The 57,671-nt window shown below is 62.8% G+C and carries 46 protein-coding genes and 2 tRNA genes (2 of these 48 cut by a window edge); 32 read left to right on the top strand and 16 right to left on the bottom strand.

The genetic code is table 11. From position 1 onward, the window contains the following. Positions 1-507 carry the 5' portion of a MurR/RpiR family transcriptional regulator gene (locus AAAX72_RS03940; protein WP_226790721.1) on the bottom strand. Its footprint begins 351 nt before the window's first position, so only the first 507 of its 858 coding nucleotides appear in the window; its start codon is at positions 505-507; its stop codon lies off the left edge, out of view. 272 nt (positions 508-779) lie between these two features. Here AAAX72_RS03940 and AAAX72_RS03935 point away from each other — a divergent pair, with 272 nt between their 5' ends. The 10 genes from AAAX72_RS03935 to AAAX72_RS03890 all read left to right on the top strand — a co-directional run bounded on the left by AAAX72_RS03935 (position 780) and on the right by AAAX72_RS03890 (position 11,607). Further along, a complete protein-coding gene (locus AAAX72_RS03935) occupies positions 780-2,783 on the top strand; it encodes a fructose-specific PTS transporter subunit EIIC (protein WP_349129151.1) in 2,004 nt (667 codons plus the stop codon). Positions 2,784-3,330: 547 nt separating this feature from the next. After that, positions 3,331-3,594: an HPr family phosphocarrier protein gene (locus AAAX72_RS03930; protein WP_022094575.1), complete on the top strand. Its 264-nt coding sequence runs from the start codon at positions 3,331-3,333 to the stop codon at positions 3,592-3,594. Between the two features lie 133 nt (positions 3,595-3,727). Next, positions 3,728-5,431: a phosphoenolpyruvate--protein phosphotransferase gene (ptsP, locus tag AAAX72_RS03925; protein WP_349129238.1), complete on the top strand. Its 1,704-nt coding sequence runs from the start codon at positions 3,728-3,730 to the stop codon at positions 5,429-5,431. A gap of 74 nt (positions 5,432-5,505) precedes the next feature. Next, positions 5,506-6,438: a 1-phosphofructokinase family hexose kinase gene (locus AAAX72_RS03920; RefSeq protein WP_055309489.1), complete on the top strand. Its 933-nt coding sequence runs from the start codon at positions 5,506-5,508 to the stop codon at positions 6,436-6,438. A 188-nt stretch (positions 6,439-6,626) separates the two neighbouring features. Further along, a complete protein-coding gene (locus AAAX72_RS03915; RefSeq protein WP_349129150.1) occupies positions 6,627-7,559 on the top strand; it encodes a 1-phosphofructokinase in 933 nt (310 codons plus the stop codon). 164 nt (positions 7,560-7,723) lie between these two features. After that, entirely contained in the window at positions 7,724-9,118 is a 1,395-nt protein-coding gene (locus AAAX72_RS03910) for a CCA tRNA nucleotidyltransferase (RefSeq protein WP_349129149.1), read from the top strand. Between the two features lie 127 nt (positions 9,119-9,245). Beyond that, positions 9,246-9,322: transfer RNA gene (locus AAAX72_RS03905), tRNA-Glu, on the top strand. A gap of 22 nt (positions 9,323-9,344) precedes the next feature. Further along, positions 9,345-9,421: transfer RNA gene (locus AAAX72_RS03900), tRNA-Glu, on the top strand. A gap of 150 nt (positions 9,422-9,571) precedes the next feature. Further along, positions 9,572-10,879: a lysylphosphatidylglycerol synthase transmembrane domain-containing protein gene (locus tag AAAX72_RS03895; RefSeq protein ID WP_349091952.1), complete on the top strand. Its 1,308-nt coding sequence runs from the start codon at positions 9,572-9,574 to the stop codon at positions 10,877-10,879. Between the two features lie 116 nt (positions 10,880-10,995). Further along, positions 10,996-11,607 carry a TetR/AcrR family transcriptional regulator gene (locus AAAX72_RS03890; RefSeq protein ID WP_349129148.1) on the top strand — a complete coding sequence of 204 codons (612 nt, stop codon included), beginning with the start codon at positions 10,996-10,998 and terminating at the stop codon, positions 11,605-11,607. Between the two features lie 188 nt (positions 11,608-11,795). On the opposite strand, the gene AAAX72_RS03885 is transcribed toward AAAX72_RS03890, so the two are convergent. The 6 genes from AAAX72_RS03885 to AAAX72_RS03860 form a co-directional block, all read right to left on the bottom strand. Beyond that, positions 11,796-13,229, bottom strand: a complete 1,434-nt coding sequence (locus AAAX72_RS03885) for a radical SAM protein (RefSeq protein WP_349129146.1) — start codon at positions 13,227-13,229, stop codon at positions 11,796-11,798. 188 nt (positions 13,230-13,417) lie between these two features. Further along, a complete protein-coding gene (locus AAAX72_RS03880) occupies positions 13,418-14,620 on the bottom strand; it encodes an ABC transporter ATP-binding protein (protein WP_349129144.1) in 1,203 nt (400 codons plus the stop codon). 12 nt (positions 14,621-14,632) lie between these two features. Beyond that, positions 14,633-15,655 (bottom strand): iron ABC transporter permease, encoded by a 1,023-nt coding sequence (locus AAAX72_RS03875; protein ID WP_349129142.1) that lies wholly within the window; start codon positions 15,653-15,655, stop codon positions 14,633-14,635. A gap of 22 nt (positions 15,656-15,677) precedes the next feature. Beyond that, entirely contained in the window at positions 15,678-17,249 is a 1,572-nt protein-coding gene (locus tag AAAX72_RS03870) for an ABC transporter substrate-binding protein (RefSeq protein ID WP_349129140.1), read from the bottom strand. Positions 17,250-17,253: 4 nt separating this feature from the next. Continuing rightward, the gene (locus tag AAAX72_RS03865; protein WP_349129138.1) at positions 17,254-17,787 is read right to left on the bottom strand and encodes a hypothetical protein; all 534 of its coding nucleotides are present in this window, start codon (positions 17,785-17,787) and stop codon (positions 17,254-17,256) included. Between the two features lie 145 nt (positions 17,788-17,932). Further along, positions 17,933-18,859, bottom strand: a complete 927-nt coding sequence (locus AAAX72_RS03860) for a sirohydrochlorin cobaltochelatase (RefSeq protein ID WP_349129136.1) — start codon at positions 18,857-18,859, stop codon at positions 17,933-17,935. 458 nt (positions 18,860-19,317) lie between these two features. Here AAAX72_RS03860 and cobM point away from each other — a divergent pair, with 458 nt between their 5' ends. Genes cobM through cobK form a run of 17 tightly spaced genes read left to right on the top strand, consistent with a single transcriptional unit; the run spans position 19,318 to position 35,166 of the window. Continuing rightward, on the top strand, positions 19,318-20,109 hold the full coding sequence (gene cobM, locus AAAX72_RS03855; protein WP_349129135.1) for a precorrin-4 C(11)-methyltransferase: 792 nt from the start codon (positions 19,318-19,320) through the stop codon (positions 20,107-20,109). Position 20,110: 1 nt separating this feature from the next. Further along, the gene (gene cbiD, locus AAAX72_RS03850) at positions 20,111-21,295 is read left to right on the top strand and encodes a cobalt-precorrin-5B (C(1))-methyltransferase CbiD (protein ID WP_349129133.1); all 1,185 of its coding nucleotides are present in this window, start codon (positions 20,111-20,113) and stop codon (positions 21,293-21,295) included. Continuing rightward, positions 21,288-21,521: a hypothetical protein gene (locus tag AAAX72_RS03845; protein WP_349129131.1), complete on the top strand. Its 234-nt coding sequence runs from the start codon at positions 21,288-21,290 to the stop codon at positions 21,519-21,521. Before cbiD ends, AAAX72_RS03845 begins: the two co-directional genes overlap by 8 nt. Further along, complete coding sequence (locus tag AAAX72_RS03840) at positions 21,522-22,655, top strand: cobalamin biosynthesis protein (protein ID WP_349129130.1); 1,134 nt, start codon at positions 21,522-21,524, stop codon at positions 22,653-22,655. After that, positions 22,655-23,398 carry a precorrin-3B C(17)-methyltransferase gene (cobJ, locus tag AAAX72_RS03835; RefSeq protein WP_349129129.1) on the top strand — a complete coding sequence of 248 codons (744 nt, stop codon included), beginning with the start codon at positions 22,655-22,657 and terminating at the stop codon, positions 23,396-23,398. Before AAAX72_RS03840 ends, cobJ begins: the two co-directional genes overlap by 1 nt. Next, positions 23,386-24,735, top strand: a complete 1,350-nt coding sequence (gene cbiE / locus AAAX72_RS03830; protein ID WP_349129127.1) for a precorrin-6y C5,15-methyltransferase (decarboxylating) subunit CbiE — start codon at positions 23,386-23,388, stop codon at positions 24,733-24,735. The genes cobJ and cbiE overlap by 13 nt, the downstream gene beginning before the upstream one ends. Continuing rightward, positions 24,732-26,114: a cobyrinate a,c-diamide synthase gene (locus AAAX72_RS03825; RefSeq protein ID WP_349129125.1), complete on the top strand. Its 1,383-nt coding sequence runs from the start codon at positions 24,732-24,734 to the stop codon at positions 26,112-26,114. The genes cbiE and AAAX72_RS03825 overlap by 4 nt, the downstream gene beginning before the upstream one ends. Next, positions 26,107-27,249 (top strand): nicotinate-nucleotide--dimethylbenzimidazole phosphoribosyltransferase, encoded by a 1,143-nt coding sequence (gene cobT / locus AAAX72_RS03820; protein WP_349129123.1) that lies wholly within the window; start codon positions 26,107-26,109, stop codon positions 27,247-27,249. The genes AAAX72_RS03825 and cobT overlap by 8 nt, the downstream gene beginning before the upstream one ends. Beyond that, on the top strand, positions 27,246-27,794 hold the full coding sequence (locus tag AAAX72_RS03815) for a bifunctional adenosylcobinamide kinase/adenosylcobinamide-phosphate guanylyltransferase (RefSeq protein ID WP_349129121.1): 549 nt from the start codon (positions 27,246-27,248) through the stop codon (positions 27,792-27,794). The genes cobT and AAAX72_RS03815 overlap by 4 nt, the downstream gene beginning before the upstream one ends. Continuing rightward, positions 27,791-28,558, top strand: a complete 768-nt coding sequence (locus tag AAAX72_RS03810) for an adenosylcobinamide-GDP ribazoletransferase (protein ID WP_349129119.1) — start codon at positions 27,791-27,793, stop codon at positions 28,556-28,558. Before AAAX72_RS03815 ends, AAAX72_RS03810 begins: the two co-directional genes overlap by 4 nt. A 41-nt stretch (positions 28,559-28,599) precedes the next feature. After that, on the top strand, positions 28,600-29,556 hold the full coding sequence (locus tag AAAX72_RS03805; protein ID WP_349129117.1) for a histidine phosphatase family protein: 957 nt from the start codon (positions 28,600-28,602) through the stop codon (positions 29,554-29,556). Continuing rightward, complete coding sequence (cbiB, locus tag AAAX72_RS03800) at positions 29,556-30,530, top strand: adenosylcobinamide-phosphate synthase CbiB (protein WP_349129116.1); 975 nt, start codon at positions 29,556-29,558, stop codon at positions 30,528-30,530. Before AAAX72_RS03805 ends, cbiB begins: the two co-directional genes overlap by 1 nt. Continuing rightward, positions 30,527-31,750 carry a histidinol-phosphate transaminase gene (locus AAAX72_RS03795; RefSeq protein ID WP_349129114.1) on the top strand — a complete coding sequence of 408 codons (1,224 nt, stop codon included), beginning with the start codon at positions 30,527-30,529 and terminating at the stop codon, positions 31,748-31,750. Before cbiB ends, AAAX72_RS03795 begins: the two co-directional genes overlap by 4 nt. Beyond that, positions 31,743-33,242 carry a cobyric acid synthase gene (locus tag AAAX72_RS03790; protein ID WP_349129113.1) on the top strand — a complete coding sequence of 500 codons (1,500 nt, stop codon included), beginning with the start codon at positions 31,743-31,745 and terminating at the stop codon, positions 33,240-33,242. The genes AAAX72_RS03795 and AAAX72_RS03790 overlap by 8 nt, the downstream gene beginning before the upstream one ends. Further along, positions 33,239-33,754, top strand: a complete 516-nt coding sequence (locus AAAX72_RS03785; RefSeq protein WP_349129112.1) for a cob(I)yrinic acid a,c-diamide adenosyltransferase — start codon at positions 33,239-33,241, stop codon at positions 33,752-33,754. Before AAAX72_RS03790 ends, AAAX72_RS03785 begins: the two co-directional genes overlap by 4 nt. Next, positions 33,755-34,396 carry a precorrin-8X methylmutase gene (locus AAAX72_RS03780; protein WP_349129111.1) on the top strand — a complete coding sequence of 214 codons (642 nt, stop codon included), beginning with the start codon at positions 33,755-33,757 and terminating at the stop codon, positions 34,394-34,396. Beyond that, positions 34,393-35,166 carry a precorrin-6A reductase gene (gene cobK / locus AAAX72_RS03775; RefSeq protein WP_349129109.1) on the top strand — a complete coding sequence of 258 codons (774 nt, stop codon included), beginning with the start codon at positions 34,393-34,395 and terminating at the stop codon, positions 35,164-35,166. The genes AAAX72_RS03780 and cobK overlap by 4 nt, the downstream gene beginning before the upstream one ends. Positions 35,167-35,377: 211 nt before the next feature. Here cobK and AAAX72_RS03770 read toward each other — a convergent pair whose 3' ends face one another. The 6 genes from AAAX72_RS03770 to metK form a co-directional block, all read right to left on the bottom strand. Further along, positions 35,378-36,592, bottom strand: a complete 1,215-nt coding sequence (locus AAAX72_RS03770) for an ABC transporter permease (protein WP_349129108.1) — start codon at positions 36,590-36,592, stop codon at positions 35,378-35,380. Continuing rightward, positions 36,589-37,362 carry an ABC transporter ATP-binding protein gene (locus AAAX72_RS03765; protein WP_349129106.1) on the bottom strand — a complete coding sequence of 258 codons (774 nt, stop codon included), beginning with the start codon at positions 37,360-37,362 and terminating at the stop codon, positions 36,589-36,591. The genes AAAX72_RS03770 and AAAX72_RS03765 overlap by 4 nt, the downstream gene beginning before the upstream one ends. Then, complete coding sequence (locus tag AAAX72_RS03760) at positions 37,362-38,798, bottom strand: efflux RND transporter periplasmic adaptor subunit (protein WP_349129104.1); 1,437 nt, start codon at positions 38,796-38,798, stop codon at positions 37,362-37,364. Before AAAX72_RS03760 ends, AAAX72_RS03765 begins: the two co-directional genes overlap by 1 nt. 132 nt (positions 38,799-38,930) lie before the next feature. Beyond that, positions 38,931-40,664 carry a L,D-transpeptidase gene (locus tag AAAX72_RS03755; RefSeq protein ID WP_349129103.1) on the bottom strand — a complete coding sequence of 578 codons (1,734 nt, stop codon included), beginning with the start codon at positions 40,662-40,664 and terminating at the stop codon, positions 38,931-38,933. Between the two features lie 149 nt (positions 40,665-40,813). Further along, complete coding sequence (gene sdaAA, locus AAAX72_RS03750) at positions 40,814-42,421, bottom strand: L-serine ammonia-lyase, iron-sulfur-dependent, subunit alpha (RefSeq protein ID WP_349129102.1); 1,608 nt, start codon at positions 42,419-42,421, stop codon at positions 40,814-40,816. Positions 42,422-42,732: 311 nt separating this feature from the next. Next, complete coding sequence (gene metK / locus AAAX72_RS03745; protein WP_349129101.1) at positions 42,733-44,013, bottom strand: methionine adenosyltransferase; 1,281 nt, start codon at positions 44,011-44,013, stop codon at positions 42,733-42,735. A 277-nt stretch (positions 44,014-44,290) separates the two neighbouring features. Between metK and gltX the strand changes: the two genes are divergently transcribed. The 5 genes from gltX (at position 44,291) to AAAX72_RS03720 (ending at position 51,544) form a co-directional block, all read left to right on the top strand. After that, positions 44,291-45,766 carry a glutamate--tRNA ligase gene (gene gltX / locus AAAX72_RS03740; RefSeq protein WP_349129100.1) on the top strand — a complete coding sequence of 492 codons (1,476 nt, stop codon included), beginning with the start codon at positions 44,291-44,293 and terminating at the stop codon, positions 45,764-45,766. Between the two features lie 89 nt (positions 45,767-45,855). Further along, positions 45,856-48,309 (top strand): primosomal protein N', encoded by a 2,454-nt coding sequence (priA, locus tag AAAX72_RS03735; protein ID WP_349129099.1) that lies wholly within the window; start codon positions 45,856-45,858, stop codon positions 48,307-48,309. Positions 48,310-48,327: 18 nt separating this feature from the next. Then, positions 48,328-48,864 carry a peptide deformylase gene (gene def / locus AAAX72_RS03730; protein WP_055250379.1) on the top strand — a complete coding sequence of 179 codons (537 nt, stop codon included), beginning with the start codon at positions 48,328-48,330 and terminating at the stop codon, positions 48,862-48,864. Between the two features lie 362 nt (positions 48,865-49,226). Beyond that, positions 49,227-50,147: a methionyl-tRNA formyltransferase gene (gene fmt, locus AAAX72_RS03725; RefSeq protein ID WP_349129098.1), complete on the top strand. Its 921-nt coding sequence runs from the start codon at positions 49,227-49,229 to the stop codon at positions 50,145-50,147. Further along, positions 50,144-51,544, top strand: coding sequence for a transcription antitermination factor NusB (locus AAAX72_RS03720; RefSeq protein WP_349129096.1), 1,401 nt, complete (start codon positions 50,144-50,146; stop codon positions 51,542-51,544). Before fmt ends, AAAX72_RS03720 begins: the two co-directional genes overlap by 4 nt. Before the next feature lie 448 nt (positions 51,545-51,992). Here AAAX72_RS03720 and AAAX72_RS03715 read toward each other — a convergent pair whose 3' ends face one another. The 3 genes from AAAX72_RS03715 to glgA form a co-directional block, all read right to left on the bottom strand. Further along, a complete protein-coding gene (locus AAAX72_RS03715; protein ID WP_195192825.1) occupies positions 51,993-52,229 on the bottom strand; it encodes an FmdB family zinc ribbon protein in 237 nt (78 codons plus the stop codon). 88 nt (positions 52,230-52,317) lie between these two features. Then, entirely contained in the window at positions 52,318-55,614 is a 3,297-nt protein-coding gene (locus AAAX72_RS03710; protein ID WP_349129094.1) for a 4-alpha-glucanotransferase, read from the bottom strand. Positions 55,615-55,833: 219 nt separating this feature from the next. Continuing rightward, positions 55,834-57,671: the 3' portion of a glycogen synthase GlgA gene (gene glgA, locus AAAX72_RS03705; protein ID WP_349129093.1), read on the bottom strand. It continues 496 nt past the right edge of the window; 1,838 of the gene's 2,334 nt are visible here — the last part of the coding sequence; its start codon lies beyond the right edge, outside the window; the stop codon is at positions 55,834-55,836.

The raw sequence follows: 57,671 nt of genomic DNA, 5'->3' as shown, positions 1-57,671 counted from the left end.
TGTCTCGCTAATGGTGCTCGCCATGCAGCGCAGGCCCAGCTGCGAAAACTTAAACGTCGCATCGAGCGCGACCGCGTTCGTATTGCCCACAGCTGCAAACTCAATAACCCCTGCATGCTTAAGGGCATGCACAACAGCCGCCAGCGTATCGTGGTCGATCCCGTCGATAGTCGCATTAAGCTCGCTCACCTTGGCAGCCAGGATGTTCTTGAGGCTCTGCTCCATATTGTCGAGCGAGACCTCGTCGGTCAGGCCCTCGTTGCGCTGGCTTTCCAAATCCCTCGCCAACGAAAACTGAAAGCTGCGAAAGCTGCCAAACCCAAGCTTGCGGCAGAAGCGCGAAACGGTCGCCTCGGACGTGGCAGCGGCGCGTGAGAGCTGAGCCGCCGTGAGGCGTGGAGCCTCGGACTGGTGCTCCAATATATAGTCGACAATGCGCTGCTCGGACTCGCTGTATCCCTGATGGGTGCTAATGAGGGAAAGTGCGCTCTTGCTACTATCGGTCATGGATGGCTCCTGGTTGGCATGAAAATCTAGCTTGATTTGCAATGCCATAGTATACGGGCATTTTCAATTACAAGATACACCTTGCCGTTTCAAGTGTTGATGGTAAACTTTCACCTACCGGTTACGGTTATGAAAGAACCTTTCACCGGAGATTTGCACCTTAGCTCTTCTCACGCGGACGGTAGGTTGGTATCTTTCAGTTGTGGAAAAACGCGCATCGAAGCGCGTGTAGGGGAGCGCCCGCGGGCGCTGTACTCAAGAAGGAGGGACACATGGCTAAGTTTGACATCATCGCCGCCACCGGTTGCCCGACCGGCATTGCGCACACCTTCATGGCGAAGGAGGCGCTGGAGAAGGCAGCTGCCGAGCGCGGTCTGACCATTAAGGTCGAGACTCATGGCCAGGTCGGTGTCGAGAACGAGCTCACCAAGAGTGAGATCGCTGGCGCCAAGGCCGTCGTCGTCGCAGCCGATAAGGATGTCCAGGCCGAGCGTTTCGCCGGCAAGCCCATGGTTTCCGTTGGTGTTTCCAAGGCCCTGTCCGTTGAGGCCGCCGGTAAGTTGATTGACCGCGCGCTCGCCGCTAAGGGCGACAGCACGGTTGCAGCCGCTGCCGATGTCGAGGACGAGGTTGAGGAGAAGGAGTCCATCGGCCACATCATCTACAAGCACCTCATGAACGGCGTCAGCCACATGCTGGTCTTCGTCGTTGCTGGTGGTGTTCTGACCGCCGTTTCGTTCCTGTGGGGCATTACGTCCTTCGATTCGACGGCGTCTGACTACAACAGCTTTGCTGCGATGCTCAAGATCATCGGCGGCATCGCCATGAACCTTATGGTTCCGGTGCTTTCCGCCTACATCGCCGAGTCCATCGGCAAGCGCCCGGCGCTCGTCCCCGGCTTTGTTGCCGGTATGATCGCCATCCAGGGCCTGCCTGTTAACGCCGAGACCGGCATGATCGACGCCGGTGGCGCCGGCGTGGGCTTCGGCTTCCTGGGCGGCATCGTCGGTGGCTTCCTCGCCGGTTATGTCATCCTGCTGCTCGAGAAGGTCTTTACCGGTCTGCCCAAGAACCTGGACGGCCTCAAGGCTATCTTCCTGTACCCGCTGTTCTCGACGGCTATCGTCGGCCTGGTCATGCTCGGCATTTCCGGCCCCATGGCTGCCATCAACACCGCCATGATGGACTTCCTCAAGGGCCTGTCCGCCTCTGGCGCCGTTGTCCTGGGTCTTGCTATCGGCTGCATGTGCGCCTTTGACATGGGTGGCCCGGTCAACAAGGCTGCTTATGTCACCGGTACCGCTATGCTCACCGAGGCTCTGGCCGCCGGTGTTGGCACCGATACCTACAACTTCGGCACCAACTTCATGGCTGCCGTCTCCGCCGCCTGCATCGTTCCGCCGCTGATTACCACCTTTGCCGTCGTTGTCGGCAAGAAGTACTTCAGCCAGGAGGATCACGACGCCGGTGTCGTCAACCTCATCCTTGGTTGCACCCACATCACCGAGGGCGCCATTCCGTTCATGACCAAGAACATCTGGCCCGTCATGCCCATCATGATGCTCGGTTCCTCTATCGCTTCGATCCTGACCATTATGTTCAACGTTCACGATCCGGCGCCTCACGGTGGCTTCCTGGTCCTGCCCGTTGTCGAGAACGGTCCGCTGTGGGTCCTCGCGATCCTCATCGGCGCCGTGGTCGGTGGCATCCTGTTCGTGGCCTTCAAGAAGTACGACTTCGAGAAGAACCAGAAGGCCGCTCCTGCCGCCAAGCCCGTCGAGGCCCCCAAGGCCGCTGCCGTCGAGGCCCCCAAGTCCGAGGCTGCCGACTTCGTGAAGGTCGAGAATGTTTTTGTCGCCGAGGACTTCGCTTCTCGTGACGAGGCTCTGAGCTTCGTTTCCAACCAGGCCGTCAAGGCCGGTATCGCCGGCGACGCCGACGCCGTGATGAACGCCTTCATGGCCCGCGAGGCCGAGGGTACCACGGGCATGATGGAGGGCTTCGCCATCCCGCATGCCAAGTCCGACGCCATTACCGAGGCTGCTGTTATCGTCGTCAAGGACGAGTCCGGCGTGACCGGTTGGGACACCATGGACGGCGCTCCCGTCAACGTGGCTATCGCCCTGCTCATCCCCGGTGCCCAGGCCGGCACCACGCACCTCAAGATCCTGTCCAAGGTCGCCGAGGCGCTCATGGACGAGGACTTCCGTGCCACCGTCAAGGGTTCCACCGACGCCGCCAAGATCGCCAAGACGATCAACGCCCGCTTGGTCTAATTCCACGGTACGCGAATAACATCGCCCTCTGTACATAAGGCGAGGACTCCAACAGGAGCCCCCGCCTTTTTCTATCCCTCCCATAAGTTGCGGTGAAATAGGGACTGTTTAAACGATTCAACCCCAAATTCAGTCCCTATTTCACCGCAACTTATAAAAGGGCATAGAGGGGCTGCCTATCGAGTCTTTGTCGCGAATAGTTCATCAGCCAGAATTCCTTTCAGCCGACATTACTCTGGTCCGACTGGGTTTCCGCAGCTTGCTCGCCCACAGGGGCCCGTGCGCGGCCTGTGAGATTTATCGCGAGTTCCGCACGAGCCGAAGAGCACTTAATGTGCTCTTCGTGCGAGCAGGACTGTAGAGTAGGAAATCTCACAGGCCGCGCACGGGCCCCTGTGGGCGAGCAGACGGACGACAAACACATCTGTCCAATAATTCGTCTGAAACACAATGAAAAACCGTTTGATGTGAGTTAATATAAACAACGTCGTGAATCTGACTCCTGCCACATGCATGACAGGGGTTAAACACAAAAAAGGAGTCAACTATGGTTTCTGAGAAGGCTACCCTCGTTAATCCTCAGGGTCTGCACATGCGTCCGGCTGGTCTGTTCGCCTCCACCATGGGCAAGTACGCCTGTGACGTGACGGTCGTTACCCCCGAGAAGGAGGTCAACGGCAAGTCCCCGATGGCCCTCATGGCTGCTGGTATCCCCTGCGGTACCGAGGTCGAGGTCAAGTGCGACGGCGCCGACGAGGCCGAGGCTCTGGCTGCTGCCATCGAGCTCATCAAGAGCGGTCTTGGCGAGTAGAACTCAAACGGGTCGCATGTTGAACAACTAAGTTCATATTTGGGGGCGCAGTGACCTGTTGTAAGGTAGCTGCGCTCTTTTGTCATGGATATGGCAAAACGCTTTATCACATGACACGGAGAGAGGAATGGGAATGTATCAGGGAGTCAACGCTTCCGAGGGCATCGGTATCGGCACCGTCATGGTTGCCGTCGATCCCGACTTGACGTTTGAGCCGCACGAGGTTGCTGATTCGGCAGCAGAGAAGGAGCGCTATCAGTCCGCTCTTTCGGTCTTCTGCGAGAAGACCCAGGCTCAGGCCGACCACATGAAGGAGACGGTGGGCGAGGCCGAGGCCGAGATCATGAGCGGACACATTGTCCTGGCTCAGGACCCGGGCATGACCGACGCCATCAACGCCGCCATTGACGGCGGTGCCTGCGCCGAGCAGGCGCTCATGGACACCTCGACCATGTTCGAGAACATGTTCCTGTCCATGGACGACGAGATGTTCCGTCTGCGCGCGGCCGACATCGCCGACATCCGCACCGGTATTCTGGCCGAGCTGCTGGGCAAGGAGGTCGTCGACCTCTCCGTCCTGCCCGAGAACACCGTCGTTGTCGTGCACGACCTCACGCCGTCCATGACCGCCACGATCGATAAGGCCCACGTTGCCGGTATCGTCACCGAGACCGGTGGCCGCACGTCGCACTCCGCGATCATTGCGCGCGCCCTCGAGATCCCGGCTGTCCTTTCGGTCTCCAACAGCTGCACCGCACTGCGCAACGGCATGACCGTTGTCGTCGACGGCGGCAAGGGTATCGTCGAGGCCGATCCCGACGAGGAGACGCTCGCTGCGTACACCGCCAAGGCCGAGGCCTTCGCTGCCGAGAAGGCAGCCCTCGAGGCCTTCCGTGGCAAGCCGTCCGTGACTGCCGATGGCATCAAGAAGATCATCGCCTGCAACATCGGTAACCCCGATGACGTGCCCAACGCGCTCGATCACGACGCCGAGGCTATCGGTCTGTTCCGCTCCGAGTTCCTGTTCATGGACTCCGCTGAGCTTCCTTCCGAGGAGGAGCAGTTCAACGCCTACCGTAAGGTCGCCAGCGCGCTCAAGGGTGCTCCGGTCATCATCCGCACGCTCGATGTGGGTGGCGACAAGGAGATTCCGTATCTGCATATGGTCAAGGAAGACAACCCCTTCATGGGCTTCCGCGCCGTGCGTTACTGCCTGGCCAATCCCGACCAGTACAAGGTCCAGCTCCGCGCTCTGCTGCGCGCTAGCGCCTTCGGTGACGTCAAGATCATGATCCCGCTCGTCACCTGCGTCGAGGAGGTCTTGGCTGTCAAGGAGCTTGTCGAGCAGTGCAAGGCCGAGCTGACCGAAGAGGGTCGCAAGTTCAACGAGAACATCGAGGTCGGCATCATGGTCGAGACGCCCGCCGCTTCGCTGCTCGCAGACCGTCTGGCCGAGGTCGCTGACTTCTTCTCCATCGGCACCAACGACCTGATCGGCTACACCATGTGCGCCGACCGTGGCAACGACACCATCTCTAACCTGTACCAGGTGTACTATCCCGCCGTGCTCCGCTCGCTCAAGAACATCATCGAGAGTGGCGTGAAGGCCGGCATCATGGTCGGTATGTGCGGCGAGGCCGCTGCCGATCCGCTGCTCGAGCCGCTGCTGATCAGCTGGGGCCTGGAGGAGTTCTCGATGAGCGCTCCTTCGATCCTGCGCGCCCGCAAGACCATCAGCCAGTGGACCAAGGCCGAGTGCGACGAGCTCGCCGAGAAGGCGCTCGCCTGCAACACCGCAGCCGAGGTCAAGGCACTGCTCGAGTCCGCAGCTCGCTAATTTGGTATCAGAGGTAACCGCGTGGTTGGAATGGGCCGGCCACGCGGCCCTCACATATACAGGGGGTACTGTAAATGTTCTACACGCTAACCGCTAACCCGGCTGTCGACATGACGGTTTCGAGCTCTCCGCTCGAGCCCGACGAGAACGTCCGCACCGGCTCGGCCAGCTACACGGCTAACGGCAAGGGCCTCGACGTGTCCTTCGCCTTTAAGAAGATGGGCGTCGACACCGTCGCGCTCGGCTTCTTCGCTGGCTTCACGGGCAAGTTCATCGTCGAGGAGGTCATGAACCTGGGTTGCCTCTGCCGCCCGGTCTGGACCGACGGTATCACGCGCATTAACACCTACGTCAACGATGGCCAGCACGAGTACGGCATCCTGAACCCGGGTGCTCCGATCACGCCGCAGCACCAGGAGGAGCTCTACAACATCCTGGACACCGCGGGCGATCTCGAGTGCCTGATCGTTTCCGGCTCCGTGCCTCCCAAAGCTACGCCTGACTTCCTGGCTAAGGTCATGGAGCACGCTCAGGCCCGTGGCGCCGACGTCGTCCTGGACCTGTCCTCCGATAAGCTCAAGGAGCTCGCTCACAAGAAGCCGCTGCTCATCAAGCCGAACCATCACGAGATGAAGGCCATCTTCGGCGTGCCGGTTGACACCGACGACGAGGTCCGCGTTGCCATGAAGATGGCTCACGACGCCGGCGTTCAGAACGTGCTGCTCACCCGTGGTAGCCGCGGCGACGCTTACTTCTCCAACGGCGAGGACATCTGGTACGCCAAGCGTGAGTTCAACATCAAGCTGGTCTCTTCCGTCTGCGCCGGCGACTGCACCCTCGCTGCGTTCCTGCACAAGTGGTACAGGGATCGCGACAACGTCGAGGAGGCCATGAAGCTCGCTATGGCCACCGGCGCCAACGTTGCCGAGTCCGTCGGCATCGGCGACTTCGGTCACGTCGACGAGTACAGCAAGCGCGTTGCTGTCCGCAAGCTCGATCGTCAGTAATCGAAACGCGACATATTCGTGCGCATGCGGCGCCCCGGTTTCGGCTGGGGCGCCTTTTTGTTCCGCCACGGGGGAGAGGTGTCCCGCCGTACTTCACCGCTTCCACACCGTTCACCGAGTTGTCCTAGCCTTTTACCGATGCGTGGAATATACTTTCATTAACACGTTGCTTCGTGAAAGGAACATTCATGATTTACACGCTCACTGCAAATCCCGCCATTGACTACAACATCGCCTGCGACGGCCTTGCTGCCAACACCGTCACGCGTACTCGCAACGCCGTCTATACGCCCAACGGCAAGGGCCTCAATGTCTCGTTTACGCTTGACCACTACGGTGTCGACACCACGATCCTGGGCTTCTTCGCCGGTTTCTCGGGCGAGTTCATCGTCAAGGGCGCCGAGGCCCTGGGCGTGCCCGTCAAGCCCGTGTGGACCGACGGCATCACGCGCGTCAACGTGTTCCTCAATGCCGGCCCCGACACCGAGTACAACATGGTCAACGCCGGTGCCGCCATCAACGAAGCCAATGAGCAGGAGATGTTTGAGCTTATCGATTCGCTCGATGACATGACCTGCTTGGTCATCAGCGGCTCGCTGCCTCCTAACACTTCCGAGGGCTTCCTGTCCGAGGTCCTGCGCCGCGTCAAGGCCAAGGGGGCCGAGTTCGTCCTCGACATCTCGAGCCATCAGCTGGCGGACCTCATTGCCATGGAGCCGCTTCTGATCAAGCCCAATGACGACGAGCTGCTTGACATCTTTGGCATTAAGGTGAGCGGTGGCGACGACGAGTCCGTCAAGGGCGCGATGGCCGAGCTGCACGCCAAGGGCGCCAAGAACGTGCTGCTGACCCTCGGTGGCGACGGCGCGTACTTCTCCAACGGCGAGCATATCTGGTTTGCCAACCGCACCTTTGAGGTCAAGCTGCTGTCGACGGTGTGCGCCGGCGATTCCTCGCTCGCTGCCTTCTTGTCCGTGTGGCACGACGCCCCCGAGCGCGTCGAGGATGCCTTGCGTCTTTCGATGGCCACCGGCGCCAATGTGGTCGAGTGCCCCGGTCTGGGCGATTTTGCCAAGGTGGACGAATATAAGAAGCACATCGAGGTTCGCCAGGTCTGCTAGTTCCGGCACCTTGTCTGAATAGTTTGATTATTTCGCATCCGTCTTAGACTAGGACGGATGCGTTTTTGTTTATCCGACTTGCGTGTGCAGTGGAGGCTGTTTCTTGCTAGACTTCTTGCAGATGCAATCGATAGCCAATTTGATAGCCACAGGAGGCCACAGGTATGTGCAATGTTTTGCTCAACGGTACGCAACCGTCCGATGCGTCCCTGCGCGTCCTGTGCGCGCTTGAGGCGGCTGGTCTTGAGGCTTGGTACGTGGGCGGTTGGGTGCGCGACGCCCTGATGGGGTGCCCCAGCCACGATGTTGATATGTGCTGTAGCGGCCTGTGGCAGGAGTCTAAATCGGCGCTCGAGGCCGCTGGTATCGCGGTCGTGGAGTCGGGCATTAAATTTGGCGGAATCACGGCTATTTCCGATGGCGAGCGTATTGAGGTCACAACGTACCGTCTGGATGGCTTTTACACCGATGGGCGCCATCCTCAGAGTGTCGAGCGTGCCGCCTCGCTCGAGGATGATCTGGCGCGCCGCGACTTTACCGTCAACGCCATGGCCTGGCATCCCGAGCGCGGGCTTGTCGACCGCTACGACGGCCAGGGTGATCTGGAGCGCAAGCTGATTCGCGCTGTCGGTGATCCCAAGCGTCGCTTTAACGAGGACGCCCTGCGCATGCTGCGTGCGGTGCGCTTTGCCTGCCGTCTGGACTTTATGATTGAGCCCGAGACTAAGCGTGCGCTTGCCGAGTGCGCGCCGCTGCTCGATGCCGTGGCGCGCGAGCGTGTGGGTATTGAGCTCGAGGGCATTCTTTCGACCGGTCATGGGGGAGACGCGATGCTTCGCTATCCCGAGCTCATCTGTGCCGCTGTGCCCGAGTTGGCAGCGGGTCGCGGGTTTGATCAGCGAAGTGTCTACCATGCGTTTAACGTCTACGAGCATATTGCCCGTGTGCTGACGGTGGCAGGGGAGCTGGCGCTGTGCGACGGCGTCGCGCCATCGTCGAGCCTTATGTGGGCGGCGTTTTTGCACGATGTCTCCAAGCCCGAGTGCTTTACGGTCGATCACGCCGGCAGCGGACACTTCTACGGTCATCCCGAGCTCGGCGCCAAGAAAGCGCGCGTCATTATGGATCGCATGGCACTCTCGCACGACCTGGTGCGCGACGTTTGCCTGCTCATCAAATATCACGATAAGCCGCTGCGCCCCGAGCGCTCCTGCCTGCTCAATATGATGCGCGCGCTTTCGGGTGAGGGCGTCGACACGGCCCGCCTGATTGACGAGCTCATGGACCTCAAGCGTGCTGACACGCTTGGCAAGGCCCCATCGTGCTTCTATTACGTTGAGACGATTGAGGAGATGCGCGCGATGGCGCACGAGCTGCTGAAGGCAGGGGAGCCCTATACGCTCAAGATGCTCGCCATCAACGGCGGCGACCTGATCCGTGTCGGAGTCAAGCCTGGGCCGGAACTGGGTCAGCTTCTCAACTCCGCCCTCGACGCCGTGATCGAAGACAACATTCCCAACGATCGCGAAGCTCTTTTGGTCCATCTCAACTTGAATTAGCTACCCAGTTTACCTGCGTGTTCCATAACCTGCCGACAATTTTTCGGCAATTTGGAATTTCTTCTTGCGCTGACGTTTTTTGTCCCGTAATATATTTCCTCGCAGCACGGCAGTGCAGATGTCATGTGGCCCGTTCGTCTAGCGGTTTAGGACGCCGCCCTCTCAAGGCGGAGATCACCAGTTCGAATCTGGTACGGGCTACCACTTCTTTTCTGCTGAGGCTTATGGCCCGTTCGTCTAGCGGTTTAGGACGCCGCCCTCTCAAGGCGGAGATCACCAGTTCGAATCTGGTACGGGCTACCACGCATTTGATACCCGGGCTTCCCATGGAAGGCCGGGTTTTTTATTTTCAAACAACCGTCTGCAATTCCCGTTTGAACCAGAGCTTTGCGTTCTGTCTGTGGTCCTTGCGGGTACAATATCCAAGATATTTTGACTGTTAGAAGGAGTCTCATGACGGAGTCCTCTCAGCATACGTCTAAGCCCCAGGTCGAGGTTGAGGCCTCGGGCGGAGATGACAATAAGAGCGCACGCCGCGGCGCCATCTTTATCGGCGTCGTGCTGGTGGGTTATATCGTCTATCTGGTGGTAACCGGGCAGATGGGGCAGTTCTGGGCCGCAATGTCGAGCGTCCAGGCGCCATGGCTCGTTGTCGCGTGTCTTTGCATGTTCATGTATCTGTTCTTTGGCATTGTGGCCTATGCGATCGCCGTCTGGCTCGACCCATATTCGCCCGTCGGCATCCGCGACCTGATTTCGGTCGAGGCGAGTGGCATCTTCTTTGGCAACCTCACGCCCATGATGATGGGCTCGACTCCCGCCCAGATCTACCGCCTGACCAAGGCGGGCCAAAATGTCGGCGAGGCTGGCGCCACGCAGTTCACGCGCTTTATCGTGTATCAGTTTGGCCTCGTTGCCTGGGGCGCTATCCTACTGCTTGCTCGCATGCCGTTTTTTGCCGAGCGCTATGGCGACATGACGCTGCTGTGTGTCTTTAGCTTTGGTGGGCACTGCTGCATCTTGCTGGGCATCTTCGCCGTCGCGCTCATGCCTAAGACCGTCACGCGCGTCGCCCATTGCATCATCAATTGGCTTGAGCGCATTGGTGTCTCGGCCACTAAGATCGAGGGATGGCGCACGTTTGTCGATGGCGAGATCTACTCCTTCTCCGAGAAGTTCAAGCTTTCAGCTGGCCACTTTTCGTCCATGCTGCTCACGGTGGTCATCACCATGCTGCAGCTCGCGTTTTTCTACCTCGTGCCGTATTTCCTGATGCTTGCCTTTGGCCACCATGAGGTCGACTTTTTCTCGGTCATGGCCGCGAGCGCCTTTGTCCAGCTGCTGAGCTCTGCGGTCCCCCTGCCCGGTGGAACTGGTGGCGCTGAGGGCGGTTTTGCATTGTTCTTGGGTCATTTCTTTGGGTCGGCTTCGACCGCCGGCTATCTGCTGTGGCGCCTCATTACGTTTATTGCGCCGACCATTTTGGCTGCGCCCCTGCTGGGCCTTAAGAGCGCCCACAACGAGAGCATCCATGCGCGCTGGGATCGCGTGATGCGCAAGCTCGGCCGCACGCCTCAGACGCCCTCTGCGCCCACTAAGCCGCACCCCGCGAATGCTGTTACTGTTGATCCCAAGAAGCAGGCTCAGAAGGCTTCTGGGACCGCTAAGCCGGCTCATAAAGCCTATGTGCGCCAGACAGGCGATGGTATTCGCGTATCTCCGTCGGTCCTCAATAAGAAGAAGCACCCTAAGTCGCAGTAGGACAGTCGTGCGTTCTTCATGATGCGGGGCATATTTGTGCTGTATGGGGGATAATCCTCTTACGTAGATTATCTCTCATCTGTTGATGAATGCTCGCATATCGAAGGGACACGCCCATGGCAACCAGCAAACCGCGTCTTGATCGTCGCATCGTTCGCAGCCGTAATGCCATCCTTTCCGCTTTCGAGCGCCTGCTCATGGAAAAGCCGCTGGCAGACATTACGGTGAGTGCCATCGCGCGCGAGGCCAATGTCGACCGCAAGACCTTTTACGTTCACTTTGGTACGGTTGACGGCCTGCTCGATGCCATTGCCGTCGATGTGGTGGAGATGATTGTCGACTCGGTCGAGAAAACGCTTGCTTCTATGGACGGTGACACCAGCGAGCGCGCTCTTGGCGCGGCGGCGACCTTCTTTAAAACCGTTAACGAGGCACTGTGCAACAACTTGGTGCTCAATCGTCAGCTGATCGAGAACATTCCGCTCGATGATTTTATTGCTCGTCTTCGTGCGCCGCTCGAGCACGAGATTGCCGAACGCGATCTGCTGCCCCAAGGTCTCAAGGACGAGATGTTCGACTACTATCTGGCGTTTTTGCTGTCGGGTATTATCGGTATCTATCGCACGTGGGCGCTGTCTGACGGCTCGGTTCCTATCGAGCGCGTCTCTGAGGTCGCCAACGACCTGACTCTCAACGGTCTGTCGAGTCTGGAATCTCGCTTCGAATAGCATCGATAATTCAACAACTTAAAGAAGTTGCGGTGGAATAGGGATCGTTTTGGCTATTGGAAGGCCGATCTAGTCCCTATTTCACCGCAACTTAGGAAAACTGTTTTGATGGTAAGGCGGAGCAGCCTCGAAGATGAGCCTCGAGACTGCTCCGCTTCATTTCTGAGCGTTTGTCATGTAGGGCAGTATTAATCGCTGTTTTTGAGTGTGCGGCCCTGTTTTTCGAACTTGTGCATGTCGCTATCGGCCATACCTTGTGACTTATCCTCGTGACGCTTGGCGTATAGCGGATCGTCGGAGTCGTTCCAGATGCGGTCGGCGACAGGTGACCATGCCTCGGCGGCAGCCTGGGTCTTTTCGCGCAGCTGCTCGGGTGACTCCTTCTCGATGAGGTCGGTGCTCATTGCGCCACTCTCGGCGACCATTTTGGGCAGCACGTCGGGATTCTCGAGCATGGGGCATGGCTTGAGGTAGTTGTCGTTGAACGGCATGTTCTCGTAGTACTTCATAAAGAGGGGAGAGCTCAGCGCGTCGAGTAAGCTCACATCGTGAATGTTGGCGTTTGAGTAGTGGATGAACACGCACGGCTCCACGTCTCCGGCGGCGTTGATGTGCAGGTAGCGGCGACCTCCGGCGATACATCCGCCTACAAACTCGCCATCGTTTTGAAAGTCGAGCGTAAACAGCGGCTTCTTCTCGCGCATTTCACGGATAAAGTGATACATGCGCTCGCGCTGCTTGGGCGTGGGCATGAGCTCGGGGGTTGCGTTGCGGCCAACCGGCATAAAGTGGAAGTACCAGCAGAAGAGTGCTCCCTCGCCGATCATCCAGTCCATGTTCTCCTCGGTAGCAACCGTATCGGCATTGGCGCTGGTCCAACAGGTGGAGATACCAAACGGCAAGTCGCGCTCGCGCAGGAGTTTCATGGCGTGCTCGATCTTTGCGTAGGTACCCTCGCCGCGACGGGCGTCGGTTGTGTGCTCATTGCCCTCGGCGCTGATGGCGGGGACAAAATTACCTACGCGAATCATATCGTCGCAGAAGGCCTCGTCGATCAGCGTGGAGTTGGTAAAGCAGAGAAACACGCAGTCCTGATGTTTTTCGCAAATTCTGATCAGGTCGTGCTTGCGGACGAGCGGCTCGCCGCCGGTATAGATGTAGATATGCGTACCGAGCTCTTTGCCCTGCGTAACGATAGAGTCGATGTCTTCGAACGAGAGATTCTGCTTGTAGCCGTACTCGGCGGCCCAGCAGCCCGTGCAATGCAGGTTGCAGGCGCTCGTGGGATCGAGCAGGATGGCCCACGGAATATTGCACTGGTACTTTTCGCGGTTTTTTTCTTGCTCTGGCCAAGCAAGCAGGTTAGCGTCGACAATGAGGGTCTTAAGCAGTTTGGTTCGCATCTGGGGATTGAGGCTGAATACACGCATGATTAGGTCATACCAATTGCCGCGGCTCTTGATGACATTGGTGAATGCCTCTCGCTGTACAGGAAATACGCGATTGGGGACCAGCTTGTTCACGAGGTCCATGATTTTGTCGATGTTTTCTTGCGGGTTGTCGTCGAGATAATCGATGAGCTTGTTAAGCGCTGCACGCTCTGCTGACTGTGTAAGCGACATGGGTATATCCTTTCACGTGTGCTTAATGTGTGATAATACCCACTTGTAGATTAAACGAAGTCTAAAGATTTTGAATGTGTCTATTCAACGAATCAATTTAATTTGGGGTGAAGCGTTATACGCCGACACCTTCTAAGTTGCGGTGAAATAGTGTCAGATGGGGATGCGGACGATTTCTTGGGCCGCGCCTAGGCGTATCCATTGGAATCCTCCGATGCGTCTTCGCACGCTCGCATGACCTCGATACCATGTGAGCGTGCGAACTCGACGAGCTCTGCGTTGCGGGCGTTTATGGTGCCGAAGGCGGCGGGGCACACGATAAGGCGCGCGCAGTGGACGAGGAGCTCTTTGGCGCGGGCTATGGTTTTATCCCCGATCGGCTCGAAGGCGCGTTCGGCCACGCATTCCGTCGCCAGGTCGCGCGCGAGCTCGCAGTCGATGTCCCCTTCGTGTAGAACGCCCGCGTAGAACGCCTTGCCCTGCCGGATGAGCTGGCGAAACACAGCCGACCCCGTACCTGCGCCGGCGATGACGAACGTGTGTGCATCGCCGTGTGGGCGCCCAATTTCCACGCTGCCGAAGCGCTCGTTGAAGGTGCCATGTTGAAGGCCGTAGAGCTCGCCAATTGTCTCGCGCGTGAATATGTCCTCGGGTGCGCCGGCGCGGAAGACCCGGCCTTCCTTCACGCAAATCACCTTGTCGGCGCTTTTCTGCGCAAGCTCGAGTTCGTGGATGGACATGATGACAGCAACATTCCGCGATTTCGCAAGGTGGCGAAGTATTCGCAGCAGGTCGATCTGGTAGCGGATATCGAGATACGACGTGGGCTCATCGAGCACGAGCACACGCGGATCCTGCGCGATGGCGCGTGCGAGCATGACGCGCTGACGTTGCCCGTCGCTTATCTGCATGAAGTCGCGCTCGGCGAGCTCTTCCACATGTGCGGTTTTCATGGCCTCGTCGACCCGACTATGGTCGTCGGGCGAGAGTGTGCCCATTCGCCCGGTGTAGGGATGCCTTCCCGCCTCTACGATATCGCGGCAGGTGAGGAGCTCGGTCCGGGGTCGATCTGTCGGCATAACGGCAAGGTTCCTTGCGAACTCCGCCGTCTTCCATCGGGAAATCTCCCGCCCGTCGAGCTCGACCGCGCCAGCAAGCGGTGCCAGATGGCGTGTGATGGTTTTCAAGATGGTCGACTTGCCCGAGCCGTTCGGCCCGATGAGCGCCACGACGTCGCCCGCGCGAACCTCCAGATCGACGCCTTCGACTACGACCTTCTTGTCGTAGCCAGCCGACAGGTCGCTTATGCGGAAAAGCGGTGCTCCGTCAGCCTGAGTTTTTACCGGGGTTTCGAGGTTCGACTCCCCTCCGAGCGTTTTGGGCCGCGGCACGAATTCCCCCATCTACTTCACCCGCTTCTTCAACATGAGCGTGATAACCACCGGCGCGCCGAAGATGGCGGTGACGGCGCTGATGGAAAGCTCGACGGGAGAGAACAGCGTGCGCGCGATCAAATCGCAGCCCGCGCAGAAGATGGCGCCTCCTAAGAAGCACGCAGGAATCACGCGGATGGGCTTCGACGACTTCAGCGCCGACTTCACGAGATGCGGAACCGCGATGCCTACGAACGACACCGGACCAGCGAACGCGGTCACGCAGGCGGAGAGCATGCTCGCTAGAAGGACGAGCACCACGCGGAAGCGTGCGACGTTCACGCCGACGCTTTTCGCGTAGGCTTCTCCCAGCTGGAAGGCGGAAAGGGGCTTCGATATCGTGAATACGCATGCGCTCACGGTGATCACCACGACCGCGATGACCGCGATGTCGTCCCAGCTCGAACCCGAGAAGCTACCCAAAGACCAGTTGTGCAGGTTCACGATGGACTGGTCGTCGGCGAAGGCGATAAGGAAGTTCGTCGCCGCCGAGCAGATGTATCCCACCATGACGCCCGCCACGATGAGCATGGCCATGGAATTTATGCGCCGTGCGATGAGGAGCACGAAGCCGATGGTGATAAGCGAGCCCAGAAACGCTGCGGCCACCATGGCCGGCGAGGACATGGCCTGGTTCGCGCCCAGAAGTACGATCATCGTAAGCGCGACGACGAACTTTGCGCCCGAGGAGACGCCCAAGATGAACGGGTCGGCGATGGGATTGTTGAAAAACGTCTGCAGCAGGAACCCGGAGAGGGAAAGCGCCCCGCCGAGAAGCACGGCTGAAAGCACACGCGGCAGGCGAATCTCCCAGATGACTTGGCTTTCCATGGAATTGGCCGCGCCGCCCGAAAGGATGCCGGGGATGTGGTCTGCGGGCACGAGCACGCTCCCGATGCACAGGTTGGCCCCGACGAGCACGATGAGGACAACAGCGAGCAGCGCCGTCACGACGCGACACCGCGCGGCGCGCCCCGATTCGTCGTATGTCATGGAAAGTCGGCTTTTCATGGTGCTAGCCGAGCTTCCTCAGATAATGGAAGTCGCTCGCCTCATCGCCGGTGAACGCCCCGTGCAGCTCGTCGATAATGTCGGCGGTAGAAGTCATCTGCTGGTACATGTCGGCGCTTGTGACCCAGACGTTGCCGTTCTTTACGGCTTTGAACTGCGACAATAGCGCGTTTTTGCCTACGAAGTCTTTCAAGGTGGCAACCGATTCGTCGATGGTGCCGTTGTAGACGATGATGTCGGCATCCTTCGCCGTCGCGTAGAAGCGCTCCATTTCGAGCGTTACTGACGAACCTGACGTCGACGCCGTCTGCGCGTCATCGAGCGCGTAGCTGCCGCCTGCAAGCTCGATCATCTGCGCCACGTAGTCGCCCGCCCGCCGCGTGACGGCGGCCCCGTTCGAGTTAATGTAGAAATACGCCACGGTTTTACCTGACGACGCGAGCCTCGACGTTTGCTCGACGCGGGCCTTCTGCTCGTTGAACAGGTGCGCGGCCTCGTCTTCCTTGTCGAACAGGACGCCGAAAAGCTTAATCCACTCGACGCGCCCGAGTGCTTCGGGCTCGCTCGACGACTGTTCGGTGAGCACGACGAGCCCGAGCTTCTGCAGCTTTTCCTTCACATCGGGCGTGTGGTTGATCATGGTGTTCTCGATGGCGAGCGTGCAGCCCGAGGCCGATATTCTCTCGTAGTCGGGCGCGCTGTACTTGCCGCCGTAGGCGATCGCCCCACTTTCGAGCGCGCTTTTGAAGCCCGCGACCGAGCAATCGTTAGCCTTCGTGCCCGACATGAGGATATTGTCGTTCGCATCGAGCGCGTCGACCAGGCACATCGTCGCCGACGACACGAGGTACACCTTGTCGGCGGGGCGCCTTATGACCGCGATGTCGGAGCTCAACCCATCAGGTACCTTCGCATCTTGTGGCACCACGAGGAAGCGCCCCCCGTTCGAAATGCAGATAAGCCGCAGGCCGCCTTCGAACTCGTCGACAGTGAAGTGCTCGGCGTATTCAAGTTGAAGCGTCCCCGTCGGCTTCCAGCCGCAGCCCAAATTGGCGTTGTGGAAGTCTGCCGCGGCGCTTGAAGCCGTTCCCGCAGGGGAGCCGCCGCTTGCATCGTCGCCCGTTTTCTTCTTCATGGTGGATGAATCGAAGTGGAGCGTGTAGTCGATGGTGTGCGGCGTCGACATGGCGACGGTCTCGGCCGACACGGCGATGTCCTCGTCGAGCGTGACGGGTATCTCGAACGTGGAGTTGCCGCCGTCGTTTACGGGCGCGTAGTCCACGCCGTTGACGGTCATTTTGTCGTAGTTCGAACTCGACCAGGTGATGGTCGCGGTGTAGGTGTCGCCATCCTTCACAATTGTGGTGGGTGAGGCGATGCTTGCGCGCCCTGACCCGCCGGAGAGCGAGACGCTCACAGTGTATTCCTGAGAGCCTGCCGTGCCACCGGTCGCGTTCGGGCTCGCACTGCACCCCGCGAAGGGAAGCGCGAACAGGGCGACGAGAACGCAGGCGATCGCGCGCACCGCGATGCTGCGACGCTTCCTGCTTTCCCCCTTGGGAAGAATCGACCGCATGGCGTTACTTCAGTGCGTCGGCGCGCAGATCGACGCCGGCTGATTCGAACACGAGCGTGCGGTCGTACCACTGCTCTTTTCTAATACTCCACGCGGCGCAGGCGGTGTCCTCGTCGAGCGCTTCAACGGGCACGTCGTAGGTGTACTTGCCTTCCGCGTTTTCCACATAGGGGATGAAGTCGGCCTCGCTCGTGGCGGCAGCCTCGTCGCCCGTGCCCATGAAGAGCTTGCCGTAGCCCGTGCCGGAAAGCGTCATCACGCAGTGCATGGAGCCGTTTTCCACGATGAGCTGGGCGTCCACAATCCTGAACATGTTCGAGCTGGAATCTACGGTGATCGGATAGGTGCCGTCGGCCACCTTGTCGGCGGTGATGGGGGCAGCGCTTGCGCCCTCGGGCGCATCGGCCGCCTGTTCGGTCTTTTCCTGGGAATCGGCATCGCTTGCCTTTGCGCTGTCGATTGAATTTCCGCCGCAGCCGGCGAGCGAGAACGCGAAAAGCGCCGCTGACAGGGCGAAGGCGAGGGTTTTCTTCAACATGGAGGGGGTTCCTTTCAATCGCTTCGACCGCCCGCGCCGTGCGGTGGGCGGGCGGGATGCGAATGCAACGGGCATGCGCCGTCAGTCGGGGAAGGCGCATGCCCGTTGCACGGGGACGCGACCGGCGCCCCCGTGCGCGGCGAGTTTACAGCTTGGCGATGGCGTCGTCCACGTGCGAGACGTAGATGTCGTCGACCGCGACGTTCTGTCCCAGACCCTGGAGCAGGCATGTCACTTCGAAGCCGGCGGCCACGAACTTCGCAGCCCAGCTGTCGGGGTCGGTCTCGTCTGCCATGTCGTTATTCGCGTGGTCGCCCGCGACCACCATGAACGGCGCGAGCACGGCCTTCTTGTAGCCTGCGGCGCTCGCGGCGGCGATAACATCCTCGCAGGTCGGTTCAGCCTCGACGGTGCCGACGAAGAACTGCGTCAAGCCCTCGTTCTTAAACACTTCCTGCATCTTGGCATAGTCGGCGTTGGAATCGGCTTCGGTGCCGTGGCCCATGAGGCACAGCGCCGTCTTGCCGTCGTCGAAGGACGCCATGTTCTCCTTAATGGCTGCGGCCACCTTCTTGTAGTCGTCGTCGGAGGTGAGCAGCGGGTCGCCGAGCGAGATTTTGTCGAACTTGTCGGCGTACTTGTCGAGCTCGTCTTTCACGTCGGTGTATTCCAGGCCACCCATGAGATGCGTCGGCTGCACGACGATTTCCTCCACGCCGTCTTCCACGCAGCGGTCGAGCGCCTCGGTCATGTTGTCGATCGTGATGCCGTCGCGCTTCTTCAGCTTGTCGATGATGATCTGCGCGGTGAAGGCGCGGCGGATGTCGTAGTCCTGCCAGTACTTCTCGCGGATAGCGTCTTCGATGGCGCCGATGGTGATGTGACGCGAGTCGTTGTAGCTCGTGCCGAAGCTCGTGACGAGGATGACCGGCTTCACGGCCTTCTCCTTTTCGCTCGATTTCTCGGAACTCGCAGAGGTGCTGGAGCAGCCCGCGAGCGCGAATCCGGCGAGCGCGACGGCTCCGGTTGCTGCGGCGCCCATGAAGCCGCGGCGTGACATCTGGTCGGACATGGTTTTTCCTTTCCTCGGTTTGCCGGTCCCCCGGCGACAGTTGCTTGTCGGCACAAGCGAAAGAAAAGCGCACCCCTCGGGGTTCACAAGGAGCTAACGCCACGGCGATGCCGTGAGGAAAAGGCGAAGCAGTCTGGCTTGGGGCGCGAGGCGGTTCGCTCGCGCGTCCTATACAGTAATGTCCCTTGCCCAGGATTCTCACCTGGTTCCCTCCGCAAGCCAGCGCGGGCTGTGCGGGCGCCGCGCCGGTCATTTCCTTTTATCCGATTGTCATATGCTCGTTGCCGAATCTTTTACTATGATAGTGGGCACTTGTGAACGTGTCAAAGCCAGGGCGGGCGGCATTGCGCCTCCTGCCTGCGTATTTACGCCGATTGCCGCCGCAGGCGCCGTGTTTTGCCCGCTGCGCGAATGGCGGCGTAAACGGTTGCGATGAGAAACGGGAAGGGAAGGCTCAGATGATTCATATCGTTGGCGCAGGCTCGGGCGCCGCCGACCTTATCACGCTGCGCGGGGCGCGCCTTCTGCGCGCGGCCGACGTGGTCGTTTGGGCGGGGAGCCTTGTGAACCCCGAGCTGCTCGCCGAGTGCAAGGAATCCTGCGTCGTCTACGACAGCGCGCACATGACCTTGGAGGAAGTGCTCGACGTGATGTGCGCGGCGGATGCGCGGGGCGAGGAAGTGGTGCGCCTGCACACGGGTGACCCGTGCCTATACGGCGCCATCCAGGAGCAGATGGACGCACTCGACGCGCGCGGCGTGGACTACGAGGTGGTGCCCGGCGTGTCGAGCTTTTGCGGTGCCGCGGCGGCGCTTCGCCAGGAATACACGCTGCCGGGAATCAGCCAGTCGGTCGTGATCACGCGGCTTTCCGGGCGCACCCCCATGCCCGCGGGCGAGGGCATGCGCACCATGGCGGAAAGCGGCTCGACTATGGTCATCTTCCTGAGCTCGGGTATGCTCGCCGAGCTTTCCGCCGAGCTTTTGGCCGCGGGCCGCAGCTCCGACGAGCCGGCGGCGCTCGTGTACAAGGCGACCTGGCCTGAGGAGCGCGTGGTGCGATGCACAGTGGGCACGCTCGGCGACGCGGGCGCGCGAGAGGGCATCGACCGCACGGCGCTCGTGGTGGTGGGCCGCGTGCTCGGAGCTCGCGGCGGGCTTTCGCACAACGGCGCGCAAGCGGAGTCGTACGAGCGCAGCAAGCTTTACGACCCTTCGTTTGCCACGGGGTATCGGAAGGCGAGCAGCTAGCGTGGCCTTCGAGCATTACATATATACCGGGACGACCCGCCTGCGCTGCGGCTACACCACGGGGAGCTGCGCCGCGCTCGCGGCGAAGGCAGCCTGCGAGATGCTCTTGTCACGAAAGCCCGTCGGCCTCGTGTCGATCGTCACCCCCGGCGGGCTGCCCGTCGAGGCGAACGTGGTCGACGCATGCATCGGCGAGGGGTGCGCCCAGTGCGCCGTGCGAAAGGACGCAGGCGACGATGCCGATGTGACCGACGGCGTGCTCGTGTACGCGCGCGTGGAACATGCGGGGTCGGGCACGGGTGCTGCGGGCGGCAAGGACGTGCCCGCGCGCGAATCGGAAGTTTCCGTCGATGGCGGCGTGGGCGTGGGGCGCGTGACGTTGCCCGGGCTCGAGCAGCCGGTTGGGGCGGCCGCCATCAACGCGACGCCGCGCGCGATGATCACTTCGGCGGTGCGCGAGGTGTGCGCCGCGCACGGCTTTTCTGGAAATATTGCTGTGACGATTTCGGTACCCGAGGGTGTTGCCCTTGCCGAAAAGACCTTTAACCCGCACCTGGGGATTAAGGACGGCATCTCCATCCTGGGCACGACGGGCATCGTCGAGCCGCGCAGCCTCGCTGCCTTGCGCGACAGCATCGAGCTCGAGATCCGGCAGCATGCGGCTATGGGGCGGCGCGGAGTCGTGCTCACGCCCGGCAACTACGGCGCGCAGTTCATCTCGGGGCATTTCCACCTAAACGGTGCGCCGGTGGTCTTCATCTCCAACTTTGTGGGCGATGCGATTGATTGCTGCGTTCGTGAGGGATTTACCAATGTCCTTCTTGTGGGACACATCGGCAAGTTGGTGAAGGTCGCGGGCGGCATCATGGACACCCATTCGCGTACCGCCGACTGCCGCGCGGAGATTCTGGCCGCCCACGCGGCCATGGCCGGCGCGGGCGCGAAGACCGTGCGCGAGATCATGTCGTCCGTCACGACCACGGCGGCGCTCGAGGTAATCGAGGCCGCCGGCGCGGGGGACGCTGCGCGCGCCACGCTCGCTGCGGCAATCGAGGACAGGTTGCGCCGCCGCGCGGCGGGCGCATGCGACATCGCCGCGGTCGTGTTCGACGCCGAGCGCCGCGAGCTTTTCCGTACGTCGGGCGCCGATGCAGTTATCGGGGAATTGGGGGCGACGTATGAATAAAGGCGTTCTGTACGGGGTGCGCCGCGCAATCGGCTGGCCGGGGACGAAGGTGGTCATGAAGGCGCGCCGCTCGCTTGCGGACACGAAGCGCATCCTTCACGAGGAGAGCGCCTTCGACGGTGCCGAGCTCGTTGAGGACTGTGGGCTTCCGGGCGAGCGCGTGTACCGCTTGCTCGTCGATGTGCCCGATCGGGGCAGCTACTTCTCGACGATGGTGGTGCGCTAGATGAGGATTTCCTGTATAGCGTTCACTGAGAGGGGGTATGCGTTGGCGGAGCGCACCGCACGCGCGCTTTCCGACTGCGCGCAGACAGGTGAAGATGACCCTGGCTGGGACGTTTCCGTTTCGCGCGGGTTCGGCGAGGGGAAGGCCGACCTGCGCGCATGGACGGCGCTCGCGTGGGAAGCGTCGGGCGCGCTTCTGTTCGTGGGCGCGGCGGGCATCGCCGTGCGGGCGATCGCGCCGCATGTCGCCTCGAAGGCAAACGATCCCGCGGTTGTGGTGATCGACGAGGCGGGGCGCTTTGCCGTCCCGCTTTTGTCGGGGCATTTGGGCGGTGCGAACGAGCTTGCGCAAACTGTGGCACGCGCGGCAGGGGCCATCCCCGTCATCACCACGGCGACCGACGTCCGCGGCGTGTGGGCGGTGGATGCGTGGGCGCGCTGTGCGGGGCTCGCCGTTTCGAATCCCGAGGCTATCAAGCGAGTGTCGGCGCGGCTGCTTTCGGGCGGTCGCGTGGCGCTCTATTCCGACATGCCGATTTCGGGACAGCCGCCTGAGGGGGTTGACATTGCGTCCGACCGTGCTCGGGCCGATATCGTCGTGTCACCGTTCGCTGGCGCGAATGCAGGTGCGTCCGTTCGCGCGGCGGAGACAACGGGCGAGGTCGTGCCCGCCGGTGAGACGGGGAAGCCGGCGGGTGTGCGGGCGCAGGCGCCTGCGCCCGAGCCGCTTCGCCTTGTCGTGCCCTGCATCGTTGCGGGCATAGGGTGTCGTCGCGGTGCGTGCTCCGAAGCGATTGGGGAGGCGTTTCTTCTCGCGTGCGGGCGGGCGGGCATCTCGCCTTCGGCCGTGCGCGAGGCGGCGACGATCGACGTGAAGGCGCACGAGGAGGGTCTGCTCGCCTTCTGCCGCGCGCGCAATATCCCGCTTGCGACGTATTCCGCAGAGGAGTTGTCGCAGGTCGAAGGCAGCGTTTCGCCATCTGATTTCGTGCGCGCGACGGTGGGGGTCGACAACGTGTGCGAGCGCGCGGCGCTCGCGGACGGGGGCAAACTTATCTTCCCGAAGCTCGCCCACGGCGGCGTGACTGTCGCGTTTTCCAAGGTAACTATCGAACTTTCGTTTAAGGAGCGGTGATGGGAAAGCTCTTCGTGGTGGGGATCGGCCCGGGCGGCCCCGACGGCATGACGATTGCGGCCCGGCGCGCGCTCGAGGCGGCCGACATCGTTGTGGGGTACACGAAATACGTGGAGCTCGCGCTCGCCGCCGTGCCCGACGCGGAGCATCTCGCGACGCCGATGATGCACGAGGTCGAACGGTGCCGCCTGGCGCTTTCGCGTGCGCAGAGCGGAGAAGCCGTGGCGCTCGTGTGCAGCGGTGACGCGGGCGTGTACGGCATGGCGAGCCCCGTGCTGGAGCTTGCGGAGGACTACCCCGATGTAGACGTGGAAGTTATTGCCGGGGCCACCGCGGCTCAGAGCGGATCGGCGGTGCTCGGCGCCCCGCTTGCCCACGACTTCGCGGTCGTGTCGCTCTCCGACCTGCTCACGCCATGGGAGGTCATCGAGCGCAGGCTCGCCGCCGTGGCGAGCGGCGACTTCTGCATCTGTTTGTACAACCCGCGCAGCAGAAAGCGTGCCGACAGGCTCTCGCGCGCGGCGAAGATTATGCTCGAATGGAAGGCCCCCGACACGCTCTGCGGCTGGGTACGCAACATCGGGCGCGAGGGGCAGCAGTCGGGCATGTGCAGGCTCTCTGAGCTGGGGGAGATCGACGCCGACATGTTCACCACCGTGTTCGTCGGCAACGCGGACACGAAGCGCATAGGCGGCCGTATGGTCACGCCGCGCGGGTATCGGGAGATTCCATGCGAAAGGTAACGATCATCGGGGCGGGGCCCGGAAACCCCGACTTGCTCTCGCGCGCGGCGCTCGACGCGATCGACATCGCCGACGTGGTCATCGGCGCTCATCGCGCGCTTGTCGGCATCGACGTGCCGCCCGACGTGGTGAGATGCGAGCTCGTGAAGACGGCGGACATCGTCGCCGCGCTCACCGATGCGGCGTCGTGGCAGCGCGCCGTGGTCGTGATGACGGGCGATGTGGGGCTTTTCAGCGGCGCGCGCCGCCTGGTAGAGGCGCTCTCCGGCGATGCGCAGGTGGACGTGCGCGTCATTCCCGGCATAAGCTCAGCGTCTTATCTCGCCGCGCGTCTCGCGCGTCCATGGCAGGATTGGCGCTTCGCGAGCGCTCACGGCGTGGCGTGCGACATCGTGGCCGAGGCCGAGCGCTTAGGCGAGCTCTTCCTCGCCACGTCGGGTGGGGAAGACCCCTCGCGGCTTTCGGGCGAGCTTGTGCAGGCGGGCTTCGGGGACGCGCGTGTGACCGTGGCCGAGCGCCTGTCGTACCCCGACGAGCGCATCACCTGCGCGACCGCAAGTGAAATTGCAGGTCAGACGTTCGACGACTTGAACGTGATGCTTATCGAGTTCGCAGGCGGCGCCGGGTCGCCTGCGGGCTCTAGCGCAGCCTTCGAGGCGCCGGCCGGCGCGTCTGCGCCCGCGGCGACTTCTTCTGCGGCGGACTCTGCGGGCGCATCCCGTGCCGCGAGCTCCCGCTGGCCGTACGCTTCCTCGGGCATTCCCGACGAGCTCTTCATCCGCGGCGACGTTCCCATGACCAAGCAGGAGGTGCGCGCCGTCGCGCTCGCGAAGCTGCGCCTTACCGCGACCGACACCGTGTGGGACGTCGGCGCCGGCACGGGGAGCGTATCGATCGAGGCGGCGCTCGTCGCGCGAGCGGGGTCGGTATGGGCGGTCGAGCGCAACGCGGCCGGCGTGCGGCTCATCCGAGAGAACGCGGATGCATTCGGGTGCGGCAACGTGCATGCGGTCCCCGGTATCGCCCCCGAAGCGCTCGCGAAACTGCCCGTCCCCGACGCCGTGTTCGTCGGCGGGAGCGCAGGCGAGCTTCCCTCCATCGTGGAGGCGGCGCTCGAGAAGAACTCGCAGGTTCGCCTGTGCGTGCCATGCGTCACCGTTGAGACGCTCACCGAGGCGTGCGCGCTCCTCTCGGGTTCGCGCTTTAAGGGGTTCGAGGCGTGCCAGGTGTCGGCCGCCCGCGCCGAGGCTGTAGGCTCGCATCATCTTATGAAGGCGCAAAACCCCGTGTTCCTCGTCAGCGCGCGTGGTGCAGGTGGGGAAGGCGGTGCCCGGTGAGCACGTCCATCCCGCGCTTCATGGTCGCTGCGCCCTCGAGCGGGAGCGGCAAGACGGTCGTAACGTGCGCGCTCCTGCGCACGCTCGCGCGCCGCGGCCTTGCATGCGCGGCCTTCAAATGCGGCCCCGATTACATTGACCCGCTCTTTCATCGCCGCGTTGTGGGTGCGCGCTCGGGCAACTTAGACGGCTTCTTCACCGACGCCCCGACGCTGCGCGCCCTGCTCGCACGCGGCGCCGCGGGCGCGGATGTCGCGGTGCTCGAGGGGGTCATGGGCTTCTACGACGGCATGGCGCCCGGCGTGGCCGACGCGAGCAGCTACCAGGTTGCGCGCGACACGGAAACGCCAGTCGTTTTAGTGGTGAACGGGCGCGGGGCGTCTTTATCGCTCGCCGCCGTAATCCGCGGCATCGCCGAGTTCCTGCCTTGTGCGAACGTGCGCGGCGTCGTGCTGAACAAGACGAGCGCCGCTGCTTGCGCCTATGCGGCGCCTGCGATCGAGAAGCACACGGGCGTCGCGGTTTTGGGTAATATCCCCGCCGATGAGGCATTCTCGCTCGAAAGCCGGCATCTGGGGCTTGTGACCGCCGACGAGGTCGAGCGGCTCTCCGCGCGCATCGACAAGATGGCCGAGCTGGTGGAAAAGAGCATCGACGTCGACCGCTTGCTCGAAATAGCGGCGACGGCAGCCGATATCTGCGAGGAACCTTACCGGTTGGAGTCGATCGCGGGAGCGCGGCCCATCGTCGCCGTCGCGCGTGACGAGGCGTTCTCGTTCTACTACGAGGAGAACCTGCGCGCGCTCGAGGACCTGGGTTGCGAGCTGGCCTTTTTCAGCCCCCTGTGTGATAGCGAGTTGCCCCGGGGGACAAGCGCCCTCTATCTGGGAGGCGGCTACCCGGAGCTCCATGCGCGGCAACTCTCCGAGAACGTGCCGATGCGCGAGGCGGTGCGGCATGCGGTGGAATCCGGCATGCCGACGGTCGCCGAATGCGGTGGATTTCTGTACCTGCAGCGCGAAATCGCCGATAACGAGGGGCGGCGCTGGCCTGTTGCGGGCGCCCTTGAGGGCGCAAGCGAGAACGGGGGAAGGCTGTCCCATTTCGGGTACGTGGAGCTCACTTCCCAACGCGACGGGCTCTATGGGCCGCGCGGCACACGCATCCGCGCGCACGAGTTCCACTACTGGCAGTCCACCTGCCCGGGCGGCGACTTCTGGGCGCAGAAGCCCCGGCGCGACAAGGGCTGGCCGTGCATGACGACCTCCCCGTCCCTGGTTGCGGGCTTCCCGCATGTGTACTATCCTGCGAACCCCGACGTTGCGCGCGCGTTCGCGTCTGCCGCAGCGTCGTTCGCAGAGAGGAGACGGCATGGCTGAAGCAACCGAAACCGCGCTTGCCTGCATCCGCGAGGAAGTCGAGCACGCGTTCTCGTCGGCGCCGGGCGCCGTGCTCGAAGCCGCGCTCTCCCGGATCGCGCCCGCAGACGAGTGCGCCCGCGCCGCCGCGTACGCCGCGTGGGACTCCATCGCGCACCCCTTGGGGGGATTGGGCGACTTTGAAGACGCCGTCGCGTGTATCGCCGCAGCTCAGGGGAGCGCCGAGGTGGCCGAGTTTCCCCGTGCGCTCGCGGTATTCTTCTCCGACAACGGGGTCGTTGCCGAAGGCGTGTCGCAAAGCGGGCAAGACGTGACGCGAGCCGTCGCGCGCAACATGTGCGAGGGGGCCACGAGCGCCTGCCGCATGGCGGCGTTCGCGGGTGCCGATGTCGTGCCCGTCGACGTGGGTATGGCCCGGGGCATAGAAGACGCGCGCATGGTGCGCGCGAACGTGCGGCGGGGGAGCGGCAACATCGCGCACGGCTCCGCCATGTCTCGCGATGGGGCCGTGCGCGCGATCGAGGTTGGAATCGCCGTCGCGTGCGGGCTTGCCCGCGCCGGCGTGCGCCTTCTCGCCGCGGGCGAGATGGGCATCGGCAACACGACCACCTCGGCGGCGGTGTCCGCAGTGCTCATCGGGGCGGATGCGCGGAGCCTCGTCGGGCGCGGCGCGGGGCTCTCGGACGCCTCGCTCGCGCGCAAGCGCGACGTGGTCGAGCGCGCTATCGACGCGAACTCGCCCGATCCCGCCGACCCGATCGACGTACTCTCGAAGGTGGGCGGTTTCGACATCGCGGCGATGTGCGGCTTCTACCTGGGGGCCGCGGCCTCGAAGGCGCCGGCGCTCCTCGACGGGGTCATATCCTGCACGGCGGCCCTGTGCGCGGCGCGCCTGTGCCCCAACGCCTTGGGCTACCTCGTGGGCACCCACGCATCAAGCGAGCCCGCAAGCCAGGAGCTCCTTCGCGAGCTCGGCATAAAGGCACCCCTCGACGCAGGCATGCACTTGGGCGAGGGCGCGGGCGCCATGGCGTATCTGCCCCTTCTGGATTCGGCGTTGCGCGTGTACCGGGATGGGAAGACGTTCACGGCGACTGGCATGGCTGCTTACGAGCATTTCGAGGCCGGGAAATGACGGTGACGCTCGTCATCGGCGCCGCCGCGAGCGGCAAGAGCGCCTACGCCGAGTCCCTGTGCCTCGGGCACGACGGCCCTCGCGTGTACCTGGCAACGATGGAGCCCTTCGGGGAAGAGGGCGCCCGCCGCATCGCGCGCCATCGGGCGCTGCGCGAGGGCAAGGGGTTTTCCACCCTCGAGCGCACGCGTGACGTGGGCGCCGCAGTGTCCGGGCTTCCGCGCGGCTGCACGCTTCTTTTGGAGGACGTGGGCAACCTGGTTGCAAACGAGCTTTTCGCGGAAGGCGGCTTGTCCCCACGTGACCCTGACGCTGCGGCGCGCGAGGTGCTCGGAGGTATCGAACGGCTCGCTCAGGCCGCTGCGTATACGGTGGTGGTCACCGTCGACGTGTTCGCCGATGGGATACGCTACGATGAGGGGACCGAGGCATGGAGGCGCGCGCTCTCGCGCGTAAACGCGGGCGTGGCGGCGGTGGCCGACCGCGCAGTCGAAGTGGTATGCGGGATTCCCGTGTGGATGAAAGGCGAAGGACCTACAAGGTGAAGATAGCAGAGGCAATCGGCGCGGCGTTCGGAACGTTCTCGCGCATCCCCGTCCCGAAATCGACATGGACCGATTTCGGGTCAACCCATGCGCTTGCCGCGTTTCCCCTAGTGGGCCTTGCGGAAGGCTTCCTCATAACGGCGTGGGGGTACGTGGCGAACCTGCTCGGCGTGCCCGCGACCATCGTCGCGGCCGTGCTTGTGGCGCTGCCTGTGGTGGTGACGGGAGGCATCCACCTAGACGGGCTCTGCGACACCTCCGATGCGCTTGCAAGTTGGGCCCCGCGCGAGCGAAAGCTCGAGATCATGCACGACCCGCGGGCGGGCGCCTTCGGGGTCATCGGTGTTGTCGTGTACCTTATTCTGCAGTTTTCCCTGTTCACCGCGCTGCCGCTTACGGCGGGGCCGTTCCTCGCGCTTCTGTGCTCGCTCGTGTTCTCCCGCGCACTTTCGGGGCTCGCCGTTGAATGCTGGCCTGCCGCGCGGGCGGATGGCATGGCCGCGGGGCTCTCGCCTGCGAAGAAGCGCGCGGCGATCGTCGTGCCGCTTTGCGCTTTCGCTGCGGCTTCGGCTGCAGGGATGGTCGCGTGCGCCCAGGCCGTCGGCGCCCTTATGGCGGTGGCGGGGCTTTTGGCGCTCGCGTGGTACCGCCATGTTGCCCTGTCCCGCTTCGGCGGGGTGACGGGGGATTTGGCCGGATGGTTTCTGCAATGGGCTGAGCTCGCGATGCTTGCCATGCTGGTGGCGGGGGGCATGCTCCTATGATGCTCGTGTTAGGTGGCGCGCATTCGGGGAAGAGGACCTTCGTGCGCGAAAAGCTCGGGTTCGCGGCGGACGATTTCGTCGACGCGGCGCAGTTTGCGGAGGGCGGCGTGCCCGCGGCTTTTGCCGGCCGCGTCGCGTACCGTGCTGAGGAACTCGTACGCGCGCTCGACGTTGACCGGGCGCTCGAGCGGCTGATCGGCTTCGACGCAGTGATTCTGTCCTTGGTCGGCTCGGGGGTCGTCCCCATGCGTGCGGAAGACGCCCAATGGCGCGAGCGCGCGGGGCGCCTGGGATGCGCGCTCGCTGCGCGCGCCGACGTCGTCGTGCGCATGACGTGCGGGATTCCCCAGGTCATCAAAGGAAACCTTGCCGATGCGTCTCGAGGGACGCAGGGCGCGAGCGCGCCTTTGGAAGTCGTCTTCGTGCGCCATGGTGCCACGGCGGGCACGGAAGACCATCGCTACAGCGGGGCGGGCACCGACGAGCCCCTGTCGAGCGCGGGCGAGCGCGCTTTGCGCGATCTCGCGTGCGATCGTGACGTGTTCCGTGTTATCACGAGCGGAATGGCCCGCACCGACCAGACGGCGAGCATCCTCTTCCCGTACGCGGAGCTTATGGCGTGCCCCGGTCTGCGCGAGATGGATTTCGGTGACTTCGAGGGGCGAAGCGCCGCCGAGCTTAAAGAGGATGTGCGCTACCGCGCCTGGGTAGACTCCTGGTGCGAGACGCGCTGCCCGCATGGCGAGGGCAAGAGCGATTTCACCCGCCGCGTCGTCGCGGCGTTTCGGGAGGCGTGCGAATCGGAGCGCGCCCAGGGGAGTGGGCGCGCCGTCTTCGTCGTTCACGCGGGTACCGTGAAAGCGCTGCTCTCCGAGCTAGCTGTCCCGAAAATGGGATATTTCGACGTGCATACCGAGCCGGGCGGCGCATGGGCCGCCACCTGGGATGGGCGCTGCCTTCGCGACGTTCGCCCCGCTTCGGGGGGCGATGCCCGGTGATGACGATTCTTGCCGTCGCCGCCGGGTTCGCGGCCGACCTTGCCTTCGGCGACCCGCGCTGGCTTCCCCATCCCGTCGTCGCCATGGGGCGCGCGATCACGTGGGCCGAAGGCCGCCTGCGGGGCGCATTCCCGCAAACGTCCGCGGGCACGCGCGCCGCAGGGCTTGTGCTCGCCGTGGCGCTTCCGCTTGCGTGTTGGCTTTTGACCTGGGGAATCCTGCATCTTTGCGGCATGGTTCACTCCGGCTTGCGCTTCGTGGCCGAGGCATGGGCGAGCTATCAGATTCTCGCGGCATGCGAGCTGCGCCGCCAGAGCCTGGCCGTGGCCCGCGCGTTCTCGAAGGGCGGCCTTGTCGCGGCTCGTGAAGCCGTCGGGCTCATCGTGGGACGCGACACGTCTGTTCTCGACGAGCAGGGCGTTGCGCGCGCCGCCGTGGAAACGGTGGCGGAGAACGCGAGCGACGGCGTCATCGCGCCGCTTTTCTACCTTATGATCGGGGGTGCGCCCTTGGGCATGGCGTACAAGGCGGTGAACACGCTCGACAGCATGGTGGGCTACAAAAACGAGCGCTACATCGACTTCGGCTGCGCCTCGGCGCGCCTCGACGATGCGGTGAACTGGATTCCCTCGCGCTTATCGGCCCTGCTCATGATCGCCGTGTGCCCGATCGTCGGGCTCGACGCGTGCGGGGCGGCGCGCATCTGGCGCCGCGACAGGCGTCGCCATGCGAGCCCCAACTCGGCGCAGACCGAGTCAGCGTGTGCGGGCGCGCTCGGGCTGCGCCTGGCAGGACCCGCGGTGTATTTCGGCAAGCTCGTTGAGAAACCGACGATAGGCGACGCATCCCGCGAAATCGAGTGGGGCGACATCGCCCGGGCGACAAGGCTCATGCTCGCCGCGTCCGTATGCGCGCTCGTCGTCTTCGGCGCCGCGCGCGCGGCGGTCGTGCTCGCCGTGGGGGCGATGTCATGAGGGAAGACCACGCTGCGTCCCGGGCTGCCGGGGGAATCCTGCGCGCCCGTACGCATGGGGGCAGTGCGCAATCGCTTGGCATCGCTTGCGAAGGGGGCGCCTCCGACTTCATCGATTTCTCGGTGAACGTGAATCCGGCAGGCCCCTCGCCGCGCGCTGTCGCCGCAGCCTGCAAGGCGCTTTCTCGAATCGACGCCTACCCCGATAGGGAAAGCCTCGCCCTTGTTCGCGCCCTATCGCGCGCCCAGGGCATTCCCGAAGATACTATCGTCTGCGGCGCGGGCGCGTCCGACATCATCTGGCGGCTCGCTGCGGCGGTGCGCCCGAAACGCATCGTCGTGTGCGCGCCGACGTTCTCTGAATATGCGGAGGCGGCATCGTACTACGGCGCATGCGTGCAGGAGTTCCCGCTCTCCGAAGCGGACGACTTCGACGTGCCCGCCTCCTTCGCCCGCGCGATCGAGGGGCCGGGAGACGTGGCGTACCTCTGCAATCCGAACAACCCGACGGGGCGCCTCGTCGACCCCCGCGTGATCGATGCCGCGGCTTGCCGCTGCGAGCAGGTGGGCGCGCTGCTCGTCGTGGACGAGTGCTTCCTCGGGTTTGCGCCCGACGCCCGCGATAGGAGCGTGGCCGCACGCGCCGCGTGTTCGCGCCATGTGGCCGTGCTCTCTGCGTTCACCAAGCTCTACGGAATGGCGGGGTTACGGCTGGGATATCTGATCAGCGGAAACGCCCAACTCATCGATGGAATTCGCCGGGCGGGGCAGGCGTGGCCCGTCTCCTCGGTCGCCGAGGCCGCGGGCATCGCCGCCCTGGAAGACGTCGAATACGTCTCGCGCACGCGCGATGTATTGGCGGGCGAGCGAGCGTGGCTTTCCCACGAGCTCTCCTCGCTCGGGCTTTCCGTCGTGCCGTCGGATGCGAACTTCCTTTTAGTCCGCACGCCGACGAAAGACATTCCCGAACGCCTGTATAAACAGGGGGTTTTGGTCCGCACGTGCGACTCGTTTTCGGTACTGTCCCGTTTCTGGTGCCGCGTCGCGGTGCGCACGCGCAAGGAGAACGCCCGGCTTGCGATGGCGTTCAGCCGCGCGCTATGGGCGGAAGGTACATCAGGCGAAGGCGAACCCGACGAACGGGGCGGCGCTTCTTGCAGCGGTGCTATGGCGGGCGCGGATGGCCGAGGCTCGGCGAAGGAGGTCGATACCCGTGGGTAGGGCGAAGCCCATCATGATCCAGGGCACCATGTCGAACGCGGGGAAGAGCCTGCTTGCGGCGGGGCTGTGCCGCGTTCTTTCGCAGGACGGCCTGCGCGTGGCTCCCTTCAAGAGCCAGAACATGGCGCTCAACAGCGGTGTCACGGCCGACGGTCTCGAGATGGGGCGCGCCCAGATCATGCAGGCCGAAGCGTGCGGCATCGCGCCCGACGTGCGCATGAACCCCATCCTGCTCAAGCCCGAAAGCGACCACCGAAGCCAGCTCATCGTGGCCGGCAAGGCGCAGGGAGCCTTCGCTGCGAGGGACTACTTCGCGCGAAAGAAGACGCTCATGCCGCAGATTTTGGAGGCGTTCGATTCGCTCGCGGAGGAAAACGACGTCATCGTCATCGAGGGCGCCGGCAGTCCCGTCGAAATCAACCTTGCCGAAAACGACATCGTCAACATGGGGCTCGCGCGCGCCGTGTCCTCCCCCGTGCTGCTCGCGGGCGACATCGATCCAGGCGGGGTGTTTGCCCAGCTCTACGGCACGGTCGCGCTCCTTGCGCCCGAGGACCGCGCGCTTTTGCGGGGGCTTGTTGTGAACAAGTTCCGCGGCGATGTGGAAATCCTGCGCCCGGGTTTGGTCCCGCTCGAGAAGATGTGCGGGGTTCCCGTCGTGGGGGTCGTGCCGTATCTTACGCTCGACCTGGACGACGAGGACTCGCTCGCGCCGCGCCTATCTGCCCGCGAGGCGCGCGGCGTCATCGACGTCGCCGTCGTGCGCCTTCCGCATCTGTCGAACTTCACCGACTTCGACCCGCTTTCGCGCGTGCCCGGCGTGGGCGTGCGCTTCGTTTCCTCGACGACCGATCTGGGCCGACCCGACCTGGTGGTGCTCCCCGGCTCGAAGACCACGCTCGACGACGCACGCTGGCTTGCGGCTAGCGGCATCGGAGCCTGTGTACGCGCGCTTTCGGGCGCGGGCACGCCGGTGCTCGGCATATGTGGAGGCTACCAGCTTTTGGGAGACGAGCTTTCCGACCCGCACGGCAGGGAAGGCGCTGGCACCGCGCGCGGGCTCGGGCTCATCCCTGCAAGTACGGTGTTCAAGGAGGAAAAGCGCCTCGCCCAGTCGGAGCTGCGCATCACGGGCGCCCAAGGCGCGTTCTCGGTGTGGAACGGCATGACGGCGCGCGGGTACGAGATTCACGACGGCGTAACGACCGTCTTCTGCGCCCCTGCGGGCACGATTGGCGGCAAACCAGAAGGCGCGGCCTGCGGAAACGTGTTCGGAACCTATCTCCACGGCCTGTTCGACGAACCGGGGGTGGCGCTCGCCCTCGCACGCTCGCTCGCGCGCATGCGCGGCCTGCCCGAGAGCGTCGTGGGTGCTGAGGGCGCGGTGTCCGCGGCCGATCACCGTGCGCGCGAGTTCGACCGCCTGGCCGACTCCGTGCGCGGGGCGCTCGACATGGAGTATGTCTACCGCATTATCGAGGAGGGCGTATGATCCACGTGTATCATGGCGACGGCAAAGGCAAGACCACGGCGGCGATGGGCCTCGCCCTTCGCATGCTCGCCGCAGGCCGCCGCGTCGTCGTTGTGCAGTTCCTGAAAGACGGCGAAAGCGGGGAGGCGCGCCTGCTCGCCGAGCATTTCGGCGTGCCCGTGTTCGCGGGGAAGGCGTCGGACAAGTTTACCTGGTCGATGACGTCGGAAGAACTTGCCGCGACGCGCGAGCTGCACGATGGGAACCTCGCTTCCGCGCTCGCCGAGCTCGAGGGCGCGCAGGAGGGGCTGCTCGTGCTCGACGAGGCGCTCGACGCGCTTTTGAAGGGGCTTGTCGACGAGGCGCTCGTGGACCGCGCGCTCGATATGTCCGCGCGCGGCGTCGAAGTAGCGCTCACCGGGCGCGCGCCTTCCCGCAAGATCGTGGAGAAGGCCGACTACATAACCGAGATGCGGTGCGAGAAACACCCCTACGAGCAGGGGATATGTGCAAGGGAAGGAGTGGAGTACTAGATGGATTCCAAGGAGATGGCGCCCGGCGACATCGAGCGGCGCAGCTTCGAGCTCATCACCGAAGAGCTCGGCGGCCGCACGTTCCCGCCGCTCGAAGAGCCCGTCGTGAAGCGCGTCATCCACACCACTGCCGACTTCTCGTACGCCGATTCCCTCGTGTTCACCCATGATGCCGCGCACCGTGCGCTCGACGCACTGCGCACAGGGGCCACGGTGCTCACCGACACGAACATGGCGCTCGCAGGCATAAGCAAGCCCGCGCTCGCGAAGCTCGGCTGCAAGGCCGTGTGCTACATGGCCGACCCTGATGTCGCCGCGGCTGCGCGCGCCGCGGGCACGACTCGCGCCGTTGCGAGCATGGACAAAGCTTGCGGTATCGAGGGTCCGCTCGTCGTGGCCGTCGGCAACGCTCCCACAGCACTTCTGCGCCTCGCCGAGCTCATGGACGCGGGGAAGATCGCGCCCGCGCTCGTCGTTGGGGTGCCGGTCGGGTTTGTGAACGTGGTCGAGGCGAAAGAGGAGCTACTCGCGCGACGCGTGCCGGCCATCGTCGCGAGGGGTCGCAAGGGCGGCTCGACCGTGGCGGCCGCCATTATGAACGCGCTGCTCTACCAGATCACGCGCCCAGGCGGCCCGAAGTGACGGCCCCCGCATCCGCGCCGGCGCTGCGCATCTTCGCCGGCACCACCGAGGGCCGCCTTCTGTGCGAATGGGCGAGCGGGGCGGGCATACCCGCCCGTGCCTACGCGGCAACCGAGTACGGAGGCGAGCTTTTGGGCGAGCTTCCGGGCATCGAGGTGCATGCGGGCAGGCTCGACGAGGCCGACATGGAGCGCGAGCTTTCCGGCGTGCGCATCGTCGTCGACGCCACGCACCCCTTCGCTACGCTCGCAAGCGGCAACATCCGGGCCGCTTCGCTCGCCGTGGGTGCACGATGTCTGCGCCTTGCGCGCCCGGTCGAGACGCTGCCCAAAGGCGTCGTGCCGGTCGCGTCAATCGCCTGCGCGGCGCGCTTTCTCTCCGAGAACCCGGGTCGCGCGCTTCTCACGACGGGGAGCAAGGAGGTTGCTCCCTACACGCGCGTCGCCGATTACGCGGAGCGCTTCTTCGTGCGTGTGCTCCCGCTGCCCGGTGCTATAACGAAGTGCATCGACGCGGGGTTTTCGCCATCGCACATCATCGGCATGCAGGGGCCCTTCACCCGCGAGCTCAACGAGGCGATGCTTCGGCAGGTGGGCGCCCAGTGGCTTGTGACCAAGGACTCGGGAACCGTAGGCGGCACGGCCGAGAAGCTCGCCGCCGCGCGCGACGCGGGAGCGCGCTGCATCGTGGTCACCCGTCCCGCCGAGGGAGGCGTGGCCCTTTCGCTTCGGGAAGTGGAAGACGCGCTCTTACGGGAGCTCGCGCGCTAGGCGCTCGCCACGCCTGCGCGCCCTCTCGCCCGCGAGGAGGAGCGCCCCGAGCAAGCTCGACCCGTACAAGCCCGTCATCCGCCAATAGCTCGAGGACGAACCCCGGAACCGGCGCAAGCAGCCCTTCAATAAGTTGCGGTGAAATAGTGTCTGTTTTTGCTGCTTGATAGCATATTCAGTCCCTAATTCACCGCAACTTGTTGGTGGTGGCTTACTGGTAGCGTAGGCACTCCACCGGGTCGAGCTTTGCGGCGCGGCGAGCGGGGTAGAAGCCAAAGATTACGCCGATGCAGACGGAGACGGCGAAGGCCAGCAGCACCGTGGCGATTGAAAAGCTCGGTGCGATTTGCCCGCTGGCACCGAGCTCGCCGAGAACCCCTGATCCTGCGGCAAACATCGCAAGAGCCCATGCCAGCAGATAACCAATCAGGACACCCAACAGTCCGCCGGTGACGCACAGCGCCGAGGACTCGGCCAAAAACTGGGCGGTGATATCGCGACGACTGGCGCCCAGAGCGCGGCGGATGCCGATCTCGCGAATGCGCTCAGTCACGTTGGTGAGCATCATATTCATAATGCCGATACCGCCGACAAGCAGCGAGATGCTGGCGACAGCACCCATGATGAGCGAGAACGCGCCCATAAAGGAGTTGAGTGCATCGATGGCGCTTTTCATGGATGTCGCCGATACACTGTCGTACTCATCCTCCTCCGCGATGCCCTTCATCGCGCGCACCTTGGACTCGATGGTCTTACAAAGCTCATCCATGTCCGTGCCCTCGGCGGCAAGTGCCGTCACGCTGGGGAATGAAGGATTCTCGTCGCCAAACAGCCCGGAGATGGTTTCGCGTGGCATATACAGCGTGAGCGAGCCCATGGAGTCGCTGCCGCCATCAATCACGCCTACAATCTGCACCTCGCCGTTGGACACCTTGATGGTTTTCCCCAGCGCATCCTGTTCGTTGCCGTAAAGCTGATCGGCGCCGTTGCGGCTGATGAGCGCCACGCGCGAGCCTGATTGGGACTCGGCCTGGGAATAGGTGCGCCCCGCAACGAGCTTGCTGGCCCCCACGGCGTCGAGCATGTCGCTATCGACGCCCTGCGCCATGACGGTATAGCTTTTATCGCCGGTCTTGTACTCGGTGTACGCGCTGTCGACAATGCCAATCTGCTCTATCTGCGGCACCAGTTTTTGAAGCTTCTCGATGTCCGACTCGGTGAGTTCTTGCGACGAATAGATTTGCACCATGCGTGCCGCATTGAGGCCCAGACTGTTAACCAGGCTGTTTTGGATACCGCCGATGAGCGAAGTCATGGCGATAACCGAGGCGATGCCGATGACAATGCCCAGGATGGTGAGCAGGCTGCGCCCCTTGTTGGCTTCGAGCGAGTGAAGGGCTTCCTGGATGAGATCGCGTGCGCTCATGCCACCACTCCTTTCGGCGGGTTGGCGGAGGCGGAAATCATGGGCAGGCTATCTACGGCGCTGCGCAGGGTCCGCGGTGCATGTGGAATATACGCGCCGTCGTGAATGCGACCGTCGCGGATGGTCACGGCACGGTCGGCCTCGGCGGCGATGCCGGGGTCGTGTGTGATAAGCACGATGGTTTTGCCGCGCTCCTGGAGCCTATGGAAGGTCTCCATCACAAGCGCTCCAGTGGCGGAGTCTAGGTTTCCCGTTGGCTCATCGGCCAGGATGATGGGCGGGTCATTGACGAGGGCGCGCGCGATGGCGACACGCTGCATCTGGCCGCCCGAGAGCTCGGATATGCGGTGGTCCCAGTGGTCGACCGGTAGCGTGACGGCCTGCAGCGCGTGCACGGCTCGCATTTCGCGCTGGCTACGGGGCACATTGGTGTAGGCCAGCGGCAGCATCACGTTTTCGATAACCGACAGGCGCGGCAGCAGGTTGAAGCTCTGAAAGACAAAGCCAATGCTCAGAGCGCGAACTTCGGTGAGCTCGTCATCATCGAGCTCGGCCACGTTGAGCCCTTGCAGGTAGTAGTCGCCCGCCGTTGGCTTATCCAGGCAGCCTAGGATGTTCATGAGCGTTGATTTGCCCGAGCCCGAGGGGCCAGTGATAGCGACGAATTCGCCGGGATTTACCTCCAGGCTCACGTTGTGCAGGATGTGGGCGCACCCCGCCTCGCTCTCAAAGATGCGGTGCACGTTGCGGATGTCGATAACGGGACGCATTACATGCCCTCGTCGGCAGACATACTGCCCGAATCCGCACCGTAGCCGCCGTCAGCCGTTGCGTCCGCTCCGGTGTCCATGACGAGGGTGTCGCCATCGCGCAGCTTGGTAACCGGAACGTTGGGGTTGATCTCGTTGCCCTGGTCGTCGCGCTTAACCTGTGTCTTGCCGACTACGGCTTCGTTGTCGTTTTGCGTCACGACGGTCGCCTTCACGCGATGGGTTTGCTTGCCCTCGTCATCAGACGCCACGTTGACGTAATAGTGTTCGCCGTCTTCGGTCATGAGCGCCATCGTCGGCACCATCACCACGTCGTCGAGCTGCTCGGTCACCACCGAGACCTCGGCCGTCATGCCCGGCTTCAGGCGCGCGTCGGGCGCCTCGATGAGAATGTCGACGTTAAAGGTCACGCTGCCGCCGCCACCGTTGGCGGCGTCGGAGTTTGCCACCGACGCGATAGCCGTGACGGTGCCCTGGCTCACGATATCGGGAAACGCGGGATACGTGACGTTGGCGCTCTGCCCAACGGCGATCTTGGCGATGTCCTTTTCGCCCACCTGCACGGTCACCTTCATCTTAGATAGGTCGGCGATCTGCATGCACTGCTTGCCGCCGCTCGTATCGCTTTCGCCCATGATCATGCCGCCTGTAACCGTGGCGCCCACTTTGGCATTGAGCTCCACGATGCTACCCGAGCTCGGGGCCGTGACCGTGCGACTGGAGGCCTTGGCGTTCGCCTGGTCGAGGTTTGCCTGGGCTGATGCGAGGCTGCGCTGCGCGGCCGATACGGCGTTCGTGTCCACTGATGCGGCGGAGACGCCAGCCGCTGCGGAAGCTCCCTCGACGTCCGTCGTTGGGGTGGCCTGCGCAGCAGCTGCGGCTTTCTGCGCGTTGGCGAGGTCTTCTTGAGCGGCAGCAACTGCACGCTGCGCCTCGGCAACGTTGCGATCGAGCTCGTCGTTTTTAATGGTCATAAGCACGTCGCCCTCGTTGACGGATTGGCCTGCCTGCACGTTGATAGAATCGACCGTGCCGTCGACAGAAGGGGAGACCACTGAGGACGAAATGGGTTTGAGCTGGCCTTTCGCCTCGACCGTTGTGGTAAACGTGCCCTCGGTCACCATGTCGGTCACAGGACCGCTAGCGCCCTGTGGCTGCACATTGATAACAAGGGTTGCAACAATGGCAATGAGCGCGACGGCACCCACGACGCCGGCGGCAATACCGCGACGAATCAGCTTTTTGCGTCGGCGTTCGGCACGCTTTGCCTTGAGCTTGGCATATGCCTCTTCATCGGAAATCTCGGCCGTATCGTTCGCGCGTCCGCTCTGCTTGTCGGCATGTACATTTGTAATCAGAGGAAACGTTTCGGTGGCACCTTCGGGCGTGCGCTCGGTATCATCTGGGCCCGGGGTGATCGTGGGGACATTCGGCATAGCGTCTCCTTTATAGAAAGAACCTCGATAATTATATGCGCCCACCGGTTGGGGCGGGCGCATAGGACGGTTTCTTTCGGAACTGTTAGATTGGTCGCAGCGGTTCCACGTTGTAGGAATGCGCGCGTTGCACTACGAGTGGACAACCACGCACAGGCCGACTTTGATGCAATCGTGCAGTGCCTTGGTGTCGGCCAGGCGCAGGTTGATGCAACCGTGGCTGCCGCACCACTTGTACGACTCGGCGTTATCGAAGCTCTTGTCGTTTTGCCAGGTGGCGTCGTGGAAGCCGATCATGTTGCCCTCAAACGGCATCCAGTAGCTCACCGGGCTCTCATATTTGGGTTTACCGGTCTCGGGGTCCTTGGCTCCGATCAGGGTGCTGCCGCCGTCGTTGCTGTTGATTTGCCACACACCCTCGGGGGTGGCGTCTTCGCCCGGTTTGCCGGAAATAAAGTTGGCCTCCCACACGATATTGCCGCTCTCGTCATAGTAGCGCGCGTGCTGCTCGGACAGGTCGACGTCGATATACGCCTTCCAGTCGGGCTCTCCCTTTGCGGTAAAGGTGTCGGCCTTCTGGGAGTACTTGATCTCGATCTCGCCGGTCTGCTTGTTGTTAATGGCGTCCTCGACCTGCTTGGCGAGCGAGCTGCTGTCGATGGACCAACCAAAGTCGCCGCCTTCGACGGCGCACTGCTTGCCATCGGCGCGCGTCCACCAACGAGTGGAGCCCACGGTATTAAAGCCGTTGGCGAGTTCGGCTGCCCAGCTGCTGATCTGCGACGTATCGAGCGTGGGGTTGGCCGGATCGGCAAAGCTGATCCACTGCAACACGGAGCTGCCATCAACCTTGCCGGCATCCTCGCCGTTGAGCTTGAGGGTCACGTTGACGCCCAGGAAGTTGTTGGCGGCATCGCTTGCGGCCTGAATCTGATCATCGGTCAGCGTTCCATTAAGCGGCTCATAGGCATCGTTGCCGAGCTTGGAAAGATCTACGGTCTCGGTCAGCGAGGCAAGCTCGAGCTCGGCGTACTTAATGACATGCTCGCGGTTGAGCTTTTCGTTGGAGCGCGCCTTCTCGACGGTAAACTTGCCGGCCTGCTCGTCATAGGAGCTATTGGCCTCGAACGTGCCCGAACGGCCCTCGTTAAACTCGTCGATGGCGGCGCCCAGATCCTCCTCAAACTGCTTTTGGTCAAAGGTGTCGGAGAGCATGGACAGGTCGACGTCTTGATCAAGATCGACTTCGTTGGAGGTAGCGGTTGTTTTGGTCTTGCCGCTTAAGGATTCCACAAGACGGACCGGCCATATAAAGGCTTCGTTGTGGCTGATGATTTCTTTTGCGGCAGCTTCGCCGTCGACGATGGGCTCATCGGACTCGGGCTGATAGGTCCAGCTAAAGTCATCGCCTGTCACGGCGAGCTTATAGTGCTTCCATGCCGAATTGACCTTGGTGGCGGCAGACGAAGCGTTGGAGAACGAGACGTCGACGCCGGCGATGGTGGTGTTGGGGTAGGCTACCTGCGAAAACGCTACGACGCCTACTATATAGACAATGACGATTAGGCCCAGGACGACAAATAACGTCGTCTTTTTGCCCGACTTATTGTTCTCGGCGGGTTTGCGCGCGGGGCCGCGATCGCCTCGAGCGTGCGTGGGGGGCTGCTTGGGCGCATTGCCGTTTGCCTGGCGCTGCTGACGTTGTTGACGCTGCTGTCGCTGTTGGTTCGGGTGTTGGGAAGCGTTTGCTGCACTACGCTGCTGACCGTGGCTCGGCGCGATAGGACGCGGCGACTGAACGCCGCCGGTGTGCCTGCTCGGCTGCTGCGGATCGGGAATCAGTTGAGTTCGATCGTTTTGCGACATCGTATGCATATCCTTCGATTTTCGCCTTGCGGTTCATCGTGTTTTTACTGGGCTTGCATTATAGCGATTGCCCTGCTGTTTGTGGTACGGAAACGGTGGCATTCAAAAGAGCTGGGACATTTGTCCCACCTTTGAGTCGTTCTTTGCCGCTATCCGCACACACCGCATTTTGCACAGGCCGAAAGTGCGGCCGGAGCCTGCGCGATGCCGCCCTTTGCCGTCTCGCGCAGCGTGGCCGGCAACGCGTGACCCACCGAGAGCATGACATGTGCCATCTGGTCAAACGGCACCAGGCTCTTAATGCCTGCGAGGGCGAGTTGTGCCGAGCTAAAGGCCGCTGCCACGCCGATGGCGTTGCGGTTTTGGCAGGGCACCTCCACGAGGCCACCGACGGGGTCACAAACGAGGCCCAGCAGGTTACTCAGCGCGATGGAACTGGCATCGAGCGCCTGCTCGGGCGTGCCGCCGAGTATCTGCACCAGCGCGGCGGCTGCCATGGCGGCGGCGCTTCCCACCTCGGCTTGACAGCCACCCTCGGCGCCGGCGACGCAGGCGCTCGTGGTGAGGTTGAGGCCGATGGCGGCTGCGCAGTAGAGCGCGTCCATGACTTGCTCGTCGTCGAGCTGCAGGCGATCGGCAAGCGCCAGCACGCAGCCGGGCACAACACCCGCGGATCCTGCCGTCGGAGCTGCGACGATCACACCCATCGTGGCGGAGCGCTCGAGCACGGCCATTGCGCGGGCCACGGCGTCGGTCTGGACGACTCCCATCAGGCTTGCACTCAAATCGTTGCGGCTGGTGGCATCGACGAGTTTGGCCTCGCCGCCGATTAGCCCACCGAGCGAGCGCTGCGGATTGGCGAGGGGGGCCGTGGTCTCCTCGCGCATGACGTCGAGCACGCGGCGCATGGCGGCGACGGCGTGGGCCTCGCCGGTCAGACGCGCCTCACGAACGGCCATGACGGCGCCGATGCTGAGCCCCATTTCCTCGCACGCATCGAGCAGCTGCTCGCCGTCGTCGAAGATTTCCTTGGCCGAGACGCCGGGAGAGAGCGACGAGGCAGAACCGGGGAGCTCGATAAAGGTCGCGTAATCAACATTGTCGAGCTTGCGTAGCATCGGGATAACGGTGTCGTCGGGCGCGCCGTCGGTCTCAAAGACGGAGTAGGCCTGGCCGCCCACTTCGGTGCGGTAGGTGCGGCAGAATGCGATGTTCACGTGGGCGTAGGCGAGCAGGTTGGTGAGCGCGGCGAGTACACCGGGGACGTCCTTGTGCGCCACGAAGAGCGTGGAATACATGCCCGAGATGTCGACGCCGACGCCGTTAATGCGGCTGATGCGCATCTTGCCGCCGCCCAGGCTCTCGCCGCGGACCTGAGCCGTGGCGCCCGTGTCGTCGACCATGTCGATATCGACGGTATTGGGGTGGATGGAGGCGTCGTCGCCCTTGATGTCAAAGTGATATTCGAGGCCCTGCTCGCGAGCGAGGTCGAAGGCCTGCTTGATATTCTCGTCATCGGTGTCGAGGCCCAGGATGCCCGCGACGAGCGCACGGTCGGTGCCGTGACCGCGGTAGGTGTGGGCGAAGGAGTTCCACAGGCCAAAGGTGACCTTGGTGATGCGACCTTCCAGCAGGCTGGCGGCAACCTGTGCGCAGCGCAGGGCGCCGGCGGTGTGCGACGAGCTGGGGCCGACCATGACGGGGCCCAATATCTCGAATGCCGAGGTCGTAGCTAGTGTTTGCGGCTTGCCTGCCATGGATGCTCCTTATCTATCCCGTCGTCCCGAGGGGCGGGGCATAAGGTCGCCTGCTCGGACAGTCCTGCTCGCACGGAGGCCACATTAAGTGGCCTCCGGCTCGTGCGGAACTCGCGATCGACCTTATGCCCCGCCCCTCGGGACTAAGGATACATGGTAGAGGCGCGTGTGCTCCAAAATTCATTAGCTGGGGACGCAGCGTAGGCTAATATCGAAACATCTTCATCACCGGATTAATAAAAAAGAAGTACCGGTTGGGACCGGTACTTCTTTTGAAAGCGTGTGCGTGTTGTGACCTTGGCGGTTCTTAATTACAGGCCGCAGGCTGCTTTTAGCTCTTCGACTCGGTCGGTTTTTTCCCAGGTGAAGTCGGCGTCTTCTCGGCCGAAGTGACCGTAGGCTGCCGTCTTTTCGTAGATGGGGCGGCGCAGGTCTAGGTCGCGGATGATTGCGCCCGGGCGCAGGTCGAAGGTCTTCTCTACGGCTTCAACGATCTTGGCCTCGGCAACATGCGCGGTACCGAAGGTGTCGACCATGATTGAAAGAGGCTTGGAAACGCCGATGGCGTAGGCAAGCTCGACCTCGCAGCGGTCGGCCAGACCGGCGGCGACCACGTTCTTGGCGACCCAGCGCGCGGCATACGCGGCGGAGCGGTCAACCTTGGTGCAGTCCTTTCCGCTAAAGGCACCGCCGCCGTGACGGCCGTAGCCGCCGTAGGTGTCGACGATGATCTTGCGGCCGGTGAGGCCCGTGTCGCCCATGGGACCGCCCACGACAAAGCGACCGGTGGGGTTCACGTAGATGTCCGCGTTATCCCACGGCATGTTCTCGGCGGCCATGACCGGGGTGATGACGTGCTCGATGAGGTCGGCCTTGATCTTGCCCATGTCCTCGATCTCGGCGGCGTGCTGCGTGGAGATGACGATGGTCGTGACCTCGACGGGCTTGCCTTCCTCGTAGCGCACGGTGACCTGGGTCTTGCCGTCGGGACGCAGATAGGGCAGGGTACCGTCGTGGCGCACGGCGGCCAGGCGCTCGGCCAGGCGGCTTGCCAGGTAGTGCGGCATGGGCATGAGGGTCTTGGTCTCGTTGGAGGCATATCCGAACATCATGCCCTGGTCGCCGGCACCGATCAGGTCGATCGGGTCGGTGGTAGCGCCGGTCTGGGTCTCGAAGGACTCGTCAACGCCTTGGGCGATATCGGGCGACTGCTCGTGGATGAGGCTCATGACGCCGCAGGTGTCGCAGTCAAAACCGAACTTGGCACGGTTGTAGCCAATGCGGCGGATAACGCCACGGGCGATTTCCTGAACGTCTACGTAGGCCTGGGTGCGAATCTCGCCGGCGACGATGACGGTGCCGGTGGTCACGAGGGTCTCGCAGGCGCAGCGGACGTTCTCCACGTTGGCAGGCACGCCGTTGGGGGCGATGTAGCCCTGCTCCTGGAGCTCTATTTCTTTGGCGAGGATTGCGTCGAGGACGGCGTCGCTGATCTGGTCAGCGATCTTATCGGGATGACCTTCGGTCACCGACTCCGACGTAAAAACAAAGGACCCGTGTTGGGGCGGGATGGAACGAAGTTCTTCTGACATGATTGTCCTTTCAAAAACGTGTCCCGGCGACCGTTACCATTCCGCCGGGCTCTCTATGCAAGGGCACATCATAGCGCGTAAATCAAACATTCACACCCTTTCCGCACCTACTCATTGGGGACAGACATAAATGACCAGCCTTAAACTAAGAACGTCTCCAACGACTGGTCATTTAAGTCTGTCCCCAATGAGTGGGTCGGTGCCCTTTGTGCGGAGGTTGCTTTGTTGCTTTATACTGATGCGGTTAGACATCCATCCTGCAATCGAGGAGATTTCCATGGCATCAGACGTTCGCGTCCGCTTTGCACCCTCACCCACGGGCAAGCTGCACATCGGCGGCGCCCGCACCGCTATCTATAACTGGGCTTTCGCCCGCGCAAACGGCGGCACGTTCATCCTGCGCATCGACGACACCGACCCCACCCGTTCCACCGACGAGAACACGCAGATCATCCTGCGCGCCATGCGTTGGCTGGGCTTGGACTGGGACGAGGGTCCCGAGGTGGGCGGCGACTATGGCCCCTACGCACAGACCGAGCGTCTGGACCTGTACAAGCAGGCCGCCCAGAAGCTCTGGGACGAGGGCAAGGCCTATCCCTGCTTCTGCACCAAGGAGCAGCTCGACGCCGACCGCAAGGCCGCCCAGGAGCGCAAGGACCCCTTCCAGGGCTACCAGCGCCGCTGCCGCGATCTTGATCCCGAGGAGGCACGCCGCCGCATCGAGGCCGGCGAGTCCTACGTCCTGCGCATCAAGGTGCCCGAGGACCGCGGCGACGTCGTCATCCACGACGCCGTCCACGGCGAGGTGACCTTCGACGCCAAGGAGCTCGACGACTTTGTCATCTTCCGCTCCGACGGCACGCCCACGTATAACTTCGCGACCGTCGTCGACGACGCCATGATGAAGATCACCCACGTCATCCGCGGCGACGACCATCTGTCCAACACCCCGCGCCAGGTCATGGTCTACGAGGCCCTCGGCGCGCCCGTGCCCACGTTCGCCCACATCTCCATGATCCTGGGCGCCGACGGCAAGAAGCTCTCCAAGCGCCACGGCGCCACCTCGGTGGAGGAGTACCGCGACGCCGGTTACCTGTCCGATGCTTTCGTCAACTACCTGGCGCTGCTCGGCTGGTCGCTCGACGGCGAGACCACGATCATCCCGCGCGACGTCCTGGCCAGCAAGTTCTCGCTCGAGCGCATCTCCAAGAACCCGGCGACCTTCGACCCCAAGAAGCTCGACTGGGTCAATGCCGAGTACATCAACGGCATGTCCGACGCCCAGTTTGCCGACGAGATCATGGTCCCCGAGCTACACGAAGCAGGCCTCATCGAGGGCAACGTCGAGTACGGCGAGGACTGGATCGACGCGCTTGCCGCCATCGTCAAGCCGCGCACCAAGATGCCGGCCGACGCCGTGACAGTCGCAGCTCCCATCTTTGCCACGGCCGAGACGCTCGAGTATGATGAGAAGTCTGTCAACAAGGGCCTGGCCAAGGAAGGCATGGGCGCCATTCTGGATGCCGCCAAGGCCGCGCTCGAGGGCGTGGACGACTGGACGGCCGCCAACATCGACGCCGCGCTTGAGCCGCTGCCCGAGCAGATGGACCTCAAGAAGCGCGTGGTGTTCCAGGCCGTGCGCGTCGCCGTCTGCGGCAACATGGTGAGCCCCCCGCTGGGCGAGACCATGGCGCTCGTCGGTCGCGACGACTGCCTGGCGCGCATCGACCGCGCCCGCACGATGGCGCTGTAGCAGCTGCGTAAACGCATGTATCCGAGCCCCGTTCACCCCGAGCGGGGCTCTTGTTTCTGTAGACGTATGGGATAGGAGGTGTTGGGGCCATGGCCGAGCAACTTTCGCTGTTTGGTTCGCCGGAACCGGAGGAGACTCCGAAGTCTGCGGCCCCTGTCGCCGCTCCGGCGCAGCCCGAGCCCGCACCCGAGCCTGTCGCCGCCTATGCGAGCGTAGTTCTCGACATCCCGACCCGTGCGCTGTCCGAGCTGTTTGCCTATGGCATTCCGCAGTCCCTTGCCAACGATGCTCAGATCGGCTCCACCGTTCTAGTCCATTTTGGCAACCGTGCGGCTGCGGGCTACATCGTCGACATCGCGCCTGAGCTGGCCGACCTGCAAGGTAACGACGCTCTCGATCCCGCGCGCATCAAGCCTATCGAGGCCATCCTCAGCAAGCCGCTCTTTACCGCCGAGGCGGCACGCATTGCGCGCTGGATGAGCCGCGAGTACGTCGCAACGCTTTCCGAGTGCCTGCGCCTGTTCTTGCCCCCGGGTGGAAGCCCGCGCGTTGTCAAGGGCGATGACGGCGTGTGGACCGTTGAACGCCCCGCCGTCAAACCCATCCAAAATCGCTGGGTCATGCTCACGCCCGAGGGTTTCGACTACACGCCGCCCAAGACCGCCGTTCGCCAGCGTCAGCTCATCGAGGCGCTCCAATGCGGCCCGGTCACGACGCGCGACCTCAACCTGCTCTACAACAGTATGTCGGCGACCATCAAGGCGCTCGAAAAACGCGGCGTCGTGGTGGTGGAGGAGCGCCGCGCCTGGCGTGGCTGCAGCGAGCAGACCACGCTGTCCTCGGCGAGCGGCAAGGCCCCGCTGGCTCTCACCAACGGCCAGCGGCAGGCCCTCGCGCAGATTGAGCGCGCACGCCTGGACGCTCACGGTGATGTGGTGCTCGTCGATGGCGTTACCGGTTCCGGCAAAACCGAGGTCTACCTCTCGGCGATTGAGCGCGTGCTGGCAGCCGGCCGTTCGGCCTGCGTGCTGGTGCCCGAGATCTCGCTGACGGCCCAGACCGTCGGCCGCTTCCGCTCGCGCTTTGGCGAGACGGTCGCTGTGTTCCATTCGCGCCTTTCGGCCGGCGAGCGCCTGGACCAGTGGGATATGGTCGCCAGCGGTGCGGCCCGCGTGGTTGTTGGCGCCCGCTCGGCGCTTTTTTGCCCGCTCAGTGACCTTGGTCTCATCATCATCGACGAGGAGCACGAGACCAGCTATAAGCAGGGTTCCAGCCCGCGCTACCATGCGCGCGAGGTGGCTGCCGAGATGGCGCGCCGCTATCGGTGTCCGCTCGTGTTGGGCTCCGCCACGCCTTCTGCCGAGGCCCTCGACCGCTGCCGCCGTGGCACGTATAACGGTGCTACCTGGACGCGCGTCGAGATGCCCGAACGCCCGGGGCACGCCGTTTTGCCTACGGTTCGCATTGCCGATCTGCGCCGCGAGTTCGCACATGGCAGTCGCTCCATGTTCTCTAAACCGCTGATGGAAGGCCTGGAGCGCGTAGTCGAGCGCCGCGAGAAGGCCGTGTTGCTGCACAACCGCCGCGGTTTTGCGCCGTTCTTGATGTGCCGCGAGTGCGGCTGCGTGCCCAGCTGCAACCACTGCTCCACCGCGCTCACGTACCACGAGCGCACGCACACGCTGCAGTGCCACACCTGCGGATCGTCCTGGCGCGTGCAGCCCTATCCGGCGCCCACGAGTCGTTGTCCCAAATGCGGCAGTCGCTACCTGGCAAAAATGGGCCTGGGTACGCAACAGATCGAGGACGCACTGCACCAGATGCTGCCCGACGACGTTGCCATCATTCGCATGGACGCCGATTCCACGCGCGGCAAGGACGCGCACAAAAAGCTGCTCGAGCAGTTCGATGCGGCCGATTGCGCCGTGTTGCTGGGCACCCAGATGATCGCCAAGGGCCTCGACTTTCCTGAGGTCACGCTCGTGGGCGTGGTCAATGCCGACTTTGCGCTGAAGCTGCCCGATTTTAGAGCAGGGGAGCGCGCCTACGATCTGCTGGAGCAGGTTGCCGGCCGCGCCGGACGCGGCGATCGCCCCGGTGAGGTTATCATCCAGACCTACCTGCCCGAGGACCCGGTCATTCGCGCCGTCGCCGAGCACGACCGCTCGATCTTTACCGACTACGACCTGGACCAGCGCCGCGATGCCCTGTATCCGCCGTTCGTGCGCCTGGCCAACATCTTGGCATGGTCGACGAATGCTGATGACGCACGGGACTACATCGGTCGCATCGCGAAGCTCCTCAAGCGTCGCTGGCATGCCGCCGCGCCCGACTTTTTGCGGGCGGGGAGCGCCGTGCCCCAGGTGCTTGGTCCGGCTTCGTGTGTAATCGAGAGAGCCAAGGACCGTTACCGCTTCCATCTGCTTGTTAAGTCGCCGGTAGGGTACCATGTCTCTGATGATATCTACGCCTGCCTCAAAGAGGTGGGCTCCGTGCGCGGCGTGAGCGTGAGCGTTGACGTCGACGCCTATGATTTGATGTAACAACCCGAAAGGATGGCCATGGAAGCCAACGGAATCGTACTGTCGCCCGACCCTCGTCTGCGCCAGGAGTGCGCCGTCATCGAGGAGATCACCCCGGCGATCGAGGCGCTTGCCGAGAAGATGAAGAAGATGATGTTCGACAACGGCGGTTGCGGCCTGGCTGCCCCGCAGATCGGCGAGCTCATTCAACTCGTCACCATCGACTGCGATTACAGCGACAAAAATGACTATGACCCGTATGTGCTCATCAACCCTGTCATTGTTGAGCAGAGCGACCATCTGGTGCCGTTTAGCGAGGGCTGTCTTTCCATCCCTGGCATTAGCTGCGAGATCGAGCGTCCCGATCACGTTGTCGTCGAGGCGTATGACCTGGATGCCAACCTGATTCGCTACGAGGCCACAGGCGATCTGTTCTGCGTGTGCCTGCAGCACGAGATCGATCACCTGCACGGCAATACCATGTTCGAGCGACTCAAGCCGATGCAGAGGATCAAGGCCGTCAAGGAGTACCAGGACGCCCTGGCCCGCGGCGCTCGTCCGGGCGAGACGGAGTAGGTTTGTCCGTCCCCTTCCACCGCAGGGCTTAGGTTTTGCTCCATGCTCAAACAGTCCTGCTCGCACGAAGAGCACATTAAGTGCTCTTCGGCTCGTGCGGAACTGCGCGTGGAGCAATAACCTAAGCCCTGCGGTGGAAGGGGACTGCGTTTTCGTGCTCCTCTTCGCCCGGGTGCCGTCGGGCCAGGGAGGGGCGTCTTCGCTGATAATTGCTTTGTTGGAAGAGCTGCTTTTATTGCGGCTCTTTCTTTGGTTTTGGGTATATTTGTTCTTGTTGAATTGTTATTGCGGATGGGCTGGGTACTTGGCTTTCCGCTGTTATTTGTAGCCGTCTCGGCTTTGGTTGAGGGGAGACGTTCTTTATGCGTATTGTGTTTATGGGTACGCCTGATTTTGCTGTGCCTTCGCTGACTTTGCTTGTTGCGGCTGGCAATGAGATTGCGCTTGTCATTACGCGTCCCGATGCTGTTCGTGGGCGTGGTAAGAAGCTTGAGCCTTCTCCTGTTAAGGCCAAGGCGCTTGAGCTGGGGTTGCCCGTTGTTGAGGCCAATCGTATGACGCCTGAGGTTGTTGAGGCGCTCCAGGCTGCTCAGGCTGATATTTTCTGTGTGGCTGCCTATGGTTGCATTTTGCCTGATGAGGTGCTGCATATGGCACCACTTGGTATTGTGAATGTTCATGCTTCGCTGCTGCCTCGTTGGCGTGGCGCTGCTCCCATTCAGCGTGCCATTCTTGCTGGTGATGAGGTTGCTGGCGTTTCCATTATGCGCATTGGGCATGGCGTGGATACGGGCGCTTATTGCGCCCAGGCGTCTACGTCGGTTGCCGGTAAGCATGCTGAGGCGCTTACGATGGAGCTTGGTGAGCTTGGCGGTAAGTTGCTTGCCGATACGCTTCCCTCGCTTGCCGATGGCTCGGCTGTTTGGACCGAGCAGGATGAGTCCCTCGTCACGCATGCTGCCAAGATTTCCAAGCAAGAGATGCGCTTGGATCCACAGATGGCAGCGCTCGATTGCGTGCGTCATGTGCTCGCTTCGTCCGATACCGCGCCTGCCCGTTGTGTGATTGCCGGCAAGACAGTTCGCGTGCTCGATGCTGCGCCGGCCGATGTGTCGCTTGGCGAGGGCGTTGTTGCCGTCAAGAGCAAGCGTGTTTATCTGGGCCTTTCCGATGGCGCGGTTGAACTGCTCGAGGTTAAGCCCGATGGCAAGCGTGCCATGGCTGCTTCTGCCTGGGCTGCCGGCCTGCAGGGTGTCGACCTTACGTGGGGTGTACTGTCATGAGCAAGTTGTCTCCCGCGCGCAAGCTTGCGCTCGATGTGTTGATGGAGGCCGATCGTCGCGGTATGTACGCACGCGACGTGTTGTCTTCCCGTGCTTCCGCCAAGGCCATTGACCAGCGCGATTCCGCTTTTGCCGCGCGTTTGGCGCTCGGTGTTGCCGCCACTCAGGGTATTTTGGATGAGTTGCTCGACCAGTTTTTGGATAAGCCCAAAAAGGTCGCGCCGCGCGTTCGCATGGCGCTTCGCATCTCGGCCTTCGAGATGCTCTATCTGCATACGCCGGGCCGCGTTGCCGTAAGTCAGGGTGTTGAGCTGGTGCGCAGCGGTGCTAAGTCTGCCGCGGGCCTGGCTAACGCGGTGCTGCACAAGGTTGCGGACAACGTTGAGGACTTTGCCGCAGCATCCGACGTTGATGAGTCCGAGCGCCGTTTGGTTCGTCTTTCTCGTCTGATGGGTCTTCCTCGCTGGCTGTGCGCTCGTATTATGGCCTCGTTCGATACGCCCGAGGGCGCGCTGAACTTTGCCGGTAATCTGGCTCCCGCGCCGCTTGCACTGCACGAGAATGCGTTTGCGACCAAGGCCGACCCGTATATCTCGCAGCTCGTTGCGCCTGTCTTTCCGGGCTGCCATGCTCCGGTCGATGCTCAGGTTACGGTTGCGTCCGGCGTGTTTGAACGCGCCGCTGCCGTTGCCTCGGACCTTAACGCTCAGCTTATCGCTACTGCGGCGACACGTCCCGGGCGTTGCTTGGAGATTGGTGCCGGCCGCGGCACCAAGACCTATGTGATGATGTGCCAGGCCAAACGTGCCGGGTATGAGCGTCAGCATACCGCGCTCGATCTGCACGATCGTAAGTGCGATCAGAATCTCGCGCGCCTGTATAAGGCGGGTATTACGGGTGTTCGTACGGTGTCGGGCGATGCCTGCGAGCTCAATGAGGTGCTTACGTCCTTTGACGCGATGCTTGGCGAGCCCGCCCTGTTCGACACGGTGTTTATCGATGCGCCGTGCTCGGGCACCGGTACCATGCGCCGTCACCCCGAGATACCGTGGCGTCTGACCGAGAACGACGTTACGACCGAGCTGCCCAAGCTACAGCTGACGATGCTCAAGGAAGCAGCCGCGCGCGTTGCTGCCGGCGGTGAGCTTATCTATGCCACCTGCTCGGTTTTTGACGAAGAGAACACGCAGGTCGTGGATGCCTTCCTAGCCTCTCCCGAGGGCGCCGGCTTTACCGTGGCGCCGCTCTCCGAAGCCCAGATTCTGCAGCTTCCCGATTTCGCGCAGGCCAAGAAGCTTGTCGCCGTGCGCCAGAACGATCGAGGCCTCTTCCAAAGCGTGCCGGTAAACGCCGACTCCTACGACGGCCACTTCTGCGCCCGCCTGATCCACAAGTAACTACTAAGTTGCGGTGAAATAGGGATTGAATAGCGGCATCTACCCGCCAAATAGTCCTTATTTCACCGCAACTCAGAAGGTCGTGCGAGCGGAGATCGCAATAGCGGTAAAGAGTGGGAAAAATAGCCCCGTTCCTACTTACTGCTATCAAAAGTAGGGCGGATTACTGGGCTAGATTGGTGATGCTCGACCACAGCAAAAATGGCCTAAATAAAACCGCAGGTAGATGGCTTGTTGAAATTAGCCAATTACCGGAATGGATAGAGGTTGTCAATTCAGCCCCGTAATCCGGCAGAGTTTTGAAATGTTACAAACTTAGCATCATCCCGAAATCCAATCTAAAGAAAAGTTGCGGTGAAATGGTTCCTGTTTGGCCGTTGGATGGGCTGATTCAGGAACTATTTCACCGCAACTCATAACGAAACCTGGGTGGCGGGACCGCTTGTCTCTAGTGGTTGTGCGGGCAATTGGCGCAGCAGCCGCTGGTGGCGTTGGTGCTGGAACCACCGCTTCGCTGGTCGGTGTTGTAGAAGCCGCTGCCTTCAAACTTGATGCCGCTGGCCGAGAACGTCTTGGCCGCCGGGGCGCCGCAGCTCGGGCACACGACCTCGGGGGTCTCGGACATGGGATGCTCAACCTCAAACACGTTGCCGCAGCTCGAGCACTTGTAATCGTAGCGCGCCATAATACTTCCTTTTCAGCACAAAGCGGGCAGATCGCTCTGCCCGCATAAATTCAAACAGCTGTAACTGTACCCTATATCGGGGGTTTTATCACGCTTCGCCCCAGAATCTATGGGTGTTGCGCAGGAGCTGCGCAGTTTTGCCCTCGGCGGCCGCAACGTCGGCCTCATCGGCCTGCCACGTCCAGTTGCCCGTGGCCACGCCCGGTACGTTCATGCGCGCGTCGTCGCCCAGCCCCAGGACATCCTGCAGCGGCATCATCACGAGGGGAGCATCACTTGCCAGCGCGTCGCCCATCAGCCTGGCCGCCACCTCAACACCGCTCGGTTCGTCGCCGCCCGCAAAGGAGCGCGTGCACCAACCGGCAAGCGTCGACGTGTCGTGCGTCGAGGTGTACAGAATCTTTCCCGGCGTGGGATGCACACCGCAACGGACGTCGTAATCGCTAAACTCCAGCACGTCCATACCGGGGAAGCCGCAAGTCGAAGCCATGGCGCGAACTCCGGGCGTCAGGTAGCCTAGGTCCTCGGCGATAAAGTTGAGCGGACCCAGCTCGTCATAGGCAGTCTGGAACAGGTCCTTGCCCGGGCCCGCCAGCCAGCGACCGTCGGCGCAAGCCTTGCCCGCGGGAATGCTAAAGTAGCTGTGGAATCCCAGGAAGTGGTCTAGGCGCACGCGGTCGTAGAGCGAGAACGCGCGACGCAGACGGTCCATCCACCAGCGGTAGCCGTTCTCCTTCATGTGATCCCAACGGAAGGTGGGGTTGCCCCACACCTGGCCCTCGGGCGCAAAATTGTCGGGGGGCGCGCCAGAAATCTCAATCGCCTTGCCGGTATCGGACAGCCAGAAGTTCTCGGGCTCACTCCATGCGTCTGCCGAATCGTCCGAAACGTACATAGGAATGTCGCCGATGACCTCGATGCCCTTCTTGTGCGCGTAGTTCATGAGCTCGCACCAGGCCAGGTCAAAGCGGTACTGCATGTACGCTTGCAGCTCTGCCTCGTCGTGAAAACGCTTGTCGTCAATCAGATGCTCGTTATAGCGTGCGACATCCGCCGGCCAATCGTGACGCGATTCGCCTTCAAAGTACTTTTTGACGGCCATGTAGACGCAGTACTTCTCGAGCCAATCGGCGTTGCGATGCTTAAACGCCGTGTAGAGCGGGTCTGCATCCTCGCCGCCACGAGCCTTCCAGGTCTCAAAGTCGGCCGCCAGCTCCTCTTGGCTCTCGGGCAGCAGGTCAATATTGCCCGCAAAGGCCGAAGGTCCAGCGTAAGGGGAGCGGAAGAAGTCCGTCGGGTTGACAGGCAGGACCTGCCAGTAGCGCATGCCCATAGCGGCCAGGTGGTCGATAAAGCGACGCGTGGGTGCGCCGATCGTGCCGGGCTTGCCGTCGTCGGTGGGCACCGAGGTGATATGGCACACGACGCCCGCGCCGTGATCGAGCGGCTCCTGCAGGCGCTGCTCGGCATGGTGATAGATGATCGACGAGCCCAGCGGATACAGATCGAGCGTGACCGTACCGTTGTGGATTTCGCACTCGTGACCGCTGATCACGTCACTCGCACATTCGCCGAGCGCCGGAATCGTCACGCGGTGCGAATTGCGCAGGCTGCGGTTGATGATAACCGTCGCGGACTCGCCATCCTTGCCCGTGCGGTTGTAGGCCAGCACCTCGTCGTTGAGCGCGAAGGCCTTGATCTCGCCGTCGATCATAAACGGCAGTGCGCGGCGTACGGCGGAGGCGTTCTTGACAATAGCCAGCGTATCGAAGTCGTGCAGTTGGTCCTTGGTCGGCAGGGTGCGGCGGTTGCCCGGGTCGGTAAGGCCCTCCAGGCCGTACTCGTCGCCGTAGTAGATCGAAGGCACGCCGGGGAACGTCATCTGCATGAGCGTGGCGAGCCAAAAGCGGCTCTTGGCCAGTCCCATCGCATTCTCGTCCAGGCGCCATTTGCTGCGCTCAGACTCGGGCAGCTGCGACTCGTCGGGGCCGCCGCCGAGCACCGAGATGATGCGCGGACGGTCGTGACTCGAAAGCAGATTGAGCGCGCAGGACAATGCCTCGCTCGGGTAGTTCTCGCGCAGGGTCTCGATATCCTCGGCTGCCTGGTAGGCGTTTTTGTAGCCCATCAAAAAACCGATGACCATGTCGCGGAAGGGGTAATCCATGGCAGAGTCCAGCTCGGAGCCCTGCAGGTAGCGGCGCAGATGGCCGTAGCTAATCTTATTGGAGGCGTCTTCCCAGACTTCGCCGAGCAACAGTGCGTCGGGCTTTTCGGCAAGTACGGCCTTCTTGATCTCGGCCAGGAAGTCGTCGGAAAGCTCGTCGGCGACGTCCAGGCGCCAACCATGGGCACCGGCGCGCAGCCATTTGCGGATCACGCCGTCCTTGCCCAAGAGCCTGTCGCGTACCAGCTCGGACTTCTCGTTGATGGCTGGCATGTTGCCCACGCCCCACCAGCAGTCGTACGAGCCGTCCTCGTGGAAGGTAAACGCATCGCGCCACGGCGAATCCTCGCTCTGCCAGGCGCCCACGCCGGGGTAGTTGCCGTAGCGGTTGAAATAGATCGAGTCATCACCCGTGTGGTTGAAGACGCCGTCCAGGATGATGGAGATGCCCAGCTTCTCGGCTGCCTGACACAGCTCGGTAAAGTCCTGCTCGGTGCCCAGGATCGGGTCGATCTTGGTGTAGTCGGCCGTGTCGTAGCGGTGGTTGCTCGCGGCTTCAAAGATGGGGTTGAGGTAGATGGCCGTAAAGCCCAGCTCGGCGATGCGGGGCAGGTCTTCCTGGATGCCCTTGAGCGAGCCGCCGTAGAAGTCCCAGGTCTTGATGGAGCCGTCCTCGGCGCGCTCGTATACGGGCGGCTCGTTCCAGTCCTCGACCATCCGGCGCTGAATGCCCTTGCGCGGTTTTTCGAGTTGAGCCATTGTGCGCTCGCGCCAATGCTCGTCACGGGCGTAACGGTCGGGGAAGATCTGGTACACCATGCCGCGCTCGTACCAGGTGGGGCGGTTCTCGCGGTGCTTATAGACGGTAATCTGGAAGGACGGCACCTCGGCGTAGTTGTAGGTTACGCCCTCGCCGCCGGTGCGGCCCTGGGGCGCACCCAGGCGAACCTCGGGCTGACCTTCGATATTGCAGATAAAGCTGTACCACACAAGACACGGGTTAGCGCATTTGAGCTCGCCGGTAAAAATGCCATCGCCCTCGTGTTCCATCGGGATTAGGGTCTCGCCGACTTCATCGACCCAGGTACGCAGGGTGAGTGTTGCCTGGTTGGGATCGGCGTCCTCCAAAATCACCGAGAGTGCAACGGAAGTTCCAGTGGTCACAGCGCCAAACGGAGTGCGAAACTGTGGTAGGCGGCTGTTGTGAATCAATCTCATAGTACGGTCCAGTTCAATAGAATCACGGCCTACGGGCCATGGGCTTTACGCACAGGATATAAGTATATCTGTTGTACACAGGGTGTATAAACAACATCCGTTTACCATCGGCGAACGGTTGTCCTAGAAAATCGTTTTACCAACTGTCTACAGAGAAGGGGCGCCCGGTTGGAGCGCCCCTTGTTTAGGGTTTTGATTAGGTTTTAGATCGTCTGCGGGCTAGCGGCGCTTGCGGGTGGCCGTTGCCTTGCGGACGGAGGTCTTCTTGGTCGGAGCCTTTTCCTCTGCCGGAGCGACGGGGGAGACCGGGGTCTCCTTGGCGGACTCGGGCTTAGCCTCTGCCTTCGGGGCGGCCTTGACCTCGGCGGCCTTCGGCACCGGCTGGGCCTTTACCTCGGCCTTGGGCTCCTCTTTGGCAGCGGCGGTCTTAGTCTCTGCCTTGGGAGTTGCGGCCTTTGCCGTGGTCTTCTTGGCTGACGCCGTGCGCTTGCGCGTGGTGGTCTTGGCGGCGGGCTTGGCCTCGACGGTCGCCTCTACCTTGGCCTCGACGGTCGCCTCTACCTTGGACTCGACGGTCGCCTCTACCTTGGACTCGGCAGGCGTCTCCTCGACCTTGGCGGCCGGCTTCGTTGCAGTGGCCTTGGCGGTCGTCGACTTGGTTGCCGTAGCCTTCTTGGCGGCAGTGGTCTTGGTCGTGCTCTTGGTCGCGGTCGTCTTCTTGGATGCAGTCTTTGCCGGAGCCTTAGCCGCCGGCTTGGCCTCGACGGCGGCTTCAGCCTTTACCTCGGGAGCGGCCTCGGCCTCGGCGGCCTTCTTTGCAGCGGCGGTCGTGCGCTTACGCGTCGTCGTTGCCTTGGTAGCAGTCGTCTTTGCTGCGGCGACCTTAGTCGCAGCGGCCTTAGTTGTCGTAGCCTTCTTAGCCGTCGTCTTGCGGGTCGTCGTCTTCTTGGCAGCAGGCTTCGCAGCCGGCTTAGCCTCAGCCTTAGATTCAGCCTCAACCGGCTTCTCCTCAACCTTGGGCTCGGGGTCGGCTGCAGCCTTCGTAGCCACAACCACAGGCTCGTCGACAACAGCCGCCGGTCTCTCGATCTCCGGATGCATAAAGAAGTACAGGTCCAGATACTTGTCGGCCGACCGCGTCCAGCTAAAGTCCTGGCTCATGGCCTGCGTGACCAGCTGATTCCAGGCATCGCGGTTGTCCCAGAACAGGCGTGCCGCGCGGAACACGGCGTCGCCCATCTCGTCGCCGTTAAAGTTGCTAAACGAGAAGCCCGTGCCCTCGCCGGTAAACTCGTTATACGGGATAACGGTGTCCTTCAGACCACCGGTCTCGCGCACGATGGGTAGGGTACCGTAGCGCATAGCGATGATCTGCGACAGGCCGCAGGGCTCAAACTTCGAAGGCATCAGGAACATGTCGGCGGCGGCATACATACGCTGTGACAGCGCCGGGTCGAACTCGATGCGTGCGGCCATGGTGCCGGGGTACTTGTCCTGGAAGTAGCGCAGGCCGTCCTCGTAGTCGCGGTCGCCGGTGCCCAGCACCGCCACCTGCACGCCTCCGGCCAAAATGCGGTCGAGCGCGTACATGACCAGGTCCAGGCCCTTCTGACGCGTCAGGCGCGTGACCATCACCATGAGCGGACGGTCGTCGCGAACCTCGAGCCCCAGCTCTTCCTGCAGCTTAGCCTTGCACACGGCCTTGCCCCCACGGTCCTCAACCGTGTAGTTTGCGGCAATGCGCTTGTCGGTCGCCGGGTCAAAGCCCGTCACGTCAATGCCGTTCAAAATGCCCTGCAGCGCATAGGAGCGCTCGCGCAGCACACCGTCCAGGCCCTCGCCAAACTCGGGCGTCTGGATCTCGTTGGCATAGGTGGGGCTTACCGTGGTGATGGCATCGGCATAGCGCAGCGCGCCCAGCATGTAGTTGATGCTGCAGGCGTCGCAACGCAGCTGCGAGGCGGCCGCCGGAATGTGCGCCACGCCCAGGATGTCCTCCATCACGGTGTCGCTAAACTGGCCCTGGAACGCCACGTTGTGGATCGAGAACACGGTCT

The organism is Collinsella sp. CLA-ER-H8, assembly GCF_040092335.1.
Lineage (GTDB): Bacteria > Actinomycetota > Coriobacteriia > Coriobacteriales > Coriobacteriaceae > Collinsella.
The sequence above is the reverse complement of the archived record's forward strand: the minus strand, read 5'-3'. Positions and strand labels throughout refer to the sequence as shown.

Excerpts from the sequence above, each read along its gene's own strand:
- AAAX72_RS03935 (WP_349129151.1), top strand. The coding sequence starts at position 780 with ATGGCTAAGTTTGACATCATCGCCGCCACCGGTTGCCCGACCGGCATT.
- AAAX72_RS03875 (WP_349129142.1), bottom strand. The coding sequence starts at position 15,655 with ATGACATACGACGAATCGGGGCGCGCCGCGCGGTGTCGCGTCGTGACG.
- AAAX72_RS03865 (WP_349129138.1), bottom strand. The coding sequence starts at position 17,787 with ATGTTGAAGAAAACCCTCGCCTTCGCCCTGTCAGCGGCGCTTTTCGCG.
- sdaAA (WP_349129102.1), bottom strand. The coding sequence starts at position 42,421 with ATGGCAGGCAAGCCGCAAACACTAGCTACGACCTCGGCATTCGAGATA.
- AAAX72_RS03780 (WP_349129111.1), top strand. The coding sequence starts at position 33,755 with ATGGATTCCAAGGAGATGGCGCCCGGCGACATCGAGCGGCGCAGCTTC.
- AAAX72_RS03845 (WP_349129131.1), top strand. The coding sequence starts at position 21,288 with ATGAATAAAGGCGTTCTGTACGGGGTGCGCCGCGCAATCGGCTGGCCG.
- AAAX72_RS03815 (WP_349129121.1), top strand. The coding sequence starts at position 27,246 with ATGACGGTGACGCTCGTCATCGGCGCCGCCGCGAGCGGCAAGAGCGCC.
- AAAX72_RS03920 (WP_055309489.1), top strand. The coding sequence starts at position 5,506 with ATGTTCTACACGCTAACCGCTAACCCGGCTGTCGACATGACGGTTTCG.
- AAAX72_RS03755 (WP_349129103.1), bottom strand. The coding sequence starts at position 40,664 with ATGTCGCAAAACGATCGAACTCAACTGATTCCCGATCCGCAGCAGCCG.
- priA (WP_349129099.1), top strand. The coding sequence starts at position 45,856 with ATGGCCGAGCAACTTTCGCTGTTTGGTTCGCCGGAACCGGAGGAGACT.
- metK (WP_349129101.1), bottom strand. The coding sequence starts at position 44,013 with ATGTCAGAAGAACTTCGTTCCATCCCGCCCCAACACGGGTCCTTTGTT.
- AAAX72_RS03795 (WP_349129114.1), top strand. The coding sequence starts at position 30,527 with ATGAGGGAAGACCACGCTGCGTCCCGGGCTGCCGGGGGAATCCTGCGC.
- cobJ (WP_349129129.1), top strand. The coding sequence starts at position 22,655 with ATGGGAAAGCTCTTCGTGGTGGGGATCGGCCCGGGCGGCCCCGACGGC.
- AAAX72_RS03890 (WP_349129148.1), top strand. The coding sequence starts at position 10,996 with ATGGCAACCAGCAAACCGCGTCTTGATCGTCGCATCGTTCGCAGCCGT.
- AAAX72_RS03910 (WP_349129149.1), top strand. The coding sequence starts at position 7,724 with ATGTGCAATGTTTTGCTCAACGGTACGCAACCGTCCGATGCGTCCCTG.
- AAAX72_RS03765 (WP_349129106.1), bottom strand. The coding sequence starts at position 37,362 with ATGCGTCCCGTTATCGACATCCGCAACGTGCACCGCATCTTTGAGAGC.
- AAAX72_RS03870 (WP_349129140.1), bottom strand. The coding sequence starts at position 17,249 with ATGCGGTCGATTCTTCCCAAGGGGGAAAGCAGGAAGCGTCGCAGCATC.
- AAAX72_RS03760 (WP_349129104.1), bottom strand. The coding sequence starts at position 38,798 with ATGCCGAATGTCCCCACGATCACCCCGGGCCCAGATGATACCGAGCGC.
- AAAX72_RS03785 (WP_349129112.1), top strand. The coding sequence starts at position 33,239 with ATGATCCACGTGTATCATGGCGACGGCAAAGGCAAGACCACGGCGGCG.
- cobT (WP_349129123.1), top strand. The coding sequence starts at position 26,107 with ATGGCTGAAGCAACCGAAACCGCGCTTGCCTGCATCCGCGAGGAAGTC.
- AAAX72_RS03860 (WP_349129136.1), bottom strand. The coding sequence starts at position 18,859 with ATGTCCGACCAGATGTCACGCCGCGGCTTCATGGGCGCCGCAGCAACC.
- AAAX72_RS03915 (WP_349129150.1), top strand. The coding sequence starts at position 6,627 with ATGATTTACACGCTCACTGCAAATCCCGCCATTGACTACAACATCGCC.
- AAAX72_RS03895 (WP_349091952.1), top strand. The coding sequence starts at position 9,572 with ATGACGGAGTCCTCTCAGCATACGTCTAAGCCCCAGGTCGAGGTTGAG.
- AAAX72_RS03720 (WP_349129096.1), top strand. The coding sequence starts at position 50,144 with ATGAGCAAGTTGTCTCCCGCGCGCAAGCTTGCGCTCGATGTGTTGATG.
- gltX (WP_349129100.1), top strand. The coding sequence starts at position 44,291 with ATGGCATCAGACGTTCGCGTCCGCTTTGCACCCTCACCCACGGGCAAG.
- AAAX72_RS03930 (WP_022094575.1), top strand. The coding sequence starts at position 3,331 with ATGGTTTCTGAGAAGGCTACCCTCGTTAATCCTCAGGGTCTGCACATG.
- AAAX72_RS03885 (WP_349129146.1), bottom strand. The coding sequence starts at position 13,229 with ATGTCGCTTACACAGTCAGCAGAGCGTGCAGCGCTTAACAAGCTCATC.
- AAAX72_RS03770 (WP_349129108.1), bottom strand. The coding sequence starts at position 36,592 with ATGAGCGCACGCGATCTCATCCAGGAAGCCCTTCACTCGCTCGAAGCC.
- AAAX72_RS03710 (WP_349129094.1), bottom strand. The coding sequence starts at position 55,614 with ATGAGATTGATTCACAACAGCCGCCTACCACAGTTTCGCACTCCGTTT.
- cobM (WP_349129135.1), top strand. The coding sequence starts at position 19,318 with ATGATTCATATCGTTGGCGCAGGCTCGGGCGCCGCCGACCTTATCACG.
- fmt (WP_349129098.1), top strand. The coding sequence starts at position 49,227 with ATGCGTATTGTGTTTATGGGTACGCCTGATTTTGCTGTGCCTTCGCTG.
- cbiE (WP_349129127.1), top strand. The coding sequence starts at position 23,386 with ATGCGAAAGGTAACGATCATCGGGGCGGGGCCCGGAAACCCCGACTTG.
- cbiB (WP_349129116.1), top strand. The coding sequence starts at position 29,556 with ATGACGATTCTTGCCGTCGCCGCCGGGTTCGCGGCCGACCTTGCCTTC.
- ptsP (WP_349129238.1), top strand. The coding sequence starts at position 3,728 with ATGTATCAGGGAGTCAACGCTTCCGAGGGCATCGGTATCGGCACCGTC.
- AAAX72_RS03840 (WP_349129130.1), top strand. The coding sequence starts at position 21,522 with ATGAGGATTTCCTGTATAGCGTTCACTGAGAGGGGGTATGCGTTGGCG.
- AAAX72_RS03715 (WP_195192825.1), bottom strand. The coding sequence starts at position 52,229 with ATGGCGCGCTACGATTACAAGTGCTCGAGCTGCGGCAACGTGTTTGAG.
- def (WP_055250379.1), top strand. The coding sequence starts at position 48,328 with ATGGAAGCCAACGGAATCGTACTGTCGCCCGACCCTCGTCTGCGCCAG.